The organism is Acidobacterium sp. FHG110202_01 (genome assembly GCF_059115305.1).
In genome coordinates this window covers 173,014-228,333 of the sequence record NZ_JBZYWJ010000001.1, presented here as the reverse complement: position 1 = coordinate 228,333, position 55,320 = coordinate 173,014, and the positions used below count along the sequence as shown (strand labels likewise).

Below are 55,320 nucleotides of genomic sequence, written 5' to 3'. Positions count from 1 at the left end.
GCAGGTGTTGACTGGCTCGATGAAGGCAGCCTGCTCGAAGGGCACACCGTCGAGGATCTTGACCAGACCGCCGGTGCGCACGATCCAGTCCATGACACGGACGTATTCGGCGAAGCCTCCGCCGGAAGGCTCGAAGCCTGCGGTGCAGCCTACCTTCTTATAGGTGGCGCACTGGGCGAAGGTCTTTTTGCGGCAGTAGTAGCACTGTCCGCAGGGGATGTGGTGGAAGACCATGACCCGGTCGCCGACGGAGAATCCTTCGACGCTGGGACCGGTTTTGACAATGGTTCCTGAAGTTTCGTGGCCGAAGATGCGCGGCGCAGAGTGAGAGCCGGTGTGGATCTTCTTGAGGTCAGTGCCGCAGATGCCGCAGGAGTGGACGCGGATGAGGACTTCGCCGGGGCCGATTTCGGGAACGGGCACGGTCTCGACGCGGACTTCATTGACGCCGCGATAGACGGCGGCCTGCATGGTTGCCGGGATGATTTCGCTCGCCTGAGCGGTGGGATTGCTGGTTATGGTCGCCATATAAGCCGGGGCTAAAGCCCCCTAATTTCAGCCTCTATTCACCGGCCTAAAGGCCGGTGCTTCTACCTCAGAATTGATGAAACGTGCTCTCTATAGATTATCGCGTTTGCCCGAGTGCTTCCTTAACCAGGGTTGCCAAGTTGGATGCTGCTGCCTTGCTGTTCTGGCCCAGTTGCCTGAGCGCGGGCCAGTATTGCGGATGCAGGGCTGCATAGAGGACGAATGCCAGCGTCCGCAACTGTCCGTCCTTCATGAAGCGGTTGAAATCGGGAAGCTTGTCGTTGTAGCCGTCGGAGATTCCCTTGAAGGCATAAAAGGCAAGGTCTCTTCCCTGCGCGGTGCGGACTACGGTGGCTGCTTCCATATCGACCATCGGCGCCTGGAAGCGTTGAGCGAATTCGCGTTTTTCTTCGTGCCAGACAACGTGATCGGCTGTCACCAGACGCTGGCCTTCAGATGATGCTGTTCGAAAGGATGCTCCGGTGCCGGCGTCGATGACTTCCGAGATCACATATGCTTGCGGCGGCTTGAGTCCGCAGGAGAGTGCTCCCGCCCAGCCGATGGAAATCAATGCGTCGAGTGGACCTGCTGCCAGAAGTGTTTCGCAGGCGCGAGCGGCGGCTTCAGCGCCCATTCCTCCGGCGATGGCGATGCATTCGATTTCCCCAATGCGGCCCTTATAAATTTCGCCTTGCTTTTGCCAGCCTTCGACCAGCGGCTCCAGTTCTCCGGGGAGCGCGGCAATGATGCCTGCGCGATTCATGGAGCGTATCCGTTGGCGCGGAACCAGTTAATGGCCTGGACCATGGCCTGGTAGACCGGGACCTGCTTGAAGCCGAGGTCACGAATGGCCTTGGCGGAGGAGGCGAACATCTTCTTTCTGCCCATGCGGACGGCTTCGACGGTGGCGCGCGGCTCTTTGCCCAGGATGCGGCCAGTGATGTTTTCATCGAAGAAGGCGAAGATGAGCGCGACCGCGTGCGGGACTTTGGTTTTCGGCGAGGGCAGGCCTGTAATGGCGGACATCTTGTCGAGAATCTGCTTGAGTGTCAGATTTTCGCCGCCCAAGATGTAGCGCTCGCCGGGAGTTCCCTGGGTAAGCGCGAACACGTGGGCGCGGGCAACCTCGTTGACGTCGACGAGGTTGAGGCCGGTGTCCACATAGGCCGGGAATTTCTTGTTCAGGAAGTCGACGATGATGCGGCCAGTTGGCGTGGGCTTGATATCGCCGGAGCCAATGGGAGTGGTGGGGTTGAGGATCATCACTTCCTGACCGTCGTAAGCGGCTTTCAGTGCCTCCTGCTCGGCGAGGAATTTGGACAGCTTGTAATGGCCGACCATGTCTTCGAGTGAGACGGGAGTGTTCTCATCCACGATGGTTCCATCGCTCTGAAAGCCCATGGTGGCGACACTCGATGTATAGATGACGCGCTTGACTCCCTCTTCGCGGGCGATGCGGAGCAGTTCCCGGGTGCCATCGACGTTGGCGGAGTACATCTGTTTGGGATCGCGTACCCAGAGGCGGTAGTCGGCGGCGACGTGAAAGACATAATCGCAGCCGCGGATGCCTGGACGCAGCGATTCGGGTTCGAGCAGGTCTCCGGTAACGGTGGCGAAGGATGGGGGCGCGTGCATCCCGGAGAGGTTGGCCATGTTGCTGTTTTTGCGGACGAGGAGGCGAAGGTGCGCCCCCTCTTTGGCAAGGGCCTTGGCGACGTGGCTGCCGACGAATCCGGTGGAACCTGTGACGAAGGCTTTCATCTGGGTTCAGAATCGCGGTACCTGTCAGGGGTACCCTCCCCCCTGGTTTTGTACGGAGATTCTTTATTTTCAATTACTTACGTCGTATATCTGTTACGGGGATGCTTTGTTTTCAGCAACTTACGTCTTATTCTCCCGTCTAACACATGAAAGATCGGCAGGAATCGCGGGAAATTTGCCCCCTATATTCAGGATAACTGATCCCACAGAAGAATACGCCAATTCTCAGCTCTGCAGAAGTGGCTTGTAGTGAGCAAGTTAGGATTTTTTTCGCGGCAATGCCTCTTGACAAGGTTCTGCCTGTCGGGACGTTCCTTCGCCTGATGTGCGTTTGGAGAACTGTCTGACGCAAAGCGGTGGACGGCTGTCATTGTCTCTGTTGCATGATTTCCGGGCATGGAAATGACTACGAACCACCGTGCCACTGGCGCCTTTGAACTGGCGGGGCGGATTCTACTGGCGATTCCGATGGTGGTTTTCGGCGTGGATCATTTTCTGTACACGGGCTTTGTAGCGATGATTGTGCCGCCGTGGATTCCTTGGCATGTGTTCTGGGTGTATCTCACAGGGACGGCACTGCTTGCCTCGGGGCTGGCGATTTTGACGCGGAAGCAGGCGTATCTGGCCGGGATGCTACTGGGAGCGATGATCCTGTGTTTCGTAGTGCTGATTCACAGCCGGCTTCTGCTCTATCTTCCAGGAGATACATTTGCGAGAGGTCCGATCTTTGCCTTCCCTTATCTGGGAAAGCTCAGCAATTTTTGCAAGGATCTTGCACTGAGCGCGGCGGCTTTCCTGTTTGCTGGGATCGAGCGCGGACGGAACCGGGTTTTCACTCTGGGCCGGGTTCTTTTTAGTCTGCCGGTGATGGGCTTTGGCGTGGTGCATTTTGCGAGTCCGGCTTATGCTCCTGGTGTGCCGCCTATGCTCCCGTCAGTCCAGTGGCCGCTTGCCGGGCATATGTTCTGGGCATATCTGACTGGAGCTGCATTTCTGGTTCTTGGCGGGTTGATTCTGTTGAACCGGAATCTGCGTGCGGCGGGTCTGTGGCTTGCGGGAGTCATTTTGCTGTTTGGGTTGATTGTTTGGGGGCCTCCGCTGCTGGCGCATCCGCGGGATATTCCGGGGTCGAATTTTATTAAGGATATCGGGGTGACGGGTGGGGCTTTGCTGCTGGCCGGACTTCGGGAATGAACCCTAGAACATGCTACTTAACAAGGACGAGTAAAACCCCACCCTGACTCCGTCAGGATGGGGCACCCTTGTTGTGGCTACCGGAACAAGCTCGCGGGACACCTAAAATCCAACTCCTGTACACTGCGGTCACGCGCAATGGCTATCCCTGTCAAAGTGGAATATGCGGCGCAGCGGAAAATCCGCGAGCGCAATACCCGGGCTTACCGGATGGCTCACTGGCCGATCTGGATATGGGTTTTCTTCCTGGCTCCAGGGTGGCTGACCTTCGATCTGTTTGCCAAGGGTGGCAGCCAGTGGAACCTGCTATGGCTTGCGGCTGTGCTGGTAGGAACGGGTATCGCGGCGTATCGCGGGAAGCTGCCTGGATCGGAGCCGCGGCCTTACATCTTGCGGTTTGATGAGGACAGGCCGAATCCGCTCTATCGGAAAGTCTGCTACACCTTTGCGTGGAATGCTGTGCTGAGCTTTGCGCTGCTGAATCTTGCCGGGCTGGTGGATGCCGTTGTCAGCGAGCAGTGGCACATGATGCAGATTTATCGCTACGGGTATTTTCCGCTTTGCGGGTTGATCCTGTTGCTTGGGCTTTGCGGCGTGCTGCCACGAGTGCGGCGATCCACCAAAGGCGAAGGCACAGAGCGGCGGTACTTTTACGGCGCAGTGTGGGCTGTGACTATTGCGCAGACTGTCCTGCTGCTTCTCTGGAAGACTCTGCCGAAGAACCACACCACCGACGTAATGAAGCTGGCGGTTTATGCGGCTGTGCTGGTGGTTGTTGGGCTGGCGGCTACGTTTGGGCTGCTTCCCCGTACACGGCCGATTCTACCGGGTGAGCTGATGGTGGCGGATTGATGGTGAAAAATCCACCGCCAAGACGCTAAGTGCGCCAAGGTCGCAAAGAAAACTTCCTTTACAGAGAACACAGAGTTACTTCTTTGCTGGTCTGGCTACTGCATACATTTCTTCTGCGATTTTGTCGAAGAGAGCCATGCGATCGTCGCCTTCCTTGTAGAGATCGAAGTGCGTGCGGTTAGGGATGAAGATGAAGTGCGGATCACCGTTTAACTTTTTCAGAACAGCTTCGAATCTGTGTGCGGCTCCGTCGAGATAGAACGTGTCGGCAGTGCCGACGATGAGGTGGATCTTGCCGCGCAGATCTTTGCCGCGTGTGGCCCAGTCGCGGGCAACGATGTGCGCGAGATCATAGTGGTCGTGCCAGTAGGCAACGACGGCAGGGTTTACGTCGCCGGTGTCGCGGTTGAACATCTGCAGTGGGCGTCCGCCGGGGCCGCGCGGGGAGAAGACCCATTCGAACGAAGCAAGCTGGCCGCCATAGTCGCCGAGCACGCGCTCCTGCTTTGCGAACTGCTCGAGAGTAGCGAGGATCTTTTCGTGGTCGCGCACGATGGGATATGGCGAGCCGTCCGGCTTGTGATAGAGATTGGCGTGTGCCGCGTATAGATCGACTTCGCTGAAGTCGTGAAAGTCGCTGGGGTCGGGCGAGGTGGACCAGGTTCCGCCAAAGATTTGCGGGTAGTTCACCTGCAGCTGCAGAGAAGCCCATCCTCCGGATGAGTGGCCTTGGAGGAATCGTCCGGTGGACTTTGCATCCATGCGGTATTTCGATTCGATCCAGGGGATGAATTCTGTGGTGAGCGCGGCGCCCCATGGGCCGTTGTTGACCGAGTCGGCGAACTCATGTGTGCCGGTGGGCAGCGATTCGTCAAGCATGACCCATATCATGGGCGGCATTTTGTTCTGCGCCATGCGCGCGTAGATCATCTGACCGGAGCTCTTCGAATACATCAGGTTGCCGCTGAAGCCATGCGTCCAGTAGACCGTTGGGTAATGCTCTTTGGGATGCGCACTGTATCCGGGCGGAAGAATAACCCATGCGCGAATGTGTGTGTCGCGGCCGTAGAACTCTGTGAGCAGCGGGCTTGGGAAGTCGGCGGGCTGCGTGGCCTCGTCTGCTGCTTTCTGCACGTCCGGCGATAAAGGCGACTTGCGCGGCGGCGGCTCGGGCACGGTGGTGTTCAGCACGAAGGACGGATCGCTTCCCTTGCCCGGCGTCCATGCCTTGAGCGGGAGCACATCGCTGACGAGGTCGCCTGCAGAGCGGCCTCCGTAGTTGTAGGAGTGGTTCACGTCGAGCACGGCCTGTGCTTCGTAGTCGCCGGGCTTGAGCGCGGAGAAGCCTGCGGGATAGGCGAGGTCGTCGGTGTCAATGTCGACTGCTTCTCCGGGCTTAAGGTGGGAGATTTCTTTTGCGGCGATGTAGACTTCGCTGGGCTGGAAGGGGTTGGTGTCGACTTCTTTCGCTCCGGTTCCGGCTTTGAGAAAGACGAGCAGGCGGCCTGAGGCCGGTGAGGAGATCTGTTGGCCTAGCGTCACGCGGAAGAATAGATGCTGCGGCTGCTGGGCCAGCGCTGTTGCAGCGCAGAGGATGATGGTCAGGAGAATCAGGTAAGGCTTGCGTACTTGCATCGCGTTGGAGTGTAGCAGGTGTGGTTCTGCGGTGTCGTCTATCTGGAGTTGGAGATGTTGCCTGATGAAAACGGTCGTTGCTGCGCAACGATTCGCACGAGCCTTTCTATTCTGCTCAGGGCAGGCTTTTCAAACTCGTGCGGGTCCTTCGACTGCGCTACGCTCCGCTCAGGATGACAACGTTGTGGGAGATTACTTGCTGGCTTTGACCATTTGCTCGGCGTGTTTCAGGGAGGCATCGGTTAGTTTTGCGCCGCTCAGCATGCGGGCTACTTCTTCTACGCGGCCCTCGTCTTCGAGCAAACGGACTGAAGTTTTGGTGCGGCCGCTTTGCTCTTTTTTCTCGATGAGGAAGTGCTGGTCGGCGAAGGCGGCGATCTGCGGGAGGTGGGTGACGCAAAGCACCTGCTGGGCGTGCGATAAGGCTTTGAGTTTCTGGCCAACGGCTTCGGCGGCGCGGCCTCCGATGCCGATGTCGATTTCATCGAAGACCAGCGTGCGCGGGACCTGCGTTTTCTTTCTGCTGTGAGCTTTGCTTGCGCCTTCTTCGACGCTGACTTTGAGCGCGAGCAGCACGCGCGACATTTCTCCGCCGGATGCGATTTCATCGAGCGGCTTCAGCGGCTCGCCGGCGTTAGTGGCGATGCGGTACTCGACTGTGTCCCAGCCGTACTGCGTCCAGCGCGCGGTATCTTCGCTGGGAGTGACAGTCACGGCGAAACGCGCTTTCATGGCGAGGTCGTTGATCTGCGATTCGGCCAGCTTTTCGAGCTTCCTGGCTGCTTCGGAGCGGGCGGTGCTCAATGCCTGCGCGGCTTTGCTGTATTCGTTCTCTGCGGATTTCAGTTCTGCGCGCAGTGACTTCACGATCTCGTCGCGGTTTTCTATTTCATTCAGCTTCGCAGATACTTCTTCGCCGTAGGCGATGACTTCGGCGAGCGTCGATCCATACTTGCGCTTGAGACGATCGAGTGCGGCGAGGCGGTCCTCGATTTCGGCCAGACGCTCGGGCGAGGCCTGGATGCCCTCGGCGTAATCGCGCACGGTGGCGCTGATGTCCTGCACGGTGGCGCGGGCTGATGTGAGCTGCTGGATCGCGTCCTGAAACTGCGGATCGTAACGGGAAAGCTCTTCGAGCTGCTTGAGCGCGGCGCGCAGTGCGGTCTCTGCCGAGGCTGCTCCTTCATAGAGAAGCTCGTGCGCGCTCATGGCGGCGGTGTAAAGCTTTTCTGCGTTCGAGAGGACGCGGCGCTCGGTTTCGAGCGATTCGTCCTCGCCTTCGGATGGCTTGACGCCTTCGATTTCCTTGCGCTGGAAGCTCCAGAGATCGACCATGCGCAGACGGTCCTGCTCATCGCGTTCGAGACTTTCGAGCTTCTGCTGAATCTCGTGCCACTTTGCGTGGGCGGCAGCGACGGGCTCAGTCGATATATTAGCGAAGCGGTCGAGCAGGCTGCGCTGCTGTGCCTGATCGAAGGCTCCGAGGGTTTCGCTCTGCGCATGGACGAGAGCAAGCTCTGGCGCGAGCTGGCGGAGTACGGTTACCGTCGCGGGCTGATTGTTGATGAAGACGCGGCCTTTGCCGTTCGAAAGAATTTCGCGGCGCAGGATGATTTCGTGGCCTTCGCTGTCGATGCCGTTGGCTTCGAGCGTGGCTTCGGCTCCGGAAGTGCTTTCGAAAACGCAGGCTACCACGGCCTTGTCTGCTCCGTGACGGACCACGTCGGAGGATGCCTTGTCGCCCATGAGGAGGGCCAGCGCGTCGACGAGGATGGACTTGCCTGCTCCGGTTTCTCCGGTGAGGAGGTTCAAACCGGGGCCAAAGACGGCGATGGCGTGATCGATGACGGCATAATTTTCCGCGCGGAGTTCGAGGAGCATCTCGAACGCAGCATAGCGCATGAAGAGTGATTTAACGAAACGATGAACTACCCCAGGTTCGCTAACGCGAACCTGGGGCACCCTTGTTTGTGGCTATCGAGCAGGTCCTTCGACTCCGTTGCGCTCCGCTCAGGATGACAACCTAAAAAATTAGGCGGCGGCGGCTGGTTCGAAACCGTCACATCCGCTGGAGGCGGTTACTTTCAGGTGAAGCGACGAAAGCTTCGGGTGGCCGCAGTCGTCGAGGAATGTTTCGGGGGCTTGTTTGCTGGTGTGAATCTGCGTCAAGACTGGGGTGGCGGGGTGAGGCTCTCCGAAGTGAGCACAGAGACCACATTGTCCGGGATGCAGTGTAACCATGATGACTCCTCCCTATTGGCTGACATCATACATTTCTAGTTGGGATCAGACGAAGATTTTTTCCTGTAAGTTGTTTGAAAAGGCAATAAATTACAAAGACAGAAATTGATCTAACTCATTCGTGTAATAGGGATTGAAGTTGTCCGAATTTACGATGTGGCTGTTTCATCCTCAGTTAGCACGATGAGACGCATCAGAAACGTAACCATTTCTATTCCCAGCCGTCGGACAACTTGGTGGGGGCGAATCGCGTCTGCTAACGTTATTACCAGGCGATGACACATTTTTTTCTTGCACTAGCCTTTTTGCTTTTCCAGACGGAGCCCGATGCAGGCGCTCCGCCGGCGCCTCCGAACGGAAGCGCGATCCTTGAAATGCTGCAGAACAGCGGACCGGTGGCGCTCGTGGTGCTGGGCCTGCTGCTGTTTGCCAGCCTTTACTCGTGGGCGATCATCCTGGGCAAGTGGGGCAGCTTCAAGCGGGCGCGCACGCAGAGCAACCGTTTTCTGCGGGCCTTCCGCAAGGCCAATCGCCTGCAGGAGATTGCGGCAGTCAGCGAGCAGTTCAAGCCCAGCCCTCTGGTGAATGTTTTTGACGAAGTTTACGACACGTACCGCCGTCAAACCGGAGGCTATGGTCCGGCGAAGAACATTACCGCTCTCGAGCGCGCGGCGCAGACGGCGTCGAGCGAAGTGTTGACGGTGCTCGAACAGCGGTTGACGTGGCTGGCAACGATCGGAGCGATTTCTCCCTTTGTCGGACTCTTTGGAACGATCATGGGTATTGTCGATGCCTTCCATGGACTGGGCACGGCGGGCGCAGCGACGCTGCGAGCTGTAGCTCCCGGCGTTTCAGAAGCGCTGATTACGACGGCGGCCGGACTGGTGGTTGCTGTTCCGGCAGTCATTGCCTACAACCAGTTCACGGCGCGGTGCCGCGAGTTCGGCGCGCGCATGGATGACTTTTCGCGCGAGCTGCTGAACAGCATGGAAGAAGCCTCCGTGGGCTCGGATCAGGATCCACTGGAAAGGGAGGCCGCACGTGGCCTTCACAAGTAGAAGCGGCCATACACAAACTGCGCTGGCGGAGATCAACATCACTCCGCTGGTGGACGTGGTGCTGGTGCTGCTGGTGATCTTCATGCTTACGGCCCCGGTGCTGCAGTCGGGGATCGATGTCGCGGTTCCGAAAACGAAGACCGTCAAGGAAATTACAGAGCAGCGCACTGTACTGACGATCGACAAAGACCAGCGCGTGTTTCTTGGGGACACTCCGATTAATCTTGCCGATCTGCCTACGCGTCTGCGTCAGCCGAATACGGATCCGGCGCACCAGGTAATTTATCTGCGCGCGGATGAGCGCGTTCCCTTCGGCGCGTTTGCTTCGGTGATGGATGCGGTGAAGCAGTCGGGGATTACCAATATCAGCATTGTGACGCAGCCGCTTGGGAATGGCCCAAAGTAGGGTTAGGTTGGGATATTGCTTTCCCACACTTCGCGCAACATCAGCGCGAAGTATGGGGCACCCGGTTTCGTGCGGCTCGATGGGAAAACAGATCCTTCCCCTTCACTCCGTTCAGGGTCAGGATGACAATTGGTTAGAGGTATGAGAACGAGCGCCAGAGTTGATATCGAACCGGACCGCCTGGCGGGGCCTGCGGCGGGTTCTTTCTTTCTGCATGCCGGCATCGTTGGCGCGATTGCGGCTTACGTTTTTCTTGTAGGGCGGTTTCATGGCGGCATCTGGGGCAACAGCCAATCGGCTCCCGGAGCGATTCAGGCAACACTGGTGAGTTCGGCTCCCACGATTCCGTTGCCTAGCGAGCAAAAGCCTACGGAGAATGTTCTGGCGACGCAGCAGCAGAGCCCTGCGCCGGCGCCTCCGGCTCCGCAGAAGGCCGCGCCGATTCCTCCGCCGGATGCGATTCCGATTCCAGAAAAGCAGAAGCCGCCACCGCCGGTGAAGCAACAGGCGCCGCAGAAGCAGGAGAATCCGGTGAAGCAGGCGCCACCGACGCCGACGGCTACACAGAGCAGGCATCCGCAGCCGGTTCCGAACCAGCAGAACCGGGCAAACTATGGCGAGGCGCAGCAATCGAACATTCCGCGGTCGACGACAAGCAACCCGAATGGCAATAATCCCGTCGCAGTCAATGGCGGAGACTTCGGTTCGCGCTTTCCCTGGTATGTAGACAAGATACGCAGGATGACGGCGCAGAATTGGTTGACGCAGGAGGTGGCGCAGGGCACGCCGGCAGGAGCGAGAGTGTACCTCTCGTTCGTTCTTTCGCGTGACGGCTCGCCCAGCCAGGTGCGTATTGCTCAGTCGAGCGGCTCACAGAGCCTGGACACATCGTGTCTAAGAGCTGTGCAAAGGGTTGACTCATACGGTCCCCTTCCTCCGGGATATAACGGAAGCACGCTTTCGGTGTCGTACTATTGTGAAGAGCCGGGACGTTGATCATCTCCAGCTTTCGCATATCAATCTGCGGGACGGAAGAATGAATTCAGGCAAGAAGCAAGCAGTTTCGATTATTCGTTGTTCTTTATTTTTTCTAGCATTCCTCACCATCGGCGGCACTCTTTCCGCATACTCGCAGGACTGGGTAAAGACGGGCACCAACCTTGGCGCTACCAAGATCCGTCTCGCGGCCGCGAACTTCAAGCCTACATCAGGTGATCCACAGACAGGTCAGTTGAAGACCGCGTTCGACACGACGCTATTCAATGATCTTCAGAATGCGGGCATCTTCGACATGGTTTCGAAGAGCATGGCTCCGCCGCTGATGCCGGGGTCGCCGCAGGAGATCAGCCTGCCGACGTGGGCCGGTGCTCCTTCGAATGCGGATATGGTCGCCTTTGGCGCGCTGGGCGTGGGCGATGGCAAAGTAAGCGTCAACGGTTTCTTATTTGACGCGAAGAACCAGCAGACTCCGCAGATTCTCGGCAAGCAGTATTCCGATAATGCCAGCGTGGACAATGTGCGTAACATTGCACACCGCTTCGCCGATGAGATCATTTCGCGCCTGGGCGGCATTGCCGGCATCTGTGAAACGAAGATCTATTACGTCGCGGGGCGGACGGGCAACAAGGAAATCTGGGTGATGGATTATGACGGCGAGAATGCTCACCAGGTCACGCACCTGAACAGCATCTCGCTCTCACCGCGTATTGCTCCGGACAACACCAAGCTGGCTTTTGCCAGCCTGGGCAAGGGCGGCTGGTCGATCCGCATGTACTCGCTGGTGCTGAACCGCATGGTGAACTTCTCTTCCCCGGCAGGAACGACGATTTCACCGGCATGGGCGAGCGACGGAGGGAAGCTGGCGTTTTCGTCAGCGCATGATGGTGACTCGGAAATCTACACCACAGACAGCAATGGCGGCGGACTGCATCGCGTGACGGCTTTCCGAGGGCCGGATGTTTCTCCAGTGTGGAATCCGAAGACCAATTCGCAGATTGCATGGGTGAGCGGGCGCACAGGCCTGCCGCAGATTTACACCATGGATGCGGATGGCGCGAATGTGCAGCGCATGACCGATGGCGGCTATGCCACATCGCCGTCGTGGTCACCGAATGGACAGTTCCTGGCCTTTGCGTGGAACCGCAAGTATGGGCCGGGTGCTCCGGGCGAGCAGGACATCTATATTATGGACATTGCCAGCAAGCGCTGGACACAATTGACGCATGACTCCGGGCGCTGCGATTTTCCATCGTGGTCGCCGGATGGGCGCCATATCGTTTACCAGCGTGAAGGTGAAGGCGGGTCGCAGCTCTGGACCATGCTGGCAGACGGAACAGAACAACATGCGCTGGGTCATGGCGGCGCTAACTCAATGCCGAACTGGAGCTGGAAGTAAAGTTGCTGTGTCTGTGCGGTAGCGATGTTTGCTGCTGCGCTGTCTTGGAAAGAAAAATATAAGAACGCTCCTTAAGGAGGAGAACGTGCAATTTGCCCATCGTAAGTCCATCGCTTCAGCAGTCAGTCTGGCGGCGCTCCTGGTAGTTGCCGGATGCCATAAGAAGAAACCAGCTCCGCCACCGCCTCCGCCGCCTACGGTTTCCGCGCCTGCCCCGACTGCAGACATCACGGTCAATCCGACGGCTATTAATCCTGGCGACAGCGCTGTTCTGACATGGCGGACTTCGAATGCCACGGACATCTCGATTGAAGGTGTAGGGCAAGTTGCCGCAACAGGCACGATGAATGTGAAGCCGACCGAGTCGACAAACTATCACCTGATTGCGCGCGGCGATGGTGGATCGGCGGATGCGACGGCGCGTCTGACGGTGAACTCACCGACTGCTCCAGCGAGCAATCTGAATGAGGGCGACATGGAAGACTCGCTCTTCCATCAGAATGTGCACGACATCTTCTATGACTACGACGCTTATGATATCCGTCCGGACGCGCAGCCGACGATCCAGCAGGACGCGGCATTCCTGAACCAGCATCCGGGGATCAAGGTGGTGATCGGCGGCTACTGCGACGAGCGCGGCTCGACCGAATACAACCTGAGCCTGGGCGAAAACCGCGCCAATGCGGCCAAACAGGCGCTGGTGAATGCCGGCGTGAGCCCGGACCGCCTGCGCACCGTGAGCTACGGCAAGGAGAAGCAGTTCTGCACCGATCACACGGAAGACTGCTGGCAGCAGAACCGCCGTGCCCAGTTCAACGTGGACCGCTAGTCTTCTTTTGATTGAGGTCGCAAGAACGCCGTCCTGCGTGGCGGCGTTCTTGTTTCCGTCGTATGATGTGTGCAAGATGATTCAGATCCAACTCAGCCCTGAAATGGAAGCCCAGCTTGCATTTGAAGCAACGCAACGCGGCCTTGATGTTGAGGCATATGTTGTGCAGTTGCTGAAACAGGCACGTGGGGACCGCGGAGACTGGATTCGTTTCGGAACAGATGAATACTCGCCTGAAGAAGCCGTTGCTTCTATCCTTGAAATCCAAAAGCGCAATACACTAGGCGGGTTAAAGATCAAAGACCTGATTCATGAAGGTCACAAATACTAATGCCGGCATTCGTTATTAATGCTTCCACGACTTTGCCCTGGTGTTTTGCTGATGAAGCCACCACATTCACAAATGGACTTCTCTTCAGGCTTCGGAGAGGCGAAGAAGCTGCAGTTCCCGCCCATTGGCCAGTCGAAATTTTGAATGGAATCCTCAAGGCCCAAAAACGGGGCCGGATATCGGAAACGGACGCACGCCAGTTTGTGGTAATGGTTGGCGCACTTCCAATTCTTGTGGAACAGCATTACGACACGCCTTATCTCGAACGGATTCGCGCTCTCGCAAAGCAGCACAATCTTACATCTTATGATGCCGCGTACCTTGAACTTGCTCAGCAAACTGGACTGCCATTAGCCACTCTGGATCAGGACCTGAAGGCTGCCGCTGCTTCGGAAGGAGTAGGACTGTTATGACAGTCGAATTAAAAGGATTAAACTTAAGGAATTACGCTTGTACGCACATCTCAGAGGACTTTCTATGCGAAAGACGTTGATTCACCTCACTACATTGGCATCGCTGGCACTTCTCTGCCCTGCACCAAGCGCTCATGCCGCCTCGAAAGAAATGATCCAGCTGCAGACACAGGTGCAGCAACTGCAGGACATGCTGCAGCGCTTGCAGTCCACGAACGACCAGCGCATGGGAGTTCTGCAGCACCTCGTTGAGCAGACCGCTGACACAGTGAACCGCATGTCGCAGTCGGTCAATGCCATGCAGCAACAGGTACAGGCGCAGAGCGAAGGCGCGGTGAAGGGCGAGCAGCTCTCCGGCCAACTGCAGGGCGTCAATGATTCCGTCGATGAACTGAAGTCGCGCATCGGACGCGTGGAGAAAACGCTTCAGGATATCCAGGCGCAGCTGCAGAATGTGAACGCGCAGCCTGCGGGCGGCGGTGGCTTCCAGGGTGGACAGCAGCCTCCTCAGTCTTCAGCCCCGGGACCTGGAGCGGGTCAGGGTCAGAGCCCAGGCTCTCCTGATGCAGGAATGGCTCCTCCACCGCAACAGCAGCAACAGGCTGCTCCACCGTTAGATCAGCTCTATCAAGGCGGCATCCGCGATTACAACAGCGCGAAGTATGATGTGGCGGCGAGCGAGTTCAACGATGTTCTGAAGTACTATTCGCAGGATAAGCTTGCTGGAAATGCACAGTTCTACCTGGGCGAGATTGCCTATCGCCAAGGTGATTACAAGACAGCCATCCAGAATTACGATGCGGTGCTGGAGCAGTTTGCGGGCAGCCCCAAGGCTCCCGCAGCGCAGCTGCGCAAGGGCGAGGCAGAAATTGCAATGAACCAGCGCGATGCCGGAATCCGCGACCTGCGCAACCTTATCCAACGCTATCCGCAAACTCCGGAGGCCGCACAGGCGCGCAGCCGGCTGAATGGTCTTGGAGTACGCATTACGGCACAGAAGCCGCCTGCTTCCCGTCCTTAACTTTCACTACAACCTCACAGCCTCCGAAAGACATCTGAGAGAACCATATGCCAACGCATCGTGACAGTGATTCCCAGAAAGGGGCCGTGGAGACAGAATCGCCAGCCGACCACTCCCCCGGTCATCTGGCCGGCCAGCTTCCTCACCGCCACGCCGATCCTTTGATCAAGAATAACGAAGAAGACAACGACACGGATTTTCCCGAGCCCGGGAATGTTCCGGAGCATAGCGGGCAGCGCGACTAGGCGCGTTTCAGCGTGGGTTTTTCTCCTCCGGGCGCAGTTCAGGCAGCTACGGACGCATCACTGGTCTTTTGCGTGACCGCGTGAATCTACTTTCCATGCATATCTGCATGGAGGCTGTCTGTGAAGCTGATTTTTTCGAGGACTTTCGTTTTTGCTGCGTTTCTTGCTCTTCCCTTCTTCTCTGCGCAATTGTACGCAGAAGGCTGCAACAATATTCCTGACCTTGCCCACCAACAGCACGATGAAGCCACAGTGCAGCGGCTGGAAAATGCCTTCACCAACGCCTTCCTGAAAGGCGATACAGACTTTGAAAAATGCCTGCTGCTGCCGAGTTACGCCGAAACATCGGGGCGAGGCAAGTGGCGTGTGCTGTCAGATGAGCTGGAAACTGCGAGCCGCAACCGCGGCAAGAATCTCTCCGTTCCGGAAATGCCGAAGGTGGATGTGCTGATGCATGGGGACACGGCCATCGCCCATGGAGTGTTTACGGCCACTGCCGCCGATGGAAAATCGCAAAGCACGCGCTTTACGGATGTCTATGTATGGACTGACGACGCGTGGCATGTGCTCTATTCGCAACAGACTCCCGTAGCTGCGAATTGATTCTTTGTGTGCCTCAGGGGCTGAAGCCCCATTGTATCCATTGACATTATTGCGAGGGCTAAAAGCCCTCGCCTATCTTCAGCAGAGGATGATCTTTTCAGACTGGATGCCGCGTGTCGCGTTGCGTGAATCAACGATGAGCTTCGATTCGCGCACGATGCGGGCGTAGTCGTAGTCTGAGTGATCAGTGACGATTAGCACGCAGTCATACTGGCCTAGATTGTCGAGCGGCACGCCTTCCATGTTCAGGTCGTAGTGGCGTCCACGGCCTACGCGCGGGAAGTACGGATCGTTGTAGGAAACAATAGCTCCGCGCTGCTTGAGCAGTTCGATAATCGAGAGCGAGGGCGACTCGCGCAGGTCGTCGACATCTTTCTTGTAGGCGAGGCCGAGGACGAGAATCTTTGCGCCCTTGAGCGCCTTCGATTGCTCGTTGAGCGCGGCGACGGTTTTGTCGACCACATAATACGGCATGGCTACGTTGACTTCACCAGCCAGCTCAATGAACTTTGTCCGGAAGTCGTACTGCTTTGCCTTCCAGGAAAGATAGAAGGGATCGATGGGGATGCAGTGTCCCCCAAGTCCCGGACCTGGGTAAAAAGCCTGGAAGCCGAAGGGCTTGGTCTTCGCCGCATCAATCACTTCGAAGATATCGATGTCCATGCGATGGCAGAGCTGCTTCAGCTCATTGACGAGCGCGATGTTGACGCAGCGGTAGATGTTTTCGAGCAGCTTGGTCATCTCGGCCGCAGCGGGCGACGAGACGGCGACGGTGCGGTTGAAGATGCTTCCGTAGACGGCGGAAGCAAGCTCCTGGGCGACGGGACCGACTCCACCGACAACTTTGGGAATGTCGCGGCGGGCTACGGTGTCGTTGCCGGGGTCTTCACGCTCAGGTGAAAAGGCTACGTAGAAACCCGGTGAGCCGGCTTCGCGGCTGACGCGCAATCCTTTGTCGTTTCCGGCTTCGAGAAGCGGGATCAGCACTTCTTCCGTAGTGCCGGGATAGGTGGTGCTTTCGAGGACGATGAGCTGACCTTCGCGCAGGTGCGGAGCGATAGCACTTGTTGTGGCTTCAATGAAGCTGAGATCGGGCTCATGGTACTCATTGAGCGGCGTAGGCACGCAGATGATGATGGCGTCGACACTGCTGATTTCGGAATAGTCGGACGTGGCGCGAAAGCCGTGCTGCTGCGCATCCTGGATCTCGGTGCCGGGAATGCGGACGATGTAGGAGCCGCCAGAATTGAGAGTGGCCACTTTCTGCGTGTCGATATCGAATCCGGTGACGGCGAAGCTCTCTTCACTGAACAAAAGCGCGAGCGGCAGGCCCACGTATCCCATTCCGATGATTCCGATGCGGGCGGACCGGTTCTCGATCTTCTGGATGAACTGGGCGGTGTCGCTTGCTACGGCATTGGCCATGCGTGATTTACCTCAAACTTCTATCATCGCATTTCTTTGCGGAGAGATGCATGTTGGGCCATTTTCTGAAATCTACCGCCAAGGCGCTAAGAACACCAAGAAACCGCAGAGGAAAGACTCTTACCGGAACATTCTTTCGTCGTAGTGGAAGGGCTTCGGAGTGCCGATATGGACTGCGCTGAATTCCGGGTGTTTGGGATTCAGCAGGACGTTCCAATCGTCTTCTACAACGGCGGAGGGGACTTGAAGTGCGAGTGAGCGCAGGCTCGCTGCCCAGGTGGAGCCGAGGTCGCGGCAGGTTCCGTTATTCAGCTCGCGCCAGTTTGCCGGCAGCAGGCTTGTGTTCAGATGTTCAATCAACTCGTCGGGGACGGTTGCCTCCGCCATCAGGAGGTCGTCCGGCGCTTCGTTTGGATCGAGGTTCACGAAGAACTCCAATGCCGACAAAGCTCGCGAAGTGGCGGTGTAGACCATGACAGCACCAAGATGATTCCATCGTCCGGCGGCATAGAGACAGCCTGTTCCGGTAAAGGCCGTATCGCTGAAGCGCTCCGGGAACAGCCTCCAAAGCTGCATCAGCTGTAGATCCCGTACGCGATTCTATGCAGGACTTCCTCTACAGAGCGGACTCCCGGCTCGGTATCGAGTTGATCAAAAGGCCGGGTTCCTCCGAGCGCGCGGTTGGGGGTATTGATCCAGCGCGATGCCTTTTCTTCCGTTCCCAGGACTTCTTTAGCCAGAGCGATCACTCGCGCCATGCGCAGGGTTCTGTCCGACTCATCCTGGGTAAGACGGGCGTTCGTGGATAGTCTCCGGCTGAGAGTGCGAGAGGAGATATTGAGGCGCTCGGCCACCTGGGTCCGCTGCAGAGCCAGTGTAGCGGCGAGCAGCACAATGGTTGAGGCGGGCAGCCCGATGCGTATCTGTTCCACCAGATCATCGGGGGTCCGGACCGGCCTGCGGAAGGTTTTGCGTCCGCCCAGGACATCGACGATTTCGTTGATGCTCATATTGCCACCTGGCATTATTATTACGCCATTTGGCAAGCTAGGCAAGATTAAGAGTGAGCCAGAAATTCTTCCAGCGCATCGTGAATCACAGTGTTCAGTTTTTGATTGTGATCCTGCGCATAAAGAGCTGCGCGTTTATGCAGTTCATGACCAATGCGAATGTTGAAGCTCCCTTTAAACGGTTTGTCGGGGGCCTTACCTTCAACCTCGCAGAATTGCAGATACTCATTTACAGCGGCTTTGAAGCTGGCTTCAAGCTGTTTTACATCTTTCCCTTCATAGGTAATTGTGTCGCGAATACCGACCAGCTTGCCGTAGAGAATCTTGTCTTCAGCACTGAAGAGAACGGAACCGCTGTAGCCCTTGTATTCAAGCGTCTGACTCATGGAATGTGCTTCTCCTGCTTCAAAAAGCTGATGGCTTCTCTCACCTGATATGCCTTTAATATCCTGGCAGGATGAGGTTCGTGCATGAACAATGTAGCTTTTGTTTCCGGGTGGATGAATTTCCTGCCTGAACCTCCGGTTCGCTTGAGTACATAACCAAAAGCTTCCATCAACGACTTAAGCTCTTCCCATCGAAAGTCTTTTGGTTGCGACAGAAAGCGCTCAAGAGCCTTTTGAGGTTTCGACATTATGCCTAGAATATGGCAACGGCGAAGGCATTGCAACTATATTTAGTTGCAAAGAAAAAAGGCGGAGCCGGGAATCCGGCTCCGCCTTCTGAGGTTACTTCGTCAGAGTAGAGTAGAAGCCTTCGAGATCTTTGTTAAAGTCCTTCAATGCTTCGACATTCAGATAGACCATGTGGCCTGACGGGTAGTAGGTGAACTCGACGTTCTTCGCGATATCGGGGGTGAGCATCATATGCGAGATGTCATACTCGGTCCCGAAAAACGGCGTGGCCAGATCGAAATATCCATTGGCTGAGAGCACTTTCAGCCTGGGATTCTTGCGCATGGTGTCGGCCAGGTCCTGGGATAGATCCGGCGCCGCGCGGCCTCCTCCTCCACGACCGAAGGCGCCCGGCCTGCGGTGCTGGAAGCTCCATTCGCCGGTGCTTCCGTAGACCGTGGGACGGTATTCATCGGTAGTGACGTACTTCAACTCATGCGCGAGATAGTCGTTTTCAGCAGCGACGAATGCTCCCGCGATGCCTGTGTCGGATGGATCGTAATCGGGATTCTCGCCTGCGTTGTCTTCGTCGGTGCCTTCAAAGCGCGCATCATAGCGGCCGAGAATATAGCCCTGATCGCGCAGCAATTCCTTGCGGAATCGAGTAGGCGAAATGCGCAGCTTCGCATCCTTGACGTATTGCACACTGAGCCCGGTGTACTGGCTTACTTTTGTGGCAACGGCATCAATCTCTGCAGGAGGCAGCTGATCGCCTTCCGCAAGAGCATGAGCATAATCGCCCAGGGCAAATTTGCGGACATCATTCAGAAAAGCCTTGATGTCTGACGGCTTGTTCTGCAGCTTGTTGTGATACCAGGCGATGGCAGCATAGCTCGGCAAGTTGGCGATATAAGCCATGTCCGGGCCCCGGCCAAAGTTCAGGATGGAGGACAATAGGACGACGCCATTCAGGGACACGCCATGTTCCTGCAACAGCGCGGAAAGCCCTGCAGAGCGCGGCGTGCCATAGGATTCACCGAAGAGCACCTTCGGCGAGTTCCAGCGCTGGTTCACCGTGACATAGCGCTGGATGAATTTATCGAATGCCGACAGGTCCGGATCGATTCCCGTGAAATCCTTGGGCGTGCCCTTGCCGACAGCGCGGGAGTAGCCGGTGAGCGGCGCATCGATGAAGACCAGATCGCTTTTGTCGAGGATGCTGTACTGGTTGGGGACTACCTGATACGGGCCACCTCCGGTAGCTGATGGGCTGGAGGTCATGACTCTTACTGGCCCGACAGAACCCATGTGCAGCCAGAGGGTCGCTGACCCCGGGCCACCGTTGTAGAGAAAGGTGACGGGACGCGTCTTCGGATCGGCGCCATCTTCTGTATAGGCGACATAAAAGATGCTGCCGTAGGGCTTCTCATCGCCATCGCGGATCAATAGAGTGCCTGCGGTTGCGGTGTAGTGGATGGCTCTCCCGTTGAGGGTGATGTCGTGATGCGTGACAGAGCTTTTTTCCTGCGGTGTGTTCTGCTGGTCTTTGTCTTTGTCCTTGTCGCGCTGTTCGGGTTTCTGTTGATTGTCTGGCCTCCCGTCCTGCGCAAAGGTGTGGGTATATGAGCCAAATAGAAGTGCGCCTAGCGACAATGCCGCCAGCTGCCGTGAAAGTTTCTTCAACGCCTAGCCCCTCCTCAGGTGTATGTGATCTGTGCCACGAATGACGGATACAATTTGGAATTTGTTTCACTATACAGGGATTTGTCTGGAAGTCTGGCTAGATTATTTTTGCGAGGATTGCCTGGACTAACCCCGCTTGATTACTAAGTTCGTCAATGAATTTTATGGGCAGTTAGAAATTGATACATAGCAGGAACTACAGGTTCTTCTACTCTGCTAGACCGCGCGAACACCAGTGATGTCTAACCTTGATAGAGGATGATTTTAGCCTCGGTGTTCCGTATCTTACACGGCCAGATGAGAAGATTGAGCCGACCTTATCGGTCGACATCGCACGAACTCTTCGATTCCGTTCAGGAGCATTTCCAGTTCGTGCGGGTCCTTCGACTCCTCTGCTCTTCCTCTTCGTTTTCACTCAGAGTCAGAGCAGGGTTCGCTCAGGATGACAGCGCGGTGGGAATTACGCTCGCAGCAGGTTTTCGATGCGAATGGGCAGCTCGCGCACACGTACTCCGGTGGCGTGGTGGACGGCTGCAGTAATGGCAGGCGCAATACCTGCAAGGCCAATTTCTCCTACACCGCGCGCGCCGTATGGATTGAGCGTCAGGTCAGGATAGTTGAGGAAGGTAACGTCGATCTCCGGAGCATCAGCACAGGAAGAGACGATGTAGTCGGCGTAGTTGCTATTGATGGGGAATCCATTGCGGTGGTCGTAGTGCGTTTCCTCGAAGAGTGCCATGCCAACACCCATGACAACTGCGCCTTCTACCTGGTTACGCGCAGGCTTGAGGTTGATGACGCGGCCAACATCGATCACAGAGACTACGCGGCTCACACGCAGGCGCGCGATGCCCGGGTCCCAGGTGACTTCGACAAATTGCGCTCCATAAGAGTGCTGCGAATATTTTTGCGCCTCCGGGTCTTCAAAGGCGCTGATGGACTTCCCTGTTCCGCTTGCTGCACGAATGTTGGCCTGCTTCAGAAGATCGATGTAAGCAATTCCCTGCGCCGCATTCTGGTCTTTGGCGTGGATGCGTCCCCCAGTGAATGCGAGGTCTTCTGGCTTCTTTCCTGCAAATGGCGATGATGGGGATTTTGCGGCGATGCCGAGAACGGCCTTGATCGCTGCGCCGGAGGCGTCGGCCAGCGCTGGGATGACTGAGGCCGTGACCCATGATCCTCCGGAGAGCGGGCCGGCGGGCAGAGTACTGTCGCCAATCACGACTTCGATTTTGTCTACGGGGATGCCGGTCTTGTCGCTGACGACCTGCGCGAAGATGGTGTAGGTTCCGGTGCCGATGTCCTGCGTGGCGCAACTGACACGCGCGCTGCCGTCGTTGTTGAGCGAGACAGTGGCCTCGCAGGCCATACGAAATGCTCCCCAGGAAGCGCACGCCATTCCCCAGCCGAGGACCAGATCACCCTGCCGCATCGATCCGACCTGCGGGTTGCGCCTGGACCATCCGAACTTCTCTGCTCCGGTCTGAATACACTCTTTGAGATGACGCGAGGAGAATGGCTTGCCAGTGCCCTCGTCTTTCTCAGGCTCATTGCGCAGTCGCAGCTCGACGGGATCGATCTTGAGCTTGATGGCAAGCTCGTCCATGCCTGATTCGAGAGCATAGAGGCCGGGCACGGCTCCCGGGCCACGCATCGCTGTAGGAGGTCCGATGTTGCGTTTTGCTGTTCCACCGCGCAACAACAGATTCGGACAGCTGTAGATGTACGGTGTTGCCTCGCCGCAGCCCTCGCTGTAGTCGGTAATTTCGGCGGTGTCGTTCGCATAGTCATGTCCAAGCGCGAGCAGCTTGCCGTCTGGAGTCGCTGCCAGGCGGATGCGCTGCTGTGTGCGCGGACGATGACCTACGTTCGTGAACATCATGCGGCGCGAGACGACAGCTTTTACCGGGCGATTCAGTTCTCGGGCAGCAGCAGCAGCGAGAGGAGCGTGCGACCACGGCCACAGTTTTCCGCCGAATCCTGAGCCGAGGAATTTCATCACAATCTGGACATTTTCTTTCGGCACTCCGAGAAACTGCGCCATGACGGCCTGGTGGTTCAGGAGCGATTGAGTTGTTTCGTAGAGCGTGAACTTCTGGCCGTCCCAGGTTGCGACTGAGGCGTGCAGCTCGATGGGGTTGTGGGTCTCGGCGGGAGTGACGTAAGTCTCGTCGATCTTGATGGGCGCGCTCTCGAATGCCTTGTCCAGGTCGCCGCGCTTGCTTTCGGTCTTCATCTCCTTGAAGCCGTCGCCCAGATCGAGGGCAACGTTCGGCGTTTCGGCGGCATATTCTACTTTGATAGCAGCGGCAGCGGTCTGGGCAAGTTCGAATGTCTCGGCAACAACAGCAGCTACATATTGTCCTGCGTAGTAAATGTTTTCATCTTCGAAGGCGGGGCGGGTTTCGTCCACAATCGCACTCTGGTCGCCGGGAACCGGACGGTAAAGCATGGGAGCATGGCCGTGATACATCACGCGAAGGACTCCCGGCATCTTTTCGGCTTCAGATGCGTCGAGCTTTGTGATCTTTCCTTTGGCGATGGGGCTGCAGACAGGAACAAGGTAAACCAGGTCGGGGAAATGGTGATCAGATGAATACTTCGCTCCGCCTGTGGTCTTCAGACGGCCATCAATGCGAGGCACCGCTGCTCCGATGATCGACTGCGTCGCCATGGTTCCCTCCATGCTTTGCACCAGTTTATATGGAGATTTAGGCAGAGAGTATTTTCGATTCTTTCTCCTGCTTGACAATGTTTTTCATTGTTCCATATTGACAAGCATGCGGACTGCCAAGACAATTTCAATCACCCTGCCGCCCGACCTTTTGGTAAAAGCGCAAAAAATCGCGAAGAGTGAGCACCGGACGATCAGCGAGCTGTTCCGTGAAGCTCTGCGTCGTTATATGGTGGCAGATCCGGAGTGGGAGGCATTGCTGCGGCGCACTCGCGCTACCGGAAAGGCACTCGGCATCCAAAGAGAAGCAGATGTGGAACGCATGTCTGATGAATTCCGGCGCGAGAAACGACGCTCCCAGGCTCGATGATCCGCGTCGTAGCTGATACCAATGTCTTCATCTCGGCACTGATGTTCGGCGGCTTGCCGGGGAATTTTCTGGATCTTGCTCTTAGCGGGGCCTTTGCATTGGTGTCATCTCCTGCTCTTCTCGACGAACTCGACGAGAAGCTACGCGAGAAGTTCAAAGTCACGGCACCGATAGACGCGCTATCCTTACAAAACTGGAAGGCGCAGTTGATCTTGTGAAGCCTGATTTTATTCTGCGCGTAGTTGCTGATGATCCCGATGATGACCGGGTTCTTGAATGTGCGGTCACCGGTGAGGCACAGTTTATCGTCAGTGGAGACCGCCATCTTCTCAAACTCGGTTCCTATAAAAACATTCACATCTTGACGGTCCGCCAGTTCCTCAATGCCGAGTAAACTTCAGTCGCCTTTCGCACATGTTCAGCCCCACTTAAGGGAACAGGAATAGAGTCGGCGTGGATCATGTTTGATCCGGAAAGGAATGAAAGATGAGGAAGCAAGCTGGCTGGAGATTGGCGATGATTGCGGGCGCAGCGCTCATGTTAGCGGGCAGCGTTACAGCGCGGGCGGATGGCCCGTATCATGTGCAGGACAAGTGGAAGATTGGAGGGGATGGCGGATGGGATTACCTGGCTGTCGATCCGCAATCAGGGCTTCTTTACATTACGCGCGGCAGCCATGTGATGGTCGTCGATACTTCATTGGGTAAGCCAGTTGCCGATATTACCGGGCTCAAGGGCACGCATGGCATCGCTTTTGATATCAATGGCAAGGACGGATACATCAGTGATGGAGCGGGCAATGCGGTCGCCGTCTTCGACCGCAAGAGCAACAAGATCACGCAGACAATTCCTGCGGGAACCAATCCGGACGGCATTCTCTTTGAGCCCTCGACGCAGACTGTGTGGGCTTTCAACGGACGCAGCAAGAATGCGACGGTGATTGATTCGAAGAGCAAGCAGGTAGTAGCTACGGTCGCGCTGCCGGGCAAGCCGGAGTTCCCTGTCGCTGACGGCAAGGGTTCGGTCTTTGTGAACATTGAAGACAAGAACGAGATCGTGCATCTGGATGCAAATGCCCATAAGCTGCTGGCGGAATGGCCGATCTGTGATTCGCCTTCAGGACATACGATCGACGTTGCTCACAACCGGCTCTTCGCGGTCTGCGACGGCAAGAAGATGTCCGTGGTTGATGCCGCGAGCGGCAAGGTCGTGGCTTCGCCTGAGATCGGCGATGGGCCGGATGCTGCGGGCTTCGATGCTTCGGCGGGATATGCCTTCAGCTCGAATGGCGACGGCACTCTGACCGTGGTCCATCAGGACTCGCCTGATTCCTATTCGGTGGTACAGAATGTGGCCACGCAGAAGAGCGCGCGTACGATGGCGCTCGATCCTAAAACGGGAAAGATTTATACGGTGGCGGCTGAGTTTGGGCCGCGTCCTGCGGCGACTCCCGAGAACCCGCGGCCGCGTCCACCGGTGCTTCCAGGAAGCTTCACGGTCATTGTTATCAGCAAATAGCCCTCCTCCCAGAAAACGGGGAAGAGACGGGAAAAGTCTCTTCCCTGGTGCCAAATTCAATTTAAATTCGAGCCAGCATCCCCGTAGCGATGTATAGTTTTGAGCATTGGATAATCCACTGCGCAAAGACTTTATTTTGAGGGTTTTGGGGTGCTTTTCCAAAAGTTCGACGACATATACATAGAAAATCTCCGCAAAGGAGATCCTCGCACTGAGGAACATTTTTACCGTTACTTTAGTGAGCTGATCCACCTGAAACTGCGCTCCCGCCTGCATTCCAAAGATGCAATTGAGGACGTGCGACAGGAGACGTTTACGCGGGTTTTCGCGCTTTTGCGCGGCAAAGAAGGCATTCGCAACGCCTCAGCGCTGGGGGCGCTGGTCAACTCCATCTGTAACCATGTTCTGCTCGAGTACTACCGCTCGCATTCGCGCAGCGAGGCCATGGAAGACGCCTCGGAGATCGATATTCAATCCGAGACAGCCGGGGTACTCGATGAAATGCTGTCGAAAGACACGCAGAAGACCGTGCGCCAGATTCTGGACAAGCTCAGTGAGCGCGACCGCAAGCTGCTGAAAGGCATTTTCCTCGACGAGCGGGACAAGGATGAGGTTTGCGCTGAGTTCGGTGTGGACAGGGAGTATCTAAGAGTATTACTCCACCGCGCTAAACTTTCGTTTAAGTCCTTTTATGTCAAGCATGTGGCCTCATCCGAAACATCGCGAAACAGAGGCAGCCAATTCACACGATACGTTTGGATTTTCTGTGCACTATTCTGATGAGGCTCAAATCATGGAACACACAGAAGCTGCCAATCAGTTGATGGTTGAGAAGTATCTGCTGGGAGAGTTGGGCCCTGAGGCGCGGGACTCTTTCGAAGAGCACTTCTTTAACTGCGAGAAATGCGCCACAGATCTGCGCGCCACCACGCTCTTTATCGCCCAGACGAAAAAGGAGCTTGCCCGCCCGGCCGTGGTGCGCGAGACAGCCGAAGAGCCCAAACGGAAGCTCTTCGATTTGGCATCCATCCTCCGCCCTGCATTTGCCGTGCCCGCCATGGCGGCCATGCTGCTGGTGATCGGGTTCCAGAATATTGTGACCATGCCGCACCTGGAACAACTGGCTGCCTCGGCTTCACGGCCGCAGCTTCTGCCGTCGGTGAACCTGGTGGATGGCGGCAGCCGTGGTGCGGAAATTCGCACGGTAGTGATGAACGCGCATCAGCCATTTTTGCTGTTTGTCGATGTACCTACAGACGCGCGCTTTTCTGGATATTTGTGCTCGCTTTACAGTCCTTCTGGCAAAATGGTGTGGCAGATTCAGGTGCCTCCGTCGCAGGCTTCGGATACAGTTTCGATTCAGGTGCCGGCAGACAGCGCTGAGGCTGGCGTGAATACGCTGCTGGTCCAGGGAATTTCAACTGGCGCGTCAACCAGCGCACCGGTCGATCTGGCGAAGTACCGCTTCCTTTTGCAGACTCGTTAACGAAAATTCAACTCCTCCCCAGAATGGAAAAGTAATGGCTGAAAATAATCCGCAGAAGATTTACTACTACCATGCTGATGCGAATCCGATCGGGGGTTTCATTACTCGCCCCTTCAGCGGTTTTATTCCTTCGCATGCTTCTTCTTCCCTGCCCGTGGTTGGCGGCTTTATCGAAAAGCAACGGAAGGGACGCAAATGGAAAGACACTGTAAGTTTTACGAATGAGGCTACACACGTTTCCGGCAGCAAGAAAGACGAGGCAAGCGAAGGACCGTGGACAACGCAGGTCAGCGCAACCATCGACGGCCTCAATATCCTCGATGTCATTACTGCAGACCGTGTCGTCGCGCAGCTTTCAGTTTCGCACCCGCATCATAGGCGCCATGCAAAGGTTTCCATCGTAGGCTCGCAATTCATCAATCTGCGCATCAGCGGAAATCTGATTGAACCAGTCATCAAGTATGATCTTTTTACCGATCACGACGGTACATTGGAAGCGGACCCGAAGAATCGTTATCCCACTAAGCCCTGGCCGCAGCAGGAAAAATTCCTGGAAAAGGTCAAGGCTCAAAAAGATGGCGCGAAAGCCACGTTTGCGAAGAAGTACAACGGAGCACCTATTCCTGACTGGGCCGAGAGTCACGTTCACTGGCCTGATTCAGATCAGGAGGGAAATGGCAGAGATTTCATCGTATGCTCTCTGATCGACCAACTGCCCGAACTGCCAAAAAATTTCCCCGCAATCGCGTGTGGAAATGTACTCCGCGTTCCGGACTTTGGAAAGATCTATTTCGCAGAACTGATTGTGACTCACCATCAATATCGTCTGTCGATGATCAGGGCGCAACTGGGTTCTCCGGTTGGAGGCGCAGTTTCCGCTGCAATGGCAAGTGCAAACGGGAAACCCAGTGGGCCGTAGTTCTTTTAATTACCCTATCTGCGCTTGCTGGCTGTAAACCAAAAGTCTTAACAGACCCTAAAGCTGTCTATAGCACGGCAGAACAACTGATTATTCATGGGAATCTGGAAAGTGCCCATAAGACAGCTCAGACAGCAAGCGCATTGCTTTCCCAGAAAGATCCTGAGTGGGCCTGGAAATTTCGACTCCTTGATACGAGGGCCTTACTACGACAAAGCAAAAACGATGCAGCTTTATTAGCGCTCTCTGAACCGCTACCTTCCTCGCTAGCAAATACAGACATTGCCTTAGAACAGAACGTGCTTAAAGCATGGGCATACTTATCATTAGGGCGCCGTAGCGAAGCTAATCAGGCATTGCTTGAAGCCCAATCTCTATCAAATAGTAGAAAGCCAGCTGCAGGTGACAATTCTTCTCCCTTGAAAAGCCATGCTCTCACCGTCTTAGGCATGCTATATCTTCAGCAAGCTGACCTTGTTCAAGCCGAGGAAGTTTTCCATCGAAACCTCAATATTGCTCGTACTCAGCATGATAATTATCAACAAGCAGCCACTTTATTAAACCTAAGTGTGGTCGCCCTTCGCCAGGAGCATTTTGATGAGGCACTGGATTTATCAGAAGCAGCGGTGCGTTCTGCCCAAAAGATCAATGCAAAGAGTCTCTTAGAAAAATCACAAGGAAATATAGCTTGGGCAAACTACAAACTCGGTAATTTCGAAGAAGCCCTGGCGCGTTTTCGTATTGCAGAACAGGGTGCGAAAACAATAGGAGAGACTGACGACCGAATTGAATGGTTAAACAACACAGGATTATCTCTCTATCGCCTCGGATATCCAAATGATGCAGAGGCTTGTTATAAAACCGCTCTTCAGATTGCAGAGTCTTATCAAGACGTAGAAGAAGAGATTACAATTCACGTTTCGCTAGCCGAGCTATTCCTGAAATCCAATAATCTTGAATTAGCGGCACAGCATACTAGTAAAGCGCTCGACATTGCTCACGCTTCAGGTAGAAGTTCAGATGAAATGGATGTGCTCTTTCTTAAGAGTCTTATAGCTGCACGCCAGAACAATATGGCGCAATCTATAGAAACTCTCGATGCCTTGGATCGGAATCGCGCCATTACCCCTTCTTTGCGTTGGCAGGTGGAAGGTGCCTTATCGGATGTTTATGCAGAATCCAATAAGTCCGATCTTGCGGATAAATGGTACCGCCAATCCATTACAACTTTTGAAACGCAACGAGCCACCATCAAGAAAGAAGAATCGAAGCTCCCTTTCTCGACAAATGCTGATGAGCTCTACGACGATTACATTCGCTTCCTGGTGAATCACAAACGGACGGATGAGGCGCTGCAGTGGTTTGATCTTGGGCGGGCGCGGACTCTGGAAGAAGGGCTCGGTGTCACTTCATCGGATTTCAAAGCTGCGCTGAAAAGGCCTCTCAATGCGCGCGCGATTGCCAACAGGCTGCATGGCACAATTCTGGTCTACAGCGTGGCTCCGCAGGAGTCATACCTGTGGGCCATCAACTCTTCAGGGACGCACTTCTTCAAGCTTCCGCCGCAGGCTGAAATCGATGCGCATGTGAAGAACTATCAGCGCGCCATTCTTGATTCAAAAGACACGCTTGCGTCTGCCTATGCCGATGGCATTGCGCTCTACAACATCCTGGTGGCGCCGGCGGAAAAGCTGATTGCGAAGAACTCGCCGGTCTACATCATTCCTGATGGAAGCCTGACGACGCTGAATTTCGAGACGCTGCTCGCTCCGGGCGGTGGTGTGCATTACTGGATTGACGACGCCACTATTACTGATGCCAGCTCGCTGAAGCTGCTGGCGGCGTTCCGTCCGGAAACACGCGCGAAGACGGCGAAGAAGCTGCTGCTGATCGGGAACCCTATCTCGCCGGATGAAAAGTTTCCTGACCTTTTGAATGCCGGAGCAGAAGTATCGAATATATCCAGGCACTTCCCTGCTGCGACAGAAGCCGTCTTTACGCAGAAGCAGGCGCTGCCCTCTTCGTACATCAGCACTACGCCGGGGCAGTTTTCCTACATCCACTTTGTGGCGCATGGGACGAGCAGCAGCGCGCAGCCGCTCGACTCAGCGATTGTGCTGACGCGCGAGCCTTCGAACCCGGATGCCTTCAAGCTCTATGCGCGCGATGTGATCCAGCAGCCGCTGCATGCGGACCTGGTGACGATTTCGGCGTGCTATGGCTCAGGGTCGCGCGTCTATGGCGGCGAGGGATTGGTGGGACTGTCGTGGGCCTTTCTGCGCGCGGGAGCGCATTATGTTGTGGGCTCGCTGTGGGAGGCTAGCGACGCAGCCTCGCCGCAGCTGATGGACCGCATGTACGACGAGCTGGCCCAGGGGCGCTCGCCTGATGTGGCGCTGCGCAATGCCAAGCTTTCTCTGCTGCACTCGCAAGGCGTGTTTCGTAAGCCTCTCTATTGGGCCACGTTTCAGCTTTATGGCGGTGCTTAAAAATCAACCGCGAAGTCGCTAAGAGCGCCAAGTCCGCAAAATATTTCTCACACCAAACTGCTCCAGCGTTGCAGATTTTCTGTAACGGTTTGATTACGGTCGTCACTACCAATACAGAAAAAGGAAAGACATCTTTCAACAGCACTGCAGTTTGCCGCTTCGTCGACAGCTAACTTATCTGCCTGGGTTCTCCCATCCCCCAATTGAAAACAGGAGCAAGGGGAGTGATATGGATTTTTATGATGCAGGCCGGAGTAGAAAGAATTCGTATTCCTACTTAAACAATGAACCCGCTTCGTGCCATTTCTTGCGCGCCGGCGTTGAAGATGAGCAGCTGCTGGTGGAGCGCATCCTGGAGTTTCTCGATGAGAATCATCCTCTCCGCTCAAAACCGCGTGCCTTTTCGGAGTGCGGGTGATAAACAGGGCTTTGGCCGTGAGTGCTGAATATGCCTTGTCAACGATTTCGAAAGTAACATTTTGCTGTAAGTTGCTGGTCTCAAACGAGACCTGTTACAACGAGCAATGAGCTTGTATTTCCGCTATTTCTGCTATCCTGAATGTAAGGACAAAATAGACAAAAAAATCGCCTATGACTGGCGGTTTTTTATTGCCTGGAACCAGGACTTTACGTCGAACCTTCCTGTTTTCAATACTTTGCCGCATTGAAAACAGAAGCCATGGTTTTTCAAAGACTTAACACCTCCCCCCAGGGGGGAGAAGACCCCACATCTTTCCGGGCAAATGGTCTGACTACAGCCCCAGGCCGCCATCGACGCTTAGAATCTGGCCGGTGATGAAGTGCGGACCGGTGGCAAAGAACATGACGGCGGCGGCAACGTCTTCCGGAGCGCCGTTGCGCTTCATCGGAGTCTTATGGGCGAAATGCTCGTAGTCGGCGGAGACCTCCCCGTTCACGATCATTCCCGGCGCAACACAGTTCACGCTGATCTCCGGCGCAAAAGCCTTGGACATGGTCTGCGTAAGCATGTGCAGAGCGGCCTTTGAGGTGCAATAGTGGCCGTGCGTGGGCCAGGGATGTAATCCGCCGAGCGAGCCGATGTTGATGATGCGTCCATGGGCTGCTTTGAGATGCGAGTAGGCGGCCTTCGCCATCAGGAACGGGCCGCGGGTGTTGGTCTCAAACATGGCGTCCCACTGGCTGACGGAAATTTCCTCAAGCTTCGCTGTCTCGAAGAGGCCTGCGTTGTTGACGAGCAGATCAAGCTGTCCGAAGAGCCGGACGACCGTAGCGATGGCATCTTCCACATCTTTCGGATTGCGTACATCGCAGCGGACGGCTGCAGCCTTGATCCCAAGCGCCTGTAATTCCTTTACGGTCTGCTGTGCCTGAATGTCAGAATCGCGATAGGTAATGGCTACGTCAGCGCCGGCTCGCGCCAGCGCGAGCGCAAGTGTGCGCCCGATGCGCTTGGCAGCGCCCGTGACCAGCGCGGCCTTTCCCTGTAAACTGTCCATATATCTTGATTTTACCTGCTAATAAGGATTTCTCTTTCGGAGGCGCGAGGAAGGCCGCCTTGCAACGCATTTGGGGCAGGGGTCATCTTATGACTGATACACTTCGAGGCAATTCTGTGCTTCCCCGGCTACGCCACATGATTCTTCTGGCATTGACATGCGGTATTTTTGTGGCAGGTTGCTCTCACTCACAGCACAACGCATCTCTGCCGGGAAGCGCGCCCAACATTCAAAAGGACGACACACGGCGCGCAAAGGCCGCTCCGAATCCCAACGCACCTTACATGGTTGCGACTAACAGCAAGCCTCCACAGCTGGTAAAGCGCGCGGACGAAGCCGGAGGAACGGAGCCTTGCCAGGACAAGAACCTGACCGTTACTGAGATTGCCGCAACTGTGAATGGCAACTACCGCGCGGTGAAGCTCGCTTTCTACAACCAGGGGCTTGCGCCGTGCCGCATCGGCGGCTTCCCGAATGTTTCTCTGCTGGATCAGCATGGGAACCCTGCAGCCAGCCTGATCGTTGACCACATCAGCGAAGCGGCATTGAGGGCAAAATTGGAGCCGGGTGCGGTCGAAAATACCTCCGCAGCTCCGGTACAGGCGCAGCTGGTGATTGCTCCGAGAGGCGAGGCATGGTTCCAGATGGGTTGGTCAACCGGCGACACATGCCCGGCGGTCTCGCGCATCAGCGTTTCTGCTCCGGGATCAAGCGAGGCTTTTACAGTGAATCATCCCCTGAATGTCTGCGAAGGTCGGATCGAGATTACGTCTCTTCGCGGGGATAGTTGATTGCGAGGGCCAAAGCCCTCGCCTACCTTTCAATGAGGCTGCGGCTGATTCTGATCTGAAGGCTTGGGAGCTTCGTCCTGGCCGCCGACCTGTGAGCCGTCGTGCTTCTCGTAAATCGAATACTGGTGGCCTGGAGGATTCAGCTTGACGGCGATCTCCTCGGTCGGACCTTCGAGATTGTAGTCAGCGCCGTAGGTCTGGTATCCCTTGGCGACGATCTGGAGGCGTACTGTGTCCCCAACGGGGATCACGTCAATTACAGCCTTTCCGTCCTCATCGGTCTTCAGTTCCATATTGCCGTCGTCCTTGCCATCCTTCATGGGATGAAAGATGACGCCGGCGTTCTCCACGGGCTTGCCGTTCGATGCCTTGGTGACGGTCACGGTGACCTTGCAGGTCGGCGGTGGCGGAGTGTATTTGCGGCCACGCTTTACCTGTTGCGCAGAAAGGCTCAGGGGCACACAGAGAGAGAAAACCAGGAGCTTGCGGGAGACTGCTAAAACCATGCCTTGATTGTAAGGAATCAGGGTCAGGGATGAGAAGAGGGCTGTTTCAAGGGCCCCATCCTTTTCGGCGAAAATCATGTCGAAAGGATGGGAGCCATTCGTTATTTCTTTTCCTTGCCTAAGGCGAAGCGCAGGCCGGTGCGGAAATTGAACGGCAGCGATGTGTATCCAATCGGGCCGGTATGCTGGTTGCTCAGCAGGTTGTCAAGCTGTGCGTAAACAGCAAGCCAATGCGTTGCCTGATAGACGACGCCGAGATCGAGTTTGGCGTAGCCGTAGTCGAGGTTGCGGTTAGGCAGCAATAGCGAGTTGCCAAAGAAGGCGTCGCTGAAACCGAGATAGGTGGAGTCATCGCTGCGGCTGGAGAATGCTCCGTTGCCGATGAGTGTCCAGTACTTGCCGGTGTAGGACGCTGAAATAAAGCCAGTATGTGGCGGACGGCGGAAGGGACGCGATCCACGCAGCGGCGAGTAAACGCCTATGGGGAAAGTTGGAAATGATGACTCGGTGTTGTAGGTAGGCTCAAGCGCGTCGGAGCTGAAGGAGTGCTGCACGACAGAATCAAGATAGGTATAGCCGCCACGCAGGAAGATGTTCTTGCCAATGCCGTATTGCACTTCGCTCTCGACACCCTGTGCGCGGAAGACCAGCGAATTCACTGTAGGCGACGCCAGCGCCACGTTGTAGGCGGCAACGATCTGCGCAACCTGATCGGGAGAAAGCTGCGGTAGAAGCTGGTAGAGCGCGCTCGCTGGAACGGACTCGATCTGATTCCCGAACTCATTGTGGAAGTAAGTTGCGCTCAGAAGTACGCGCTCGCTGAAGAGGCTCTGCTCTACTCCGCCGTCATAGCTGCGCGAATGCTCCGCTCCGATAGGCCCGATGCCATACTGTGCGGCGGACTGCGGACCTCCGTAGGTGTTGAGCACCTGGTAGAGCGAATCGAACTGATCGGTGAGGGTCGGCTCCTTGACGCCCTTTGAAAAATTGAAGTTGAGCTTGGTGCCGTGGAAGATGCCTCTTCCGGGACGCACGAGGTAATAGGAAAGCCCGATGCGCGGCGTACCTTCAGTTCCGTAAAGCTGGTTTTTCTGAATGCCTCCACCAAATGAGTAGAAGAGGCGATTGCGGAAATCACCGCCGATCTGGAGCATGTAGTCGTAGTTGGCACGCTCCAGGGTGTCATTCAAGAAACCGGGATAATAGTCTTTTCCACGCTCGTCTTCAAAGCGGAAGCCGGCAATGGCCATCAGGTGCGGCGTGAACTGATAATCGGCCTGCACGTAGAGGTTGTCGCGGTTGGATACAAGCTCTGATGTGATGGGATAGGTTCCGGCATAGTTCAGAATCGCCTGACCGCTGACGGAGTACCCGTTGGCTCCTTTGATAGTGACTGGCAGGCCGAGATAAATGCCGTCGGTTGCGTCATAGATTCCAGTAGGCGACCACTGCGTCGACTCCTCGCGCTTGCGTGCCATGCCATAGCGGACGAGGCCGTGCAGGCGGTCGGAGAAAGTGTGGTCGATGGTTCCGGTCATGAAAATGTTCTGGTCAGACTGCTTGGCGTCATTCGCGATCTGGTAGAACTGGTAGGCATTCGGTAGTCCGGTAGCGATGTCGGCGTTGCGCGCAGTAACGCGAATCGTCGTAGCTGCGGACCACGCCCATCCCAGGTTCGCCGTCTCGACAATGTTGTGGTACTCGCTCTGGGGAACAGAGTTCTGCGTCTGAAGATCGCTGAAGCCGCCATAGTAGTCGAGAGAGCGATGCGTTCCGCCGAGCTGCACTTCATTTCGATAGGTGCCGAAGTTTCCTGCGTCGCCTTCGTAGATCAAAGACGGGAACGATGTGGAACCGCGAGGCGTGCTGAAGCCGATGACTCCGGCAGCTGCGTCAGAGCCGTAGAGGACGCTGTTGGGACCGCGATAGACTTCGGCCTTCTCCACGCCTGTGGATGCAATGGTGGAGAGGTCGAATCGCCCGCCAATGTCTTCAATGGGCGCGCCATCGAAGAGCACTTTGTTCGAGTCTGAATTGCCACCGCGCACGAAAATGCTGGCAACACCGCCGCGTTGTCCGGTCTGGACAACACTTATTCCGGGAACCTGGCGCAGGATGTCGACCATATCTGCGCGGTTGAGGAAGTCGGTTTTGTTCAAGCCCGTAATAGATGCGCTTACCTGAGCCTGCGGCAGGGGTGTTCCGGTTTCTGTGGCGACGATCGACTGCCGCACCCACTCGGGTTCAAGCTGGATGTTCTGCTCTATGCCATCGAGAGAGCCACCGTAGAAGCTTTCTGTCGCGAGCTGGCGGAAGGATCTTCCACCGGCCAGAACGTAGAAGCGGCCAGTTGCTGAAGAAGAGAGCTGATAGCTTCCATCGTTCCGTGTGATGCCCGAAGCGATGACCTGCCCGTTCTGAACGAGAGCTACGCTGGCATTGGCGATGGGGGCGCCCAGAGAATCGGTAACACGTCCACGAACGACGACAGCACGTGCTGGCATCACTGCTAACAACAAGCAAACTGAAAGGAGAGCAAAGCGGCTTCGCCGCGGAATGTCTGGCATTTTTCCTCCGTTCCCCTCGGAACGCGGTACTGTGCGCATGAAGCCGGTCTCCTGACTCGCGCGCTCTTGCCCTGCCGCCTTCCCGGATGTTTTCCAGTGGCTTTGTGGTCAGGCATCCTTGCACGTCCTCAAAAACCAGACATGCAGAAACGCGCTTACAGTTGCGGGGCAGTGGCGGATTCACACCGTCTTCCCTAGCACCTCATGCGTTGGTTGAAAGTTTGATTATTCGTGAGCAGAGGGGTCATGTCAAAGAAGTGTCGTTGATAATGGTGAGCCAGCTTGTAAACCATTGGAACGATTTCATCACTATGTTATACGCTCTGGCTGATGCTGTATCCCCGTCTGCATAGTATGCAGTGTTTGTGCGGCTTAGGCCGCACAGCGTGAAAGAAGACGGCGGGGAAGCGTTGCCAAGGTTAGCTCTTCCTGAATGTACCTCTGGGTGCGCCGAATATGCCCAGACAGGTGGCGGTTTCCTTCAGTGTCCTGTATCGGAGCGGATTCTGCTTCATCAGGTCAGCAGCCAGACTGTGACTTGCATTCCGGCTGAACAGGTCCTCCAGCAAGCCAACATCGATGGTGCTGTAATCGACGCCGATACTTGCACAACGCTGGGGGACAGACATACGCGACCACTCAGCAGGACCGACACGGCGTTTTGCCGTTTCCGTGGTGGTCACTGGCCTTGCATCTCTGGGTGAGACGGGGTTGCGGGAGTCCTTCATAGCGTTCAGTTGTAGACGTGCAAGCTCAAGCTCCTTCTGCTGCTGATCGAATAGCTGCTTCCACACGTTGTTTGCATCGGCTGCTTCCCGCTCCAGTTGGCGGGTAGCCTCCTCCACTGCACGCTGTGCAAGCTCTGGACTCAAGTCACTGACTTGCAGATTGTGCTTCGCAGCGGTGGCGCTGAGAATCTGATTCGCACGCTGTTTGACTGCTGCTTCGGGAAGGTTGATTACTTCGTTGCTGCTGTTGAGGGCGATTTCCTGGGCGGGTGTCTGACCTTCTGCGTAGCCTGGGCGGAATACATTGCTGTTGAGTGACATGTGAATCTCCTTGGATTCGGTTAGAGGTTGTTTCTCCGTGGTGCATCCCTAATCCACCAGACACGCCAGCCAAGGAGTCTCTTGCGTTTGCTCGTTCACTGAGACGTTCTGGCTAATCGGGTGGATGAGGCGATGCAAAGCGCTCCCACACGCTCGGAGAAAGACATGCGGGAGCCTTTGTGAGTGCTGGGACTCAACCCGTCCTGCATGACGGGGAGTCGACCAGCGCCATCGTTGCTACAACGTCGAAGGATCAACTAACGACGCGGTAACAGCGAAGTCTTAGAGCGGCATCACGCACCTGTACTGGGGGACGCGATGCCGTCACTGCCGCTGCCTATGGCAGAGCAGCGGACAATGCTTTAGGCGGCTGCGATGTATGAGTCTGGACTCAGGGTCTCAGGGTTGCGGTAGTAGTCGAGCCGCATCAAGTCTCGGCCTGTAATCTCCCATTCCCGCCTGCTGTCCAGATGACGGGTTTTGATGCCCAGACAACGGGCAAGTGCTTTGACGTGCCGCTCAGTGGTGTGCAGCAGTGTAGCTGCCTGTCGTGAACCGTATGACTGGTGTAGGCGGATCATGCCAACCTCCCCAGCGCTCTGAGCAAGGGGTTTGTGTATCGGTCTTTCCTGCGCTTCTGCTTCCCCTTCTCAGGGTCGAAGTGTCTTGGTGGACGGGGAGCACCAATCGCCTTACGGTCCAGGCGTATCTGTCCCTCAGATACTCCCAACAGGCAGGCAAGCTGGATATTGGAGATGGCTGGAGCGTGCTCAAGGATGACCTTGAGGACGGCGCGGCGTTCACCGCATGTATAGCCTTCATCAGGCCGCTGTAGACAGATTCTGGCTGCTGTAGCGCGATCTGTGAGAGTGATTTCAGGCATGACTTTCCTCGGAATTTCAAAACTTTGTGTTCACCGTTGGTGGACGCGCCTTCGGCGTGGCTTCGGCGTGGCTTACAGCATGGTTTCAGCCGTAGTCGCAAGGGCTGACGCTGTGATTGATACCCGCATGGATAGGGTGTCTGTGCTGTATGGAGTGCTACGAGTAGCGATCTGTTTCTCGAACGGTGTCGCACCGTGCAAAAGGATTCGAGACAAGCTCTATTACTAACCCCTTTCAGGAGCTATTTCTGGCAGAAGGGGGGTTAATACCCATAAACGGGGATCATCCGCTCGGCGCTGTACTTGTCAAGCAATTGCTTCCATACGACCAGCGTGTCGCGCTTCTTCGGCTTCGACACCGGCTCTTCGTCGCCATTAAGTACGGGCGGGTTGAGGACGAACTCATCGATCTGGTTCTTCGCGCTAGTGCTCAAGGCGGAATCCCATTCGAGGTATCCGAAGGACAGCTTCAGGTAGTGAGCTACGCTGGCAATCTCCCATTTCGGCATCTGGTGCTCGTGTGCGATCTCGTGGATCGTGTACCAGTGTCTCATCAGGCGGCGTCCTCCATCAGGTGCGGGAATCGGCGATGTAGCAGGTGGTCATAACGTCGCGCGAACCAATCCCAACGTCGGTCACATTCGGACGTGTCCTTCGGCGGTATTGGTTCGATTGGTGCGTTAGGTCGTGACCACGGTGGACAGTCACAAAAGCGTTCTAAAGCGTCGGCATCTTTCTGGCTGACGTGAACTTCCCCATGCAGGAGGAAGGTTTTCCGCTTCATATACCGTAGGAGGTCTGCTACCTGGCTTTTCTGCATACCGTGCAATCGTGCTAGTTCCTTTAGGCTTGTTGCCTGTTCGTTCATCTTGTCCTCTCCGATTGTGTGATCCTGATTAGCCCGTATTTTGGACGCACCGAGGGCTTTAACTCTGGGCACTTAGCTTGTAAGAGCAGCTAGATAACCCCGTTTTGTTGGGGATATTCTTCCTGCTTTAAGCGTGTATCTTCAGCCTGTTTTACTTGCTGAGACCAGATGGTTTGACTCCATCTGTTTGACAGTGCTTGTCATAGCCGCTGGGCTAGTTAGTCCTTACTGAAGATGAATCCTTTAACTCGTTCCATGCAGGCGTACTACTCGAATCGCTCCCATTGAAGGGAGGTGTGCCCTATCGTCGCCGGAGGTAAAGCCCTCACAACCCTGTCCGACTTCCTGCATGAATTAGCGCTCTGGTGTGCCCAGTCCATCCCCTCAGGGATGACCGACAGAATGCACGAATGCACCCACCCAACGGTTAGTCCGTGGGACTTTGTATTGCTGATATGTTTTCGCTACGAGACTCGCTTGGCGTGCGGTATCCGACCAGATGAGACTGGTCTATCTCCAGAAGTTCACCAAAATGCAAAAACCCGTCCGACTTGGACGGGGTTGCCGAGAGGCGATAACGCTTCTCGGTTTTTCTTCTTACACTTTCAATTCTAATTGTCTGTCAATACCTAGATTGTCTAGGTGTAACAGCTATGTTGCTGTAATAATGATAGTTAGCTATTTTTTAGGCCTCAAAAATAATTTGCAAGTGTCTTTTTGTAACACTCCTTTAACACAAATCAAGATGTTTTCCACAGGATGCCCGTTGACTCGGCCCCTGCTTCGTGCTTATTTTTTCCACTGTTAATAGAAGTAACACAAACTTGCATTTTTGTCAAGTTTGTGGTAAGCGCTCTGGGTAAAGAGTAGAGAGTCCTCCATTACACCCAGAACTCTGGCTCAGGATGGGGCCAGCTATCACGCTACAGCGCCGTCACGGCGCTGCTGCAACGTGGCTGACCTCTCAGTACCTGCGCAGTGTCAAGGATTCGTTACACACGGTTTTGATCTGCACACTATGCAGAGGAGTTCTCAACACATCTCGCAAAAAAAATAGACTCTGTCTCATGGAATCCTTGACAGATTCCAAAAATCCTCACAAAACTTCCACGCAACCACCGCGTACCCACCGTGTCCGACGCGCCCAACCATGAAGCTATGGACACCAAAAGGCTTTGTCACTATGGAGGCTATCCAGGATATGATTGACAAGCAACTTAGTTGTTTGCAATAATTCTAAAGCTAATTTTTTTATTGACAGTGGTCGGCTAATTTTGTACTGTGCATCTTGTTCGCTACTGCGACTAAGGAAAGTGCATGTCAAGTAAGCCGATAACCACCAGGGACAAACGGCGTTGGAGTGAATTGGTATTAGAGAAAGATATTCTGTTGTATGACATCCATGAATGCCGTGACCAGCTATCGAGGGGACAGATGTATCAGCGCCTAGGAAGAGTTGAGGTACAACTGGCCGGACTGAACCAACGTCTTGCTGATGCTGGAATCTAAAGATTAACCAACAACGCCAATTGGTAACGGCGCATTCACTTTGTTGAGTGCGCCGATTTTTTTTTGCTTGACATGCTGAGAAACACTCTGTTACGTTTCAAACAATGAACGTAGTTAAAAACGTAACAGAGGGCTGGAGTGGGTAATGAACGGGCGATTCGTGAGCTACATCAGGGTATCGACGCAGAGGCAAGGTAAAAGCGGCTTAGGTTTGGAAGCACAGCGCGAAGCCATCAAGAGCTATTTGAATGGTGGTAAGCATGAAGTGGTTGCAGAGCTAGTAGAGATTGAGTCAGGCAAGCGGTCGGACAGACCAAAATTGAAAGAAGCGCTTCGCATCTGTAGACAGCGCAAGGCAACACTGTTAGTAGCCAAGCTGGACCGGCTCGCACGTAACGTAGCGTTCACTGCCACACTGATGCAGGCTGGCGTGAAGTTTCGCGCTGTAGACATGCCAGAAGTAAATGAAATGGTGGTGCATATCCTAGCCAGTGTTGCAGAGGGCGAAGCAAAGGCCATCAGTGCGCGTACAAAGGCTGCTCTTGCGGCTGCAAAGGCGCGTGGTACTAAACTTGGCGGTCTGCGATGGGATATCACTGGAGTAGCTGCCAAAGGGCGTGAGGCAGCGCTACAGGTTCGGCAGGAAAAGGCCAGCAAATATGCTGCCGATGTGCTGCCTGATATACAGACGGCGCGAGACAATGGAGCGGCCAGTCTCAGAGAGATTGCAGCCTACCTGAATGAGCAGGGAGTAAAAACGCCGCGTGGTGGTGAGTGGAGTGCGGTACAGGTACAGCGCATCTTGGCGCTGATGGAGAGCCAGCAATGAGCGAACAGGAACACATGAGCATAGAGGAAATGCGCCGGATTCTAGGGCGTGAAGCGGAGGGCAAGTCCGATGAGCAATTGTTGCGGATGCGTGAGCAGCTAGAGGCAGTCTGCAATGACATGCTCGATCATCTGGATAGGCAGTGGAGAGAGAATCCTGAGAGTGTGAGATGGGCTGCATACCATGCAGAGGAGGGACCAGCGCATGAGCAATAAAGCTGTCCTGTACGTGCGTGTCAGTAGCTCCAAGCAGGAAGACAATACTTCGCTGGCTGCTCAAGAGCGCGTCTGTAAGGAATGGTGTCAACGCAACGGTGTCACAGTGGCGCATACGTTTCGTGAGAGCGGTGAGAGCGCCAAGACAACGCAGCGTCCGCAATTCCTTGCGATGTTCGCTTACCTGGATCAACACAGAGATGTGACTCACGTTGTCTGCGACAAATACGACCGATTTGGACGGTCGCAAGATGCAGTTATCTATCGTCTGCGCTTGCAGGAAATGCAGGTGCGATTAGTCGCAGCATCGCAGCCAGTGGATGACTCGGCAGCGGGACGTTTCCTTGAGCGCGTGCTGATGAGTGTAAGCGAGTTGGATAACGACATGCGCTCAGAGCGGAGTCTGTCCGGCATGAAAGCGCGTGTAGCTGAGGGCAGATGGTGCTGGCTTCCTCCGCATGGATACAAGACAGGCAGCAAGAGTGGTTCCAGTTTGGTTATTGATTCCGATGTTGGTCCATTGGTGAGGAAGCTGTTTGAGCTAATCGCCGCTGGGTACAGGCAGCATGATGCGCTGGCTCAAGTTCACACGCTCGGACTGCGTTCTCAGAGAGGCAACCTGCTCACTATGCAGACTGCGAAGCAGATGCTCACGAATCCCGTATATGCGGGACAGCTTGAATTGCCTAATTGGGGAGTGAGTCAGAAAGGCGATTGGGAACCTATTGTCAGTGAGCGGTTGTTTCGCAAGGCTCAGGAAGCGTTGCTAGGACGTGCTCTGCCTCAAGTGACGCATTCAAGGCTGAATGAAGACTTCCCGCTACGTGGTACTGTGCTCTGCCCTGCATGTCTGAAGCCAGTTACAGCAAGCAAGAGCAAGGGCGAGTATGGCGGTCGCTATGGCTTCATGCGTTGCCATCGCACAAAGGGACACTTGAGCGTGCGTTATGAGCCGGTGGAGAAAGCATTCTGCGAACTGCTGGAGCAGATGACACCTAACAGTGAGCGTATGGAGTTGGTTGAGGGCGTGCTCAGAATGGCGTGGCGTTCTCGTATATCTGGTTCTGGACGCACTGTTGAAGTGCTGAGGAAGAGACTGGTCAAGCTGGGTAAGCAAAAGCAGATGGTGCTAGAGAAAGCTGGCATCCTCTCAACTGAAGACTTCACACGCATCTATGAGCCAGTGAAAAGCGAGATTGCAGCAGCAGAGGCAGCACTGGTCCAAGCTGAGGCAGCGGACTATGACTTAGAGACTGCAATCGGATATCTGAAACACTTGTTTTGGAACGTTCACATACTATGGGAAACAAACGACGTTGCAGGTAAACAACGCATACAGAAAGCACTATTCCCAAAGGGATTACCCTACCATCCTAAGACAGGTTTTGGAACGCCCTCAACTTATTCAATTTTCAGCGGTTATGAGGAGTCAGAGGGAGGAGAATCTGAAATGGTGACCCCGGGAAGATTCGAACTTCCGACACGCAGTTTAGGAAACTGCTGCTCTATCCACCTGAGCTACGGGGCCCCTGATTACTGAGGTTATTCTAACCTGCTAGTTCCTGTCAGAGTGGATTATCTACCCTTCAATGCCTCGTGCCATAGCTATGCTCAGGGGTGGGAGATTTTTTATGGCTCCTTTATGACTTTCCTGGCGAAGTCGCGGAGATTTCCTATGACGAAATACTTATTTCCCTTTTCACTTTTAGTTTCTATCTAGCTCCGCAGCTTGGCGAGCAGGTCCTGAGGATGGACTGGTTTGGCGAGGATCTCAAACTCATGGCCCTGGCTACGCGCACGGTCAAGCAGATCGGCGGTGGCGGCCTGTCCGGAGAAAAGCAGGATTTTGCATGAGGGCAGCATGCTGCGGATCATGATGGCCGCATCGATGCCGTTCAGGTCCGTCATGATGACGTCGCTGATCAGCATGTCCGGCTTGAGCGTTCGAGCAGCTTCTACGGCCTTCTCGCCGCTGTAGACAGCGGTCGCTTCAAATCCGCTCTGGTTGAGAATAATCGCGAGGGTATCGGCGATGACGCGCTCGTCATCTGCTACCAGAATTTTTGGTTTCGTCTGGCTGTTCTCTTGCATCGTCTCCGACTCTTTCTAGATTCAGTGATTGGACTGATCAGTCACGTAGTGCGTCAGCTAAAAAGATGCTGCAAAATGTTGTGGACAGATAGTAGCTCAACTTGAGAAAAACTCCTAATAGGATGATACGCTGAACATGGAGATGCTTCATCTCCATGAAATCCTACCCACATAGATTTTAATGACGCGAGAGCGGGCGCGTTTGCTCCGACGGGCCGTTGAGAGGACTGAGCCTGACTCCTCCAATGAGCATAAAACTGGCGCATTCCCGTTCAGAGGTTTTACCAATGTAGACGGAGCCTTAGGCGATGACGGAAGCGATTATTCGAGCGCAGCAGGTAGAAAAATTTTACGCTCAGCCGAGCGAGAACCGCATTCAGGTCATTGCCCCTACCGATCTTTCGATAGTACCGGGAGAGATCGTGGCTCTGCTGGGGCCATCAGGCTCAGGAAAATCGACTCTGCTGCGCATGCTTTCCGGATTGTCAAAGCCTTCGGGCGGACAGGTCTTCTGGCACGAGAAGCCGATTAGTTCAGTTGAAATTAATGTTTCGATTGTCTTTCAGAGCTTCGCGCTTTTTCCATGGCTCACCGTCCTTGAAAATGTAGAAGCACCGCTCAAGGCACGCGGTGTTGATCCGGACGAGCGCAGAGAGCGCAGCCTGAAGATTCTGGATACGGTCGGACTCGACGGTTTCCAGACTGCTTATCCAAAGGAATTATCGGGAGGCATGCGGCAGCGTGTCGGCTTTGCGCGCGCGCTGGTGGTGGAGCCGGAAGTGCTCTTTATGGATGAGCCGTTCTCCGCGCTCGACGTGCTGACAGCTGAGAACCTGCGCAGCGAGCTTCTGGAGTTGTGGCAGAAGAAGACCATTCCTACAGAGGCGATTTTTATCGTCACACACAATATTGAAGAGGCCGTGCTGCTGGCCGATCGCATTATTGTGCTGGGGCGCAACCCTGGCCACGTGCGCACGGATTTCAAGGTCGGGATTTCCCAACCGCGCGACAAGAAGAATCCTGCGTTTACGCGGCTGGTGGACTATATCTATACCGTTCTCACGCGGCCCGATGTGACGCCGGATGTGCCGCGCCTGCATGTGGACGGGCGCCGTGTACGCGATCAGCGCGAGATGCGCTACGAGATGTTGCCGCATGCACGTCCGGGCGGCATTGCCGGATTGCTCGAATTCATCATCGACTTTGCCGGGCGCACGGATGTCTATCGCCTGGCGGATGAACTTGCCTTCGAGATTGATGATCTGCTGCCGATCGTGGAAGCGGCGCAACTGCTCGGCTTCCTGAAGCTCGAAGAAGGCGATGTGTCGATCACCGCTGAAGGACGTGAATTTGCCGAGTCCGAAATTCTGAAACAGAAGGAGCTCTTCCGCGCTGCTGCGCTGGAACACGTTCTGCTACTGCGGCAGATCACACGCGCACTCAATAACAAGACAGACCACACTGTTCCGGAAGAATTTTTCCTCGATATGCTCGACGAACAATTCAGCGAAGAGGAAACGCAGAAGCAACTCGATACTGCGATCAACTGGGGCCGCTATGCCGAGCTGTTCGACTTTGATGCAACGCGCAGACGCTTTGTTCTTCCGGAGACCGAAGAAACAGTAGCCACCGTGGATGGAAGCGAGGGTGAATGAAAGCACGCTACACACTTTCGCGTTCGCTGGTGATTGAGCGATCCTGGCCATTCTTTCTTGATCTGACTGTGGCCCTGGGCCTCCTCGCGGGCTTTTATGCAGTACTACAGATTGCACGCTACTGGCTCAGCGGCGCTGTGCCTGAAGTGGAGATTTCGCAATCCCCCACGATGCTGCCGCTCTATGCGTTTTACTCGATTGTGCGCATTGGTGTGGCATATCTGCTGAGCCTGCTCTTCGCCGTAGGATACGGATATATTGCTGCATACAACAAGCGCGTAGAAGCGCTGATGATCGCAACACTCGACATTCTGCAATCGATCCCGGTATTAAGCTTTCTTCCCGGCGTAATGCTGGCGATGATGTCGCTGATTCCTAGCCGTCAGCTGGGAATTGAGTTTGGCGCGATCCTGCTGATCTTTACCGGGCAGGTCTGGAACATGGCCTTCAGCTTTTACTCATCGTTGAAGAGCATTCCGCGCGAACTGCAGGAGGCTTGCACCATAAATCGCTTCTCGCACTGGCAACGTTTGTGGCAACTTGAGCTTCCTTATGCGGCGATTGGACTCGTCTGGAATTCGATGGTGTCGGTTGCCGGCGGATGGTTCTTTCTGATGGTCTGCGAGATGTTCCCTGTGGGCACGCGCAACTTCCGGTTGCCTGGTCTTGGCTCGTATTTGCAGACCGCGGCATCAACCGGCAACTCACGGGCCATGATCTACGGACTGGTGACGATGGTGGCCATCATTGTGCTGACCGACCAATTGATCTGGCGTCCTGTCATCGACTGGTCTGACAAATTCAAGTTCGAGAATGTTGAGACAGCTGAGCGTGTCAAGTCACCGGTCCTTACAGCGTTGCGTCAATCCAACATGTTGAGCGCCATCCATCAGCGCACTCTGGTGCCACTGAGTGAACAGATTTACCACGCAATTGCACAGCATAGAGCACGCAAGATGGCAGCGCACAAACTGGAGCCTCGCGGAAAAAGCACTGTCGCAGTTACACTTCTCCTGCTAATCGTGGTTGCCGGGCTGGTCTGTTTTGCAGCTTTCAAGGCAATTCTGTTATTGAAACATGTGCCGCGCTCCGACTTTGGAATGCTGCTCGAAGGCGCGGTCACAACGTTCTTCCGGGTGAACATTTCCCTACTGCTGGCTGCTGCGTGGACGATTCCTGCCGGCGTTGCCATCGGCTTCAATCCCCGGCTGGCACGAATTGCACAGCCGTTGGCGCAGATTGCTGCATCGTTTCCGGCCACCGCGCTCTTCCCTGTCATCCTGATTGGTTTGATGAAACTGGGCGCAGGACTCGGCATTGGCTCTATCGCGCTGATGATGCTGGGCACGCAATGGTACATCCTGTTCAACGTCATTGCCGGAGCGATGGCGATTCCGTCAGAGATGCGCGAGGTAGCGCAACTCTTTCACTTCACGAATGTGCAGCGCTGGACGACTGTGATCCTGCCGGGAATCTTTCCCTTTCTCATTACTGGACTGGTAACGGCTTCGGGTGGCGCGTGGAATGCGTCGATCATCGCCGAATACTTTCATCTGAAGGACAAGACGCTGCACACACTAGGGCTCGGCGCGCAGATCAGCGCAGCCAGCGATGCGGGAAATTTTCCTGTGCTGCTGCTGGCTACGATTATCATGGCGCTCATGGTGGTGACCATCAATCGGCTGGTATGGAGGCCGTTGTACAGGTTGGCTGAGACGAAATACCGCCTAGACTAGGTGCTGACCGCACAGGCGGATGCGCCTTCGGCGCCATCTTTTGCTGCAGGCGCTGTTCTACTCCCCCACCCGCTTCCTCCGGTAGCTGCAATTGCGGCTGCTTGGGGAGGAATTAGGAAGGGGACTTAACATGACGGCAACAATGCAGCTTGTCCGCCTGATCTGCTGGAATGAGAAGCTTGCGGAACAGCGGGCGCGGGAGATTGCGGCGGCTGGATATAAAGTAGATGCTTCGTCTCTGCGTGGCTCAAGCGCGTTTATCTCGCATTTCCGCGATCTCAATCCTATCGCTGTGGTGCTTGATCTTGACCGCTTGCCCTCTCATGGACGGGAAATAGCAATTGTTCTGCGTGGCAGCAAGTCTACGCGGCATATTCCCATTGTGTTTGCCGGCGGTTTGGAAGAAAAAGTTGCGAAGCTGCGTGACGAGCTTCCTGATGCAGTCTTCACCTCATGGCAGAAGATTGCTCCGGCGCTGAAACGCGCCATTGCGTTGCCGCCGATTACGCCGGTACAGCTAATTCCACATATGCAGCGTTGGAGCGGCTCGAGCCTCACAAAGAAACTAGGCATTGTGGCCAATATGAAGATCGCACTCGTCGGTGATACGGAAGACGGAATAGATGAGATCATCGGCGAGCTGCCGGAAGGTGCTTCCATCAGTTCGCGGATTGCCGCTGATACGAAGCTTGTCCTCTATATTGTGCATTCTCTGCGTGAACTGGATGCTGCTCTCGATCAGCTGCGAGCACGTCTGCCTGAAGGAGTTTCGTTCTGGATCATTCATCCTAAGGCTGCGGCCAAACAGCACATCGACTTCAACCAGAACGATGTGCGCGAGTTGGCGCTGGCTCGCGGATTTGTGGATTACAAGGTTTGTGCGGTGGATGCGCGCTGGTCGGGATTGAAGTTTGCGCGCAGGAAGTAACTCCAATTGAAACTCCGCACTCGCCGAACAGCTCTTTCCTGATGCACACTGTTGATGGTTGCAAATTTCCTTTTTGAGGGTTTAGAGACGGTGACCGATACGATTCGTGCGGGTGTGATTGGCTATGGACTTGCGGGACGCATTTTCCATACAGCGGTGATTGAAGCAACTCCGGGACTGGAACTGGCCGCGGTTGTACAGCGCACGGGTGATGAGGCTGCGAAGACTTATCCGAAGATCAAGCTTTATCGCTCGATTGAAGAACTTCTGGATGATTCGAGCATCCGGCTCATTGTTGTGGCCACACCCAGCTATTCGCATTTTGAGGTTGCGGAACAGTGCCTGCGCGCGGATCGCGATGTGGTGATCGACAAGCCTTTCACGCTGACTTCAGAAGAAGCGGCAAAGCTGATTTCCCTCTCACAGGAAAAGAAACGACTGGTTTCGGTTTATCAGAATCGCCGTTGGGACGGTGATTTCAGGACAGTCCAAAAAATCATCGCGAGCGAGAAGCTGGGGCGGCTCGCGACCTTTGAATCCCATTTCGACCGCTTTCGTCCTGCGCCCCGGCTGCAGGTATGGCGCGAGAACGGAGGACCGGGCGGCGGAACGCTTTTCGATCTCGGCTCACACCTGATTGACCAGGTGCTCACATTGTTTGGCAAGCCGGAACATATCTCCGCCAGTGTACGCACAGAACGCGAGGGGGCTCGGGCCGACGATGCCTTCGACATTAATCTCTTTTATCCCGGATTTACAGCGTATCTGCGTGCTACCAACCTGGCCTGTCGTCCGGGACCACGTTTCACTCTGAACGGGACCAAGGGGACATTTGTGAAGTTCGGGCTCGATCCGCAAGAAGAGGCGCTGAAGAACGGCGCAACCTTTGAAACTCCGGGCTTCGGGCATGATCCGGAGGAGCTATGGGGTACTTTGTATCTGGCGAATGCGGTACCGGAGAAAATTGAAACCGAGGTCGGCGATTATCGCGGCTACTATGCAAGCGTGCGCGACGCCTTGCTTGGTAAGGCTCCTTTAGCAGTCACGGCAGAACATGGATGGCGCACGGCGCGCACGATTGAACTGGCGCGCGAGAGCAGCGAGAAGGGCCGCGTGCTGCCGGTGGAGTTTAAATATTGAGACACCAGGAGGACAGCGCGAACACACGCCTACTCCCGGGTAGTAAGTGCTGCCGAAGATCGAGCAGATAACTACCTGTAATCAGCTACCGTGATAGTTATGCAGGAGATGCGCCGCAGAAAAAGCTACGAGCCATAATCCAGCAACGAGAGAACCAATGGTGACGACCCACTTGCGTGCACGATGCTCATCAGGATGCAGCGAGCGCTTTTCGCGGGTAAAGAAATGGTGGCCGAAGATACCAATTCCAAGAAGAATAATGCCGATAACAAGGGTAGTAATTGCCATGGCGCAACACTCTACTCTTTTAGGATGACAATTGGGAAGGAAAAAGATATCTGAAGATATCTAATTCGCTAACTCCTTTTAATACAGCAGGACGGCAATTCTATAAGTGGTAAACCCCTGGTTCCCTGCGCTGTCGTTCGTGCAGGCCCCTACAGATGCCGCCTTATATTTACCGGACTGCAGGCGCTGCTCCAGGGGATCCGGCAGGTGGTCGAGGTTCGGGCCTTCCCAGCGCATGAGAAAGCCAGGGCTGGTACCACTTGCGTCTCCTTCTTCGCCGGTACAGTCTTTACGGGCGGCGTCAGGAGGGCGGAAGTCGCTGATATTGCGCTGCTGAAGCAGGCCCTTGACCTGCTGTTCAATCTGCTCCGGGCCGAGAGAGGCTACGGAGTTATCAAAAACCACAGTTGAGTACCAGTAGCCGGATTGCTGCACCAGTCCAATACCGACGTGATTGAGGCCCGGGTTGAGAATATTGGCGCGATGCTGATCCGACTTCATCCATTCCTTTTGAAGACCATCCACGCTGCCGGCCATTGCGATGTTTTCCGCGATCGATCGAAAATGCGCTCCTGCCTTGCCGGTACGTGCGGCCAGATCAGCCTCGCCGGAAAGCTGATGGCTGAGTGAACGCTGATCGATCATCTTCTGAGTATGAGTCTGGGCTGAGGCGGCGAGGGCGGCGTCCCATGCCAGAGGCGGGACTCCCTGCTCAGAACGGGCCTGGTTGATGAGGTCGAGGATGTGCTGCTGCTGAACGGATGGCACTTGCTGCGCGTGAGCCAAAAAGCTGGAGAGAAGTACGACAAGAATGGGTAGCTTAGAACGCATAGCTATGAATATTTAGATGCAAGGACGGTGAAGCTATAGGAAGAGACGAGATCGATTGATGTTCATATAGGTTCCAGTCAGGATGGGCCAAAACCGGTCGTTGCCTTGCAACGATTCGCACGAACTTACGTTCGCGCGGGTCCTTCGATTCCGCTACGCTCCACTCAGGATGACACTTTTGTGGCGGCCAAGGATTATCAATTTATTTTGCATTTGTGGAAGGCTTGTTTCCTGGCTTGTCATTCAGCGTGTAGATGACTTCGCCGGGGCGAGTGTAGTGCAGGCGCTCGCGGGCTTCGTGCTCGATGGCATCAGGATCGTTCTTCAGGTGATCGACATGCTCCTTCATGCGTCCGTTTTCGTCCTGCAGGGACTGAATCTGCTTCTGAAGATCCCTGTCTTCCTGTCGCTTCTGCTCGTATGCAGTGATGCCATTCTGTCCGACGACGACGTGGTATCCCAGAAAAACGGCCAGCACAATGGCTGCAGCCGTAGCAATGCGCCGCCGCATGCGATAGGCAAAGCCGGCGGCGCGGATGAAGTTCGGGTTTTGGATGACTTCGTTCACTGTTTTGAAACCGGGGCTGAGCCCCATCTAGTCTGATGCGAGGGTCGAAGCCCTCGCCTACTTATTCAAGCACCCAGTCTTTCGCGGCTTTGCTCAACGGGGCGCAATCGATTTCTTTTCGCGCTTCCGAGTAGACACGAACAACCGGTTCTGTTCCCGACAGACGATAGCAGACCCATGACCCATCTTCGAGGATCAGCTTCAGTCCATCGGTGCGCACTATCTGGGTGACTTTACGGCCGCCCAGCTCATGCGGATCGTGCTTCACCTTTTCAGTAAATTTTTCTTTCACTTCCGGAGTCAAGCGGAAGTTCTCCCTTAATGGGTAAAAGGAACCAACCTTGGCAAATAGCTCTTTAAGCTGCTGGCCCAGGCTCTTGCCGCGGACGGCGACCATTTCTGAGACAAGAAGGCCGGCAATGACGCCATCTTTCTCCGGAACGTGGCCGCGAATGGTGAGCCCGGCGCTTTCTTCGCCGCCGATGGCGATCTTGTCCTCGTCGATAAGCGCACCAATGTATTTGAAGCCCACGGGGGTTTCGTAGAGCTGGACTTTGTAATGGTCAGCGAGCGCGTTGACGAGGTTGGTGGTGGCAACAGACTTCGCGACGCCGTTCTTCCAGCCGCGCGTTTCGACCAGGTAATCGAAGAGCAGCGCGATCACGTAATTCGGCTGGATAAAGGTGCCGTCGCCATCGACAATGCCGAAGCGGTCCGCGTCGCCGTCGGTCGCAATGCCGATGTTCGCACCAGTCTCCTTCATTTTGGCCTTGCAGTCGCCGAGAAGTTCATCGCTTGGCTCTGGCGCATGGCCGCCGAAGAGAACGTCGCGATAGTCGTGGACGGTAGAGACGGCAACTCCGTTGTCAGCCAGAAGCTGCGATGGGTAACCGCGGCCTGCTCCCCAGAAGGAGTCGTAAACAACCTTAATATTCGCTTTCTTGATGGCTTTGAGATCGACGAGCTCGGCGATGCGCTTCAGGTAATCCGGTTTGACGTCGACTTCTTCAAACTTTGATTTTGGTTCAGGCGGTGGGGGGACGCTTTCACCCAGCGCTACAATGTCGGCTTCAATCCTGCCGGTAGCTTCGGGCAGGGCCGGCGCTCCGTCGGGAGTGGAATACTTGATGCCGTTGTATTCCGGCGGATTGTGTGATGCGGTGAAATTAATCGAGCCCCCGGTCTTGCGCATGCGAATAGCATAGGCAATGGCGGGTGTGGGCGCCGGCTCAGGAATGACGATCGGCGTCACACCGTTTGCGGCAAGCACCCTGGCTGCATCAGCAACAAAAACTTCCCCTAGAAAACGCGGATCGCGGCCCACCAGCACGGTTTTCGCTCCCGGCTGTGAAGCAACATATTTGGCAATGCCGGTAACTGCGCGGCGAATGTTTGCGATGGTGAACTCGTCGGCAAGGATAGCGCGCCATCCTGAGGTTCCAAACTTAATTTGCGTGGCCATATTCTCCAGACTCCTCTCCTAAGATGCAACAAAACCCGACAGCACATTGCTATCTTAATGGCTGGCAATCTTTTATGGATCAAGCGCGCGTTATTCTGACCACTGTTTCTTCACGCGAGGAGGCGGCGCGCATTGCCCGCGCGCTTGTCGAAGAGCGGCACGCTGCATGCGTCAACATTGTTGACGGCGTAAATTCCGTGTATCGCTGGCAGGGTGCGGTAGAGGAAGCTTCCGAGATACTGCTGATCATCAAGAGCAGCGCGGAAAAGATTGCGGCGCTGGAAGCAGCAGTTCACAGGCTGCACTCGTATGAAGTCCCTGAATTCCTGGTGTTGCCTGTGGAAAGCGGCAGCCTGGCATACCTCAAATGGCTGCATGAATCGGTTGAGTAAGTTTGTTATTCTCTAGTTTATCCATGCGTGTGCTTTTCGCAGTTTTCCTTCTGAGTATCATCGCGCTCATCTGGACGGCGGTGGCTGTTGGACGCCACATCCGACGGAATGGAAAACAGGAGAGCGGGCACCTTTCCATCAAGGCGTCAGAACCAGACCACGAACAAGAATAGGAGAACGCGTCTATGGCACAAAGCAATGCAGGTTCGGCAGTTCTGAACACCACACGTACAAATTCAGTAGCGCGGTGGGGCGCGTCTGTTGTCGCAGGGAGCGCACTGGTGGCCATCTGCGCGCATATCTCGGTGCCGCTCTTCTTCACACCTGTCCCCATGACGCTGCAGCCCTTTGCTGTTCTGCTGTTGGGCCTGTTGATAGAGCCGACAGCGGCTTTCGCGGCATTGGTGCTCTATCTGCTCGAAGGCGCAGCCGGATTGCCGGTATTTACACCTCAGGGGTTGGGCGGAATTGCTCAATTGATGAGTCCGACGGGCGGATATCTGATGTCGTATCCGTTTGTTGCAGCGCTGGTAAGCTTCGTGTTTCGCAGCCTGCCGGTGCGCGGCTTCTGGACGGCGATCGTGGCTGCCGCATCCGGCAATGCTCTGATTCTGACCGCGGGAACAGCATGGCTGGCAACGGTGACGCACCAGTCGATGGCACACGCGGTTTCGCTTGCCGTGATTCCGTTTCTTCCCGGCGATGCGCTGAAGGTTTGCCTTGCCGCAGGAATCACCGCCGGATGGCTGCGGGCACGCGTAAAATAGAAAAGACGGTTGTCCGCTGATTCCCTCCCTCTTTTCCACCGGCAAGCGAATACGGGGAACCAGTGTGTGTTTATACAGATAGTTGAGTTGCAGAAAGGAATTATTCCGCAGTGACCGCATCCGCTTCCAAAACCGAGTCTGCCGAGCCGCATACAACTTCATCACAGCTGCGCGAGATCACCATCGCGCACAGCCCCGATTCCGATGACGCGTTCATGTTTTATGGGCTGGCGACGAACAAAATCCGCGTGAATGGGTACAAGTTCACGCACACGCTCTGCGATATTGAAACGCTGAACCAGAAGGCCATGCATGAGGCTTTCTATGATGTGACGGCCATTTCCTTCCACGCCTATCCGTATCTTCAGGACAACTATGCTCTGATGGCCTGCGGCGGATCTGTCGGCGAGGGATATGGGCCGATGATCGTGGCCAGCCAGCGTTTTTCTCTGAGCGAAATCAAGAAGATCAAAGTCGCTGTTCCGGGGACGCTGACCACTGCATATCTTGCGTTGAAACTCTTTGCGCCGGAAATTGAAACGGCGGTCGTTCCTTTCGACAAGATCATTCCAGAAGTGCTTGCCGGAAACTACCAGGCCGGGCTCATCATCCACGAAGGCCAGCTCACCTATGCGCACAGCGGCCTGCACAAGGTCATCGATCTGGGACAGTGGTGGCGTGAAGAAACGAAGCTGCCTCTGCCGCTTGGAGGCAACGCTATCCGCCGCTCGCTGGGTCCTGATGTGATGCTTAAGGTCACGCAGGCCCTGCGCGACAGCATTCAGCACGGACTCGATCACCGAGAAGAAGCGCTCTCCTATGCCATGCAGTTTGCGCGCGACCTCGATACAAACCTTGCTGACAAGTTTGTCGGCATGTACGTCAACGATCGCACGTTGAACTATGGCGAGGATGGACGCGAAGCAATACGCAAGCTGCTCACGCTCGGACATGAGCGCGGAGTGATTCCGCATCCAGTAAAAGTAGATTTTGTCGGCTGAACTTGCCGTTCAGGCACACGCGCCTTCGGCGCCGTACTTCAGCTCGTGCCTTCTGAGGATCTATAACAGGCAGCAAAGTTTTCTTTCTTGTTCTTTCAAAAGAAAAAGAGGCGGGAGTCGAATTGACTTCCGCCTCTTCCTGTTCTGGTGAGATGGTTGTTTACTTGTCCCTGTCTAAGGTAAGGTCCGGCAGTGCAGTTGTGCCTTCCAGCCTCACTGCCTGCAATGCCCGGGAATCCAGGCCCAGCGCATTGAGAATGGTGGGGGCTACCTGTGAGGTTGTTGTGAATGTCGATACCGTTTTGTGCCTGATTGAAGGGTTCGATACGAGCAGCATCACGTTGGTGTCGTCATGCGAGAAACCGCCATGCTCTTCGAGCTTCGCGGCGCTGCCCGTATAAGTGACGCCCACGTTTGGCGTAACGATGATATCCGGCGTGCGTGGGTCGAGGCCAGGCCCAAGTCCCGGCGTGTTGTAGTTAAGCGATACGCTGGGGCCATAGAAGAGCTGACCCAGTCCAATACCTGCGGCATTCTGCTCCAGCGTTTCCACTGCGCTTTCTACATTGCTTCCCGGCTTGAGCCAGAGGAGCGAGATGTCGTCTTCTGTCGGCCCAATGCCGCCGCCTGCTGGTGATTCGGATGTGGGAAGAAGATTGGCAAGGAGTGTTGCCGGCGATGTGCCGTTACCTGTCTTACCGGGATGTGCCTGGTAGAGGTTGGGGTCAATGGGTGACTGGCCGTGCTTGGCCGTGATGACGATCAGAGTGTTTTCGAGCCTGCCCGTTTCTTTCAGGGCGTTAACCATGTCACCGATGGCCGCGTCGACGTATTCGATTTCCTTGAGGAGTTGGGGAGTGGGAACGCCTTTCGCATTTACGTAGCCGCCATTACCGACGCTGGGCTCAATAAGCTTCTGTCCGACGCTGACGGCCTGAAAGTTCATGCCGAAGATGGCTGGAACTCTGGCGGGAGCGCCATTATGCGTTTTGCCGTAAATTTCATTGAGAATGGCGTTTACTTTCAGCTGGTCGTAGCACTGGATGTTGTCGAAGCTGTTGGTCCACGCAGTCAGATCAGAGCCGGGATCGCGGACAGCAGTGCAGGAGGTTCCCTCCGACGTAGTGATGCCAGGCAAAGCGACAACGTTGGAGTTGATCTCAGGAGCATAGTAATCGTCGAGGGTTCCGCCGGGCCCTGCAACGGCAGAGTAGGACGGATGCTTGTCTGACCATGCCGTGTAGCCGCCGGCCGCGTGGATGACGCCGAAGATCGTGTTCGTGCGGACGAAATTCCACGGATAGACAGGAGCGCATCCTGCAGCAGGATCGCGCGGGAGACGCTTGGGATCGATGGAAGCGATGCCGCCGTCAGCCAGGCCGGCTCCGGGAGCGCCCCCGTTGAGCTTAGTCTGATCGATGTCGATGCCTTCTTCGTATTCAGTGGTAGTGCCGGTTGGTGTGGTGAAGGGAGTGCAGGGTCCAGCAGCAACGCCGTTGCCGGTTGTCTTTGCCGGAGCATCGAGCGAACGGTCATAAGCCACGTCGTAGTAGATGCCCATGGTTTTTGGGGTTGCGCCGGTGACGATGCTCATCAGTCCGGGAAACGAGTCTGATGGTTTAGAGGTGGATGCCGCCGTGTAGTTAACAGCGTTGTGCCCGAGCGCTGCGAGATTTGGGCAGTAAGGCGAACCGTTGTTTACGCCTTCGACTCCATTGGAACAGTTGAGGAAATCGACGGCATGCATTCCGTCGATGCTGAGCAGAAGAACATGCTTGATGCCATGTTCGCTGTGGAAGTGGTCTTCGTCTTCCGCTGCCATACGCGCCGGGGAGAGAAGCGCAGCCGCGATGGCTGCACTTGATGCAAACAGCAAATACGGTTTCATAGTTACCTCCACAAGCTTGATAGCAGGCGGGAATCTTCTTATGTGTTAATCACAAGTAAAGAAAACAGTTGATATTTCCCCTGTAAACTTAAGATATTCTTAAGGTTATTCTGATATCGACCTCGCGGACTAAGCACTCAAATCAGCGCCTTGAAGCAACAAAAAAGTCCGGCTCAAG

At 55.4% G+C, this 55,320-nt stretch carries 56 protein-coding genes, 1 tRNA gene, 2 pseudogenes and 1 riboswitch (1 of these 60 only partly in view); of the genes and pseudogenes, 32 read left to right on the top strand and 27 right to left on the bottom strand.

Features of this window, described 5'->3' with window-relative positions; translation table 11 throughout:
• From AC5S16_RS00935 to hpnA, 3 genes are all read right to left on the bottom strand, one after another.
• Window positions 1-528, bottom strand: partial view of a zinc-dependent dehydrogenase gene (locus tag AC5S16_RS00935; RefSeq protein ID WP_493928122.1) — the 5' portion only. 594 nt of this gene lie to the left of the window's left edge; only the first 528 of its 1,122 coding nucleotides appear in the window; it begins with the start codon at window positions 526-528; its stop codon lies beyond the left edge, outside the window.
• 97 nt (window positions 529-625) lie between these two features.
• On the bottom strand, window positions 626-1,291 hold the full coding sequence (locus AC5S16_RS00930) for a phosphorylase family protein (protein ID WP_493928121.1): 666 nt from the start codon (window positions 1,289-1,291) through the stop codon (window positions 626-628).
• Window positions 1,288-2,289: a hopanoid-associated sugar epimerase gene (gene hpnA / locus AC5S16_RS00925; RefSeq protein ID WP_493928120.1), complete on the bottom strand. Its 1,002-nt coding sequence runs from the start codon at window positions 2,287-2,289 to the stop codon at window positions 1,288-1,290. The genes AC5S16_RS00930 and hpnA overlap by 4 nt, the downstream gene beginning before the upstream one ends.
• 402 nt (window positions 2,290-2,691) lie before the next feature.
• Between hpnA and AC5S16_RS00920 the strand changes: the two genes are divergently transcribed.
• Entirely contained in the window at window positions 2,692-3,483 is a 792-nt protein-coding gene (locus AC5S16_RS00920) for a DoxX family protein (protein ID WP_493928119.1), read from the top strand.
• A 138-nt stretch (window positions 3,484-3,621) separates the two neighbouring features.
• Window positions 3,622-4,335, top strand: coding sequence for a hypothetical protein (locus AC5S16_RS00915; protein WP_493928118.1), 714 nt, complete (start codon window positions 3,622-3,624; stop codon window positions 4,333-4,335).
• 75 nt (window positions 4,336-4,410) lie between these two features.
• Here the strand turns inward: AC5S16_RS00915 and AC5S16_RS00910 are convergent, their stop codons facing one another.
• The 3 genes from AC5S16_RS00910 to AC5S16_RS00900 all read right to left on the bottom strand — a co-directional run bounded on the left by AC5S16_RS00910 (window position 4,411) and on the right by AC5S16_RS00900 (window position 8,211).
• Window positions 4,411-5,970 (bottom strand): alpha/beta hydrolase, encoded by a 1,560-nt coding sequence (locus AC5S16_RS00910; protein WP_493928117.1) that lies wholly within the window; start codon window positions 5,968-5,970, stop codon window positions 4,411-4,413.
• Between the two features lie 192 nt (window positions 5,971-6,162).
• Entirely contained in the window at window positions 6,163-7,851 is a 1,689-nt protein-coding gene (gene recN / locus AC5S16_RS00905; RefSeq protein ID WP_493928635.1) for a DNA repair protein RecN, read from the bottom strand.
• A gap of 150 nt (window positions 7,852-8,001) precedes the next feature.
• Window positions 8,002-8,211: a hypothetical protein gene (locus AC5S16_RS00900; protein WP_493928116.1), complete on the bottom strand. Its 210-nt coding sequence runs from the start codon at window positions 8,209-8,211 to the stop codon at window positions 8,002-8,004.
• A 275-nt stretch (window positions 8,212-8,486) separates the two neighbouring features.
• Between AC5S16_RS00900 and AC5S16_RS00895 the strand changes: the two genes are divergently transcribed.
• The 10 genes from AC5S16_RS00895 to AC5S16_RS00850 all read left to right on the top strand — a co-directional run bounded on the left by AC5S16_RS00895 (window position 8,487) and on the right by AC5S16_RS00850 (window position 15,512).
• Window positions 8,487-9,269 (top strand): MotA/TolQ/ExbB proton channel family protein, encoded by a 783-nt coding sequence (locus tag AC5S16_RS00895; protein WP_493928115.1) that lies wholly within the window; start codon window positions 8,487-8,489, stop codon window positions 9,267-9,269.
• Window positions 9,253-9,675: an ExbD/TolR family protein gene (locus AC5S16_RS00890; RefSeq protein WP_493928114.1), complete on the top strand. Its 423-nt coding sequence runs from the start codon at window positions 9,253-9,255 to the stop codon at window positions 9,673-9,675. The genes AC5S16_RS00895 and AC5S16_RS00890 overlap by 17 nt, the downstream gene beginning before the upstream one ends.
• Window positions 9,676-9,816: 141 nt before the next feature.
• Window positions 9,817-10,671, top strand: coding sequence for an energy transducer TonB (locus tag AC5S16_RS00885; protein WP_493928113.1), 855 nt, complete (start codon window positions 9,817-9,819; stop codon window positions 10,669-10,671).
• Between the two features lie 40 nt (window positions 10,672-10,711).
• A complete protein-coding gene (tolB, locus tag AC5S16_RS00880) occupies window positions 10,712-12,070 on the top strand; it encodes a Tol-Pal system beta propeller repeat protein TolB (RefSeq protein ID WP_493928112.1) in 1,359 nt (452 codons plus the stop codon).
• An 85-nt stretch (window positions 12,071-12,155) separates the two neighbouring features.
• The gene (gene pal / locus AC5S16_RS00875; protein WP_493928111.1) at window positions 12,156-12,899 is read left to right on the top strand and encodes a peptidoglycan-associated lipoprotein Pal; all 744 of its coding nucleotides are present in this window, start codon (window positions 12,156-12,158) and stop codon (window positions 12,897-12,899) included.
• Window positions 12,900-12,906: 7 nt separating this feature from the next.
• On the top strand, window positions 12,907-13,230 hold the full coding sequence (locus tag AC5S16_RS00870; protein ID WP_493928110.1) for a hypothetical protein: 324 nt from the start codon (window positions 12,907-12,909) through the stop codon (window positions 13,228-13,230).
• Entirely contained in the window at window positions 13,230-13,643 is a 414-nt protein-coding gene (locus AC5S16_RS00865; protein WP_493928109.1) for a type II toxin-antitoxin system VapC family toxin, read from the top strand. Before AC5S16_RS00870 ends, AC5S16_RS00865 begins: the two co-directional genes overlap by 1 nt.
• A gap of 64 nt (window positions 13,644-13,707) precedes the next feature.
• Window positions 13,708-14,664, top strand: a complete 957-nt coding sequence (locus AC5S16_RS00860) for a tetratricopeptide repeat protein (RefSeq protein ID WP_493928108.1) — start codon at window positions 13,708-13,710, stop codon at window positions 14,662-14,664.
• A gap of 47 nt (window positions 14,665-14,711) precedes the next feature.
• Window positions 14,712-14,909, top strand: coding sequence for a hypothetical protein (locus tag AC5S16_RS00855; protein WP_493928107.1), 198 nt, complete (start codon window positions 14,712-14,714; stop codon window positions 14,907-14,909).
• Between the two features lie 120 nt (window positions 14,910-15,029).
• The gene (locus AC5S16_RS00850) at window positions 15,030-15,512 is read left to right on the top strand and encodes a nuclear transport factor 2 family protein (protein WP_493928106.1); all 483 of its coding nucleotides are present in this window, start codon (window positions 15,030-15,032) and stop codon (window positions 15,510-15,512) included.
• A 78-nt stretch (window positions 15,513-15,590) separates the two neighbouring features.
• Here the strand turns inward: AC5S16_RS00850 and AC5S16_RS00845 are convergent, their stop codons facing one another.
• The 7 genes from AC5S16_RS00845 to AC5S16_RS00815 all read right to left on the bottom strand — a co-directional run bounded on the left by AC5S16_RS00845 (window position 15,591) and on the right by AC5S16_RS00815 (window position 22,918).
• A complete protein-coding gene (locus AC5S16_RS00845; RefSeq protein WP_493928105.1) occupies window positions 15,591-16,937 on the bottom strand; it encodes a nucleotide sugar dehydrogenase in 1,347 nt (448 codons plus the stop codon).
• 120 nt (window positions 16,938-17,057) lie between these two features.
• Complete coding sequence (locus AC5S16_RS00840; RefSeq protein WP_493928104.1) at window positions 17,058-17,513, bottom strand: RES family NAD+ phosphorylase; 456 nt, start codon at window positions 17,511-17,513, stop codon at window positions 17,058-17,060.
• Window positions 17,513-17,947 (bottom strand): Xre family toxin-antitoxin system antitoxin, encoded by a 435-nt coding sequence (locus AC5S16_RS00835; RefSeq protein ID WP_493928103.1) that lies wholly within the window; start codon window positions 17,945-17,947, stop codon window positions 17,513-17,515. Before AC5S16_RS00835 ends, AC5S16_RS00840 begins: the two co-directional genes overlap by 1 nt.
• A 47-nt stretch (window positions 17,948-17,994) precedes the next feature.
• Window positions 17,995-18,333 carry a type II toxin-antitoxin system HicB family antitoxin gene (locus tag AC5S16_RS00830; protein ID WP_493928102.1) on the bottom strand — a complete coding sequence of 113 codons (339 nt, stop codon included), beginning with the start codon at window positions 18,331-18,333 and terminating at the stop codon, window positions 17,995-17,997.
• Window positions 18,330-18,581: a type II toxin-antitoxin system HicA family toxin gene (locus AC5S16_RS00825; protein WP_493928101.1), complete on the bottom strand. Its 252-nt coding sequence runs from the start codon at window positions 18,579-18,581 to the stop codon at window positions 18,330-18,332. Before AC5S16_RS00825 ends, AC5S16_RS00830 begins: the two co-directional genes overlap by 4 nt.
• 94 nt (window positions 18,582-18,675) lie before the next feature.
• Window positions 18,676-20,244, bottom strand: coding sequence for a S10 family peptidase (locus tag AC5S16_RS00820; protein WP_493928100.1), 1,569 nt, complete (start codon window positions 20,242-20,244; stop codon window positions 18,676-18,678).
• Window positions 20,245-20,704: 460 nt separating this feature from the next.
• On the bottom strand, window positions 20,705-22,918 hold the full coding sequence (locus AC5S16_RS00815; RefSeq protein ID WP_493928099.1) for a xanthine dehydrogenase family protein molybdopterin-binding subunit: 2,214 nt from the start codon (window positions 22,916-22,918) through the stop codon (window positions 20,705-20,707).
• Between AC5S16_RS00815 and AC5S16_RS00810 the strand changes: the two genes are divergently transcribed.
• From AC5S16_RS00810 to AC5S16_RS00770, 9 genes and pseudogenes are all read left to right on the top strand, one after another.
• On the top strand, window positions 22,899-23,288 hold the full coding sequence (locus tag AC5S16_RS00810) for a ribbon-helix-helix protein, CopG family (protein ID WP_493928098.1): 390 nt from the start codon (window positions 22,899-22,901) through the stop codon (window positions 23,286-23,288). The genes AC5S16_RS00815 and AC5S16_RS00810 overlap by 20 nt on opposite strands.
• Window positions 23,285-23,506, top strand: a complete 222-nt coding sequence (locus tag AC5S16_RS00805; RefSeq protein WP_493928097.1) for a putative toxin-antitoxin system toxin component, PIN family — start codon at window positions 23,285-23,287, stop codon at window positions 23,504-23,506. The genes AC5S16_RS00810 and AC5S16_RS00805 overlap by 4 nt, the downstream gene beginning before the upstream one ends.
• Complete coding sequence (locus AC5S16_RS00800) at window positions 23,503-23,682, top strand: PIN domain-containing protein (protein WP_493928096.1); 180 nt, start codon at window positions 23,503-23,505, stop codon at window positions 23,680-23,682. Before AC5S16_RS00805 ends, AC5S16_RS00800 begins: the two co-directional genes overlap by 4 nt.
• Before the next feature lie 92 nt (window positions 23,683-23,774).
• Window positions 23,775-24,806 (top strand): YncE family protein, encoded by a 1,032-nt coding sequence (locus AC5S16_RS00795; RefSeq protein WP_493928095.1) that lies wholly within the window; start codon window positions 23,775-23,777, stop codon window positions 24,804-24,806.
• Window positions 24,807-24,956: 150 nt separating this feature from the next.
• Window positions 24,957-25,586: an RNA polymerase sigma factor gene (locus tag AC5S16_RS00790; RefSeq protein WP_493928094.1), complete on the top strand. Its 630-nt coding sequence runs from the start codon at window positions 24,957-24,959 to the stop codon at window positions 25,584-25,586.
• Between the two features lie 13 nt (window positions 25,587-25,599).
• Window positions 25,600-26,292: a zf-HC2 domain-containing protein gene (locus AC5S16_RS00785; protein WP_493928093.1), complete on the top strand. Its 693-nt coding sequence runs from the start codon at window positions 25,600-25,602 to the stop codon at window positions 26,290-26,292.
• Between the two features lie 34 nt (window positions 26,293-26,326).
• A complete protein-coding gene (locus tag AC5S16_RS00780; RefSeq protein ID WP_493928092.1) occupies window positions 26,327-27,211 on the top strand; it encodes a hypothetical protein in 885 nt (294 codons plus the stop codon).
• 299 nt (window positions 27,212-27,510) lie between these two features.
• Window positions 27,511-27,840 (top strand): annotated as a pseudogene (locus AC5S16_RS00775) (tetratricopeptide repeat protein); the annotation flags it as partial.
• A gap of 396 nt (window positions 27,841-28,236) precedes the next feature.
• On the top strand, window positions 28,237-29,700 hold the full coding sequence (locus AC5S16_RS00770; RefSeq protein ID WP_493928634.1) for a CHAT domain-containing protein: 1,464 nt from the start codon (window positions 28,237-28,239) through the stop codon (window positions 29,698-29,700).
• Between the two features lie 752 nt (window positions 29,701-30,452).
• Here the strand turns inward: AC5S16_RS00770 and AC5S16_RS00765 are convergent.
• Window positions 30,453-31,178 (bottom strand): SDR family NAD(P)-dependent oxidoreductase, encoded by a 726-nt coding sequence (locus AC5S16_RS00765; protein WP_493928091.1) that lies wholly within the window; start codon window positions 31,176-31,178, stop codon window positions 30,453-30,455.
• 89 nt (window positions 31,179-31,267) lie between these two features.
• Here AC5S16_RS00765 and AC5S16_RS00760 point away from each other — a divergent pair, with 89 nt between their 5' ends.
• Window positions 31,268-31,969 (top strand): DUF4232 domain-containing protein, encoded by a 702-nt coding sequence (locus tag AC5S16_RS00760; RefSeq protein ID WP_493928090.1) that lies wholly within the window; start codon window positions 31,268-31,270, stop codon window positions 31,967-31,969.
• 29 nt (window positions 31,970-31,998) lie between these two features.
• Here the strand turns inward: AC5S16_RS00760 and AC5S16_RS00755 are convergent, their stop codons facing one another.
• The 6 genes from AC5S16_RS00755 to AC5S16_RS00730 form a co-directional block, all read right to left on the bottom strand.
• Complete coding sequence (locus AC5S16_RS00755) at window positions 31,999-32,475, bottom strand: carboxypeptidase-like regulatory domain-containing protein (RefSeq protein ID WP_493928089.1); 477 nt, start codon at window positions 32,473-32,475, stop codon at window positions 31,999-32,001.
• Between the two features lie 101 nt (window positions 32,476-32,576).
• Window positions 32,577-34,979: a TonB-dependent receptor gene (locus AC5S16_RS00750; RefSeq protein ID WP_493928088.1), complete on the bottom strand. Its 2,403-nt coding sequence runs from the start codon at window positions 34,977-34,979 to the stop codon at window positions 32,577-32,579.
• A gap of 87 nt (window positions 34,980-35,066) precedes the next feature.
• Window positions 35,067-35,262: riboswitch (cobalamin riboswitch) on the bottom strand.
• 199 nt (window positions 35,263-35,461) lie between these two features.
• Window positions 35,462-36,091 (bottom strand): hypothetical protein, encoded by a 630-nt coding sequence (locus tag AC5S16_RS00745; protein ID WP_493928087.1) that lies wholly within the window; start codon window positions 36,089-36,091, stop codon window positions 35,462-35,464.
• A gap of 362 nt (window positions 36,092-36,453) precedes the next feature.
• Window positions 36,454-36,672, bottom strand: coding sequence for a hypothetical protein (locus AC5S16_RS00740; RefSeq protein ID WP_493928086.1), 219 nt, complete (start codon window positions 36,670-36,672; stop codon window positions 36,454-36,456).
• A complete protein-coding gene (locus AC5S16_RS00735; RefSeq protein ID WP_493928085.1) occupies window positions 36,669-36,974 on the bottom strand; it encodes a hypothetical protein in 306 nt (101 codons plus the stop codon). Before AC5S16_RS00735 ends, AC5S16_RS00740 begins: the two co-directional genes overlap by 4 nt.
• A 263-nt stretch (window positions 36,975-37,237) precedes the next feature.
• Window positions 37,238-37,528, bottom strand: a complete 291-nt coding sequence (locus tag AC5S16_RS00730; protein ID WP_493928084.1) for a hypothetical protein — start codon at window positions 37,526-37,528, stop codon at window positions 37,238-37,240.
• Window positions 37,529-39,496: 1,968 nt separating this feature from the next.
• Between AC5S16_RS00730 and AC5S16_RS00725 the strand changes: the two genes are divergently transcribed.
• From AC5S16_RS00725 to AC5S16_RS00715, 3 genes and pseudogenes are all read left to right on the top strand, one after another.
• On the top strand, window positions 39,497-40,180 hold the full coding sequence (locus AC5S16_RS00725; RefSeq protein ID WP_493928083.1) for a recombinase family protein: 684 nt from the start codon (window positions 39,497-39,499) through the stop codon (window positions 40,178-40,180).
• On the top strand, window positions 40,177-40,395 hold the full coding sequence (locus AC5S16_RS00720) for a hypothetical protein (RefSeq protein WP_493928082.1): 219 nt from the start codon (window positions 40,177-40,179) through the stop codon (window positions 40,393-40,395). The genes AC5S16_RS00725 and AC5S16_RS00720 overlap by 4 nt, the downstream gene beginning before the upstream one ends.
• Window positions 40,364-41,155, top strand: a pseudogene (locus AC5S16_RS00715) (recombinase family protein); the annotation flags it as partial. The gene AC5S16_RS00720 and the pseudogene AC5S16_RS00715, both read left to right, overlap by 32 nt.
• Before the next feature lie 691 nt (window positions 41,156-41,846).
• Here the strand turns inward: AC5S16_RS00715 and AC5S16_RS00710 are convergent.
• Window positions 41,847-41,923 (bottom strand) — tRNA-Arg (locus AC5S16_RS00710).
• A 188-nt stretch (window positions 41,924-42,111) separates the two neighbouring features.
• Window positions 42,112-42,486 (bottom strand): response regulator, encoded by a 375-nt coding sequence (locus AC5S16_RS00705; protein ID WP_493928081.1) that lies wholly within the window; start codon window positions 42,484-42,486, stop codon window positions 42,112-42,114.
• A 308-nt stretch (window positions 42,487-42,794) separates the two neighbouring features.
• Here AC5S16_RS00705 and AC5S16_RS00700 point away from each other — a divergent pair, with 308 nt between their 5' ends.
• From AC5S16_RS00700 to AC5S16_RS00685, 4 genes are all read left to right on the top strand, one after another.
• Complete coding sequence (locus tag AC5S16_RS00700) at window positions 42,795-44,141, top strand: ABC transporter ATP-binding protein (RefSeq protein ID WP_493928080.1); 1,347 nt, start codon at window positions 42,795-42,797, stop codon at window positions 44,139-44,141.
• Complete coding sequence (locus tag AC5S16_RS00695; RefSeq protein WP_493928079.1) at window positions 44,138-45,877, top strand: ABC transporter permease; 1,740 nt, start codon at window positions 44,138-44,140, stop codon at window positions 45,875-45,877. The genes AC5S16_RS00700 and AC5S16_RS00695 overlap by 4 nt, the downstream gene beginning before the upstream one ends.
• 130 nt (window positions 45,878-46,007) lie before the next feature.
• On the top strand, window positions 46,008-46,805 hold the full coding sequence (locus AC5S16_RS00690; RefSeq protein WP_493928078.1) for a hypothetical protein: 798 nt from the start codon (window positions 46,008-46,010) through the stop codon (window positions 46,803-46,805).
• A 90-nt stretch (window positions 46,806-46,895) separates the two neighbouring features.
• On the top strand, window positions 46,896-47,945 hold the full coding sequence (locus AC5S16_RS00685; RefSeq protein ID WP_493928077.1) for a Gfo/Idh/MocA family oxidoreductase: 1,050 nt from the start codon (window positions 46,896-46,898) through the stop codon (window positions 47,943-47,945).
• An 81-nt stretch (window positions 47,946-48,026) separates the two neighbouring features.
• Here the strand turns inward: AC5S16_RS00685 and AC5S16_RS00680 are convergent, their stop codons facing one another.
• From AC5S16_RS00680 to AC5S16_RS00665, 4 genes are all read right to left on the bottom strand, one after another.
• Window positions 48,027-48,233: a hypothetical protein gene (locus AC5S16_RS00680; RefSeq protein ID WP_493928076.1), complete on the bottom strand. Its 207-nt coding sequence runs from the start codon at window positions 48,231-48,233 to the stop codon at window positions 48,027-48,029.
• A gap of 78 nt (window positions 48,234-48,311) precedes the next feature.
• A complete protein-coding gene (locus AC5S16_RS00675) occupies window positions 48,312-49,001 on the bottom strand; it encodes a CAP domain-containing protein (RefSeq protein ID WP_493928075.1) in 690 nt (229 codons plus the stop codon).
• Between the two features lie 265 nt (window positions 49,002-49,266).
• Window positions 49,267-49,659: an FtsB family cell division protein gene (locus tag AC5S16_RS00670; RefSeq protein WP_493928074.1), complete on the bottom strand. Its 393-nt coding sequence runs from the start codon at window positions 49,657-49,659 to the stop codon at window positions 49,267-49,269.
• Window positions 49,660-49,693: 34 nt separating this feature from the next.
• On the bottom strand, window positions 49,694-51,094 hold the full coding sequence (locus tag AC5S16_RS00665) for a phosphoglucomutase/phosphomannomutase family protein (protein WP_493928073.1): 1,401 nt from the start codon (window positions 51,092-51,094) through the stop codon (window positions 49,694-49,696).
• Between the two features lie 74 nt (window positions 51,095-51,168).
• On the opposite strand from AC5S16_RS00665, the gene cutA reads away from it, so the two are divergent.
• The 3 genes from cutA to AC5S16_RS00650 all read left to right on the top strand — a co-directional run bounded on the left by cutA (window position 51,169) and on the right by AC5S16_RS00650 (window position 53,254).
• The gene (gene cutA / locus AC5S16_RS00660) at window positions 51,169-51,486 is read left to right on the top strand and encodes a divalent-cation tolerance protein CutA (RefSeq protein ID WP_493928072.1); all 318 of its coding nucleotides are present in this window, start codon (window positions 51,169-51,171) and stop codon (window positions 51,484-51,486) included.
• A 185-nt stretch (window positions 51,487-51,671) separates the two neighbouring features.
• Window positions 51,672-52,253 (top strand): biotin transporter BioY, encoded by a 582-nt coding sequence (locus tag AC5S16_RS00655; RefSeq protein WP_493928071.1) that lies wholly within the window; start codon window positions 51,672-51,674, stop codon window positions 52,251-52,253.
• A gap of 167 nt (window positions 52,254-52,420) precedes the next feature.
• Window positions 52,421-53,254 carry a menaquinone biosynthesis family protein gene (locus AC5S16_RS00650; RefSeq protein WP_493928633.1) on the top strand — a complete coding sequence of 278 codons (834 nt, stop codon included), beginning with the start codon at window positions 52,421-52,423 and terminating at the stop codon, window positions 53,252-53,254.
• 160 nt (window positions 53,255-53,414) lie between these two features.
• Here AC5S16_RS00650 and AC5S16_RS00645 read toward each other — a convergent pair whose 3' ends face one another.
• Entirely contained in the window at window positions 53,415-55,142 is a 1,728-nt protein-coding gene (locus AC5S16_RS00645; RefSeq protein ID WP_493928070.1) for an alkaline phosphatase family protein, read from the bottom strand.
• Window positions 55,143-55,320 lie beyond the last annotated feature (178 nt).

What these genes read in the sequence shown, in the direction of transcription:
- AC5S16_RS00930 (WP_493928121.1), bottom strand. Translation starts at nt 1,291, where the DNA reads ATGAATCGCGCAGGCATCATTGCCGCGCTCCCCGGAGAACTGGAGCCG.
- hpnA (WP_493928120.1), bottom strand. Translation starts at nt 2,289, where the DNA reads ATGAAAGCCTTCGTCACAGGTTCCACCGGATTCGTCGGCAGCCACGTC.
- AC5S16_RS00920 (WP_493928119.1), top strand. Translation starts at nt 2,692, where the DNA reads ATGACTACGAACCACCGTGCCACTGGCGCCTTTGAACTGGCGGGGCGG.
- AC5S16_RS00915 (WP_493928118.1), top strand. Translation starts at nt 3,622, where the DNA reads ATGGCTATCCCTGTCAAAGTGGAATATGCGGCGCAGCGGAAAATCCGC.
- AC5S16_RS00910 (WP_493928117.1), bottom strand. Translation starts at nt 5,970, where the DNA reads ATGCAAGTACGCAAGCCTTACCTGATTCTCCTGACCATCATCCTCTGC.
- recN (WP_493928635.1), bottom strand. Translation starts at nt 7,851, where the DNA reads ATGCTCCTCGAACTCCGCGCGGAAAATTATGCCGTCATCGATCACGCC.
- AC5S16_RS00900 (WP_493928116.1), bottom strand. Translation starts at nt 8,211, where the DNA reads ATGGTTACACTGCATCCCGGACAATGTGGTCTCTGTGCTCACTTCGGA.
- AC5S16_RS00895 (WP_493928115.1), top strand. Translation starts at nt 8,487, where the DNA reads ATGACACATTTTTTTCTTGCACTAGCCTTTTTGCTTTTCCAGACGGAG.
- AC5S16_RS00885 (WP_493928113.1), top strand. Translation starts at nt 9,817, where the DNA reads ATGAGAACGAGCGCCAGAGTTGATATCGAACCGGACCGCCTGGCGGGG.
- tolB (WP_493928112.1), top strand. Translation starts at nt 10,712, where the DNA reads ATGAATTCAGGCAAGAAGCAAGCAGTTTCGATTATTCGTTGTTCTTTA.
- AC5S16_RS00865 (WP_493928109.1), top strand. Translation starts at nt 13,230, where the DNA reads ATGCCGGCATTCGTTATTAATGCTTCCACGACTTTGCCCTGGTGTTTT.
- AC5S16_RS00860 (WP_493928108.1), top strand. Translation starts at nt 13,708, where the DNA reads ATGCGAAAGACGTTGATTCACCTCACTACATTGGCATCGCTGGCACTT.
- AC5S16_RS00855 (WP_493928107.1), top strand. Translation starts at nt 14,712, where the DNA reads ATGCCAACGCATCGTGACAGTGATTCCCAGAAAGGGGCCGTGGAGACA.
- AC5S16_RS00845 (WP_493928105.1), bottom strand. Translation starts at nt 16,937, where the DNA reads ATGGCCAATGCCGTAGCAAGCGACACCGCCCAGTTCATCCAGAAGATC.
- AC5S16_RS00840 (WP_493928104.1), bottom strand. Translation starts at nt 17,513, where the DNA reads ATGCAGCTTTGGAGGCTGTTCCCGGAGCGCTTCAGCGATACGGCCTTT.
- AC5S16_RS00835 (WP_493928103.1), bottom strand. Translation starts at nt 17,947, where the DNA reads ATGAGCATCAACGAAATCGTCGATGTCCTGGGCGGACGCAAAACCTTC.
- AC5S16_RS00830 (WP_493928102.1), bottom strand. Translation starts at nt 18,333, where the DNA reads ATGAGTCAGACGCTTGAATACAAGGGCTACAGCGGTTCCGTTCTCTTC.
- AC5S16_RS00825 (WP_493928101.1), bottom strand. Translation starts at nt 18,581, where the DNA reads ATGTCGAAACCTCAAAAGGCTCTTGAGCGCTTTCTGTCGCAACCAAAA.
- AC5S16_RS00810 (WP_493928098.1), top strand. Translation starts at nt 22,899, where the DNA reads ATGATCGACTGCGTCGCCATGGTTCCCTCCATGCTTTGCACCAGTTTA.
- AC5S16_RS00815 (WP_493928099.1), bottom strand. Translation starts at nt 22,918, where the DNA reads ATGGCGACGCAGTCGATCATCGGAGCAGCGGTGCCTCGCATTGATGGC.
- AC5S16_RS00805 (WP_493928097.1), top strand. Translation starts at nt 23,285, where the DNA reads ATGATCCGCGTCGTAGCTGATACCAATGTCTTCATCTCGGCACTGATG.
- AC5S16_RS00795 (WP_493928095.1), top strand. Translation starts at nt 23,775, where the DNA reads ATGAGGAAGCAAGCTGGCTGGAGATTGGCGATGATTGCGGGCGCAGCG.
- AC5S16_RS00785 (WP_493928093.1), top strand. Translation starts at nt 25,600, where the DNA reads ATGGAACACACAGAAGCTGCCAATCAGTTGATGGTTGAGAAGTATCTG.
- AC5S16_RS00780 (WP_493928092.1), top strand. Translation starts at nt 26,327, where the DNA reads ATGGCTGAAAATAATCCGCAGAAGATTTACTACTACCATGCTGATGCG.
- AC5S16_RS00770 (WP_493928634.1), top strand. Translation starts at nt 28,237, where the DNA reads ATGGATGTGCTCTTTCTTAAGAGTCTTATAGCTGCACGCCAGAACAAT.
- AC5S16_RS00765 (WP_493928091.1), bottom strand. Translation starts at nt 31,178, where the DNA reads ATGGACAGTTTACAGGGAAAGGCCGCGCTGGTCACGGGCGCTGCCAAG.
- AC5S16_RS00760 (WP_493928090.1), top strand. Translation starts at nt 31,268, where the DNA reads ATGACTGATACACTTCGAGGCAATTCTGTGCTTCCCCGGCTACGCCAC.
- AC5S16_RS00755 (WP_493928089.1), bottom strand. Translation starts at nt 32,475, where the DNA reads ATGGTTTTAGCAGTCTCCCGCAAGCTCCTGGTTTTCTCTCTCTGTGTG.
- AC5S16_RS00750 (WP_493928088.1), bottom strand. Translation starts at nt 34,979, where the DNA reads ATGCCAGCACGTGCTGTCGTCGTTCGTGGACGTGTTACCGATTCTCTG.
- AC5S16_RS00745 (WP_493928087.1), bottom strand. Translation starts at nt 36,091, where the DNA reads ATGTCACTCAACAGCAATGTATTCCGCCCAGGCTACGCAGAAGGTCAG.
- AC5S16_RS00740 (WP_493928086.1), bottom strand. Translation starts at nt 36,672, where the DNA reads ATGATCCGCCTACACCAGTCATACGGTTCACGACAGGCAGCTACACTG.
- AC5S16_RS00735 (WP_493928085.1), bottom strand. Translation starts at nt 36,974, where the DNA reads ATGCCTGAAATCACTCTCACAGATCGCGCTACAGCAGCCAGAATCTGT.
- AC5S16_RS00730 (WP_493928084.1), bottom strand. Translation starts at nt 37,528, where the DNA reads ATGAGACACTGGTACACGATCCACGAGATCGCACACGAGCACCAGATG.
- AC5S16_RS00725 (WP_493928083.1), top strand. Translation starts at nt 39,497, where the DNA reads ATGAACGGGCGATTCGTGAGCTACATCAGGGTATCGACGCAGAGGCAA.
- AC5S16_RS00720 (WP_493928082.1), top strand. Translation starts at nt 40,177, where the DNA reads ATGAGCGAACAGGAACACATGAGCATAGAGGAAATGCGCCGGATTCTA.
- AC5S16_RS00705 (WP_493928081.1), bottom strand. Translation starts at nt 42,486, where the DNA reads ATGCAAGAGAACAGCCAGACGAAACCAAAAATTCTGGTAGCAGATGAC.
- AC5S16_RS00700 (WP_493928080.1), top strand. Translation starts at nt 42,795, where the DNA reads ATGACGGAAGCGATTATTCGAGCGCAGCAGGTAGAAAAATTTTACGCT.
- AC5S16_RS00695 (WP_493928079.1), top strand. Translation starts at nt 44,138, where the DNA reads ATGAAAGCACGCTACACACTTTCGCGTTCGCTGGTGATTGAGCGATCC.
- AC5S16_RS00690 (WP_493928078.1), top strand. Translation starts at nt 46,008, where the DNA reads ATGACGGCAACAATGCAGCTTGTCCGCCTGATCTGCTGGAATGAGAAG.
- AC5S16_RS00680 (WP_493928076.1), bottom strand. Translation starts at nt 48,233, where the DNA reads ATGGCAATTACTACCCTTGTTATCGGCATTATTCTTCTTGGAATTGGT.
- AC5S16_RS00670 (WP_493928074.1), bottom strand. Translation starts at nt 49,659, where the DNA reads ATGGGGCTCAGCCCCGGTTTCAAAACAGTGAACGAAGTCATCCAAAAC.
- AC5S16_RS00665 (WP_493928073.1), bottom strand. Translation starts at nt 51,094, where the DNA reads ATGGCCACGCAAATTAAGTTTGGAACCTCAGGATGGCGCGCTATCCTT.
- cutA (WP_493928072.1), top strand. Translation starts at nt 51,169, where the DNA reads ATGGATCAAGCGCGCGTTATTCTGACCACTGTTTCTTCACGCGAGGAG.
- AC5S16_RS00655 (WP_493928071.1), top strand. Translation starts at nt 51,672, where the DNA reads ATGGCACAAAGCAATGCAGGTTCGGCAGTTCTGAACACCACACGTACA.
- AC5S16_RS00645 (WP_493928070.1), bottom strand. Translation starts at nt 55,142, where the DNA reads ATGAAACCGTATTTGCTGTTTGCATCAAGTGCAGCCATCGCGGCTGCG.